The following is a 57,671-nucleotide window of genomic DNA, read 5'->3' as shown; positions in this document are numbered from 1 at the left end:
GATCATATCGGTAAAGTGGCCAAGTTTAATCGCATACAAACTGGAATCTTCGAGCATTGATGACGCCCTTAACGCGATATCACAGCGAGAGTCAATTAAGTTGGTATAACTGTCACTCTCAATGATATCCAGTTTGATTGCTGGGTATTGAGTTAAAAACTCACTGAGCAGATCAATCAGGGCCATACTTGGGGTCGAGATCCGGATCAGACCGCTTGGGTTGTTTTCATCCTCTTGGATCATGTCATTAGCTTGCTGGGCAATATCTCTAACGGCGCAGCACTTCTCAAAGTAATGAGCCCCGGCTTGAGTAAGAGAAAGGGATCGCGTGGTTCGGTGCAACAGGCGAGTATTGAGAGCATTTTCAAGCTTGGTCACGATCTGCGATACCCGCGCCTTGCCCAAGTTCAGCTCTTCCGCCGCTTTAGTAAAAGATTGCTTTTCCACAACTTTAACAAAAACCATCATGTCATCTAGCGATATCATTCTTACACTGTTTAATCTCAATTAACAATGAGTTTAATTATACGCTAATTATCTCTTTAATCATTGCTATTATAGTAACTCCATCAACAGCGCCGAGTGCCGACAGAAAACCAAAGTCGTATGCAAGGCCTGTAAACCCAGATGGAGAATCCAACATGTCACAGCAAAAAATTCTAGTCACAGGTGCAACCGGTAAATTAGGTCAACAGGTCGTGAGTTTTCTTCTTGAGGACTTTAAGCTTGCCCCAAGTCAACTGATTGTGACCAGTCGTCGAGCAGAGAGTCTGCAACATCTAGCAGCGAAAGGGGTCGAGGTGCGCGAGGCTGATTTCTCACAGCCTGATTCTTTGGCAGCAGCGTTTAAAGGTGCTGATAAGCTACTGTTAATCAGTATCGATGCGTCCGGACCTCGTACACAGGCACACCTTAATGCCGTTGAGGCTGCAAAGGTGGCAGGGGTTGAGTATATTAGCTACACCTCAATGCCACAAGCGCAACAATCGCCGGTGGTTTTTGCCCATGAACACCAAGCCACTGAAGAGGCGATCATGCAAAGTGGTATTGCTTCAGCAACGATTTTGCGTAACAACTGGTATTTTGAGAATCTGCCAGAATACTTTGCAAGTATCTTTCAAACAGGTTTTTGGCTCACCTCGTCAGGGCTTGGTCAGGTAGCCGAGCTGTCTCGTAAAGACCTTGCTTACGCGGCCGCGGCTTCACTGATAAATGAGAACCAGGGTAAACGCACTCTGTCTCTAAATGGCGTTGAGTCTCTGACTCATGAGCAGATGGCTAAGCAGATTAATGAGGTATTGGGTACCTCAATCCAGGTGGTACAGCTTAGTGATGAGAATTATCAGGCCAAACTAGAGAGCTTTGAGTTACCAAAGCCCATCGTTGATTTGTGTGTCACTATGGACAAGCACAATCGCGCTGGTTACTCAGATGGTAATAGCGTTGACTTTGAAGCATTGACTGGGAAAAAGCCAATGTCGTTTAAAGCGTGGCTTGAGGTAAACAAGACTCAGCTTTTGAACTTGGTGAAATGAGTTTAACGTTTATCAGAGGGGCGCTGGTTGATTAACCTTGCGTCGCTCTGAGGTTTTGTTTGGTTGCTAGGGTATTGCCTAGCAACCAACTATCGTTCAATCATGGGCTAATTGGCGGCAACAGAATCCTTGCTGTTGTCCGTTTTTTTACTAACCCAGTATCCAGCAAGCAGCGATCCTGAGATGTTGTGCCAAACAGAGAAAATGGTGCCAGCAATGGCCGATGCAGGCGAGAAGAATTTCATTGCCAGTGCGGTTGCCAGCCCAGAGTTTTGCAGTCCAACCTCAAAAGCGATAGTGCGGCAGGTTGATTCATTAAAGCCAAGCAGACGACAGCAGTAGTAGCCAGCCGAGAGACCGAATCCATTGTGAAGGATAACCGCGAGCGCCACCATTGACCCTACCTGACTGATATTTTCAGCATTGAGCGCCACGACGATAGCAATAATCAAGACAATCGCGACCATAGATATAAGTGGAAGCACTGGGCTGATTTTTTCCACGACCTTATGGGCTAAGGTGTTGATTAAAAGACCCAAGCCAACCGGAAGCAGGACGATTTTCACCAGACTCATTAGCATGGCTGAAGTCGGGACATCGACGGTTTCGCCAACCAGTAGTTGCACCAGAAATGGGGTCAAAACCACACCGAGCAGGGTTGAAATGGCGGTCATGGTTATCGACAGCGCCACATTGCCTTTTGCTAAAAATGACATCACGTTCGATGATGTTCCCCCAGCGACACTGCCAACCAACACCATACCCACGGTTAACTCAGTATCAAAACCCAACGCGATACTGATGGCTAAAGCGGAAAGCGGCATCAGCAAAAACTGTAACAGCACCCCAACACCCACGGCCTTTTTATATTGAGCGACGTTAACAAAATCCTTTGGTAACAAGCTAATGCCCATCGCCAGCATGATGATCGTCAGCAGTGGCACGATTTGATCCTTCAAACCGATAAACAGCTCAGGCGATAGGTAGGCTGCTGCTGCAAACACCACGGCCCAAGCAGGAAAAAGCTGGTTGATTTTGTTTATCATACGATGTCCTTATCCTTAATTGATTTACAAAAAACAAGTTGTTTACTGATATTAACTCATTGGTGCGCTCGGTAATGTCGTTAATACATAACATTGATCACAAACGGTTCACTTAAGGGTGATTAGTATTTAGAGATTACTTTAACCACCAGATGACTCCAATGCTCTCACTAACCAAATCATTTACTTTAGGGGCAGTATGTTTAAGTGCTTCTTTAGGCGTAATAGCGAATGACTACGGACAAACTATCCAGATACCGATGACAGACAAAGGTATACTATGGGATAGTGAGATCACATTAGAAGCAACCCTGTATAAGCCCGAGGGTGATGGGCCTTTTCCAACTGTTATTTTCAATCATGGCTCTACTGGCGGCAATAAAGAGTTTGCTAGCGAAACGGTTAACCCTTGGGGCTTAGGAAAAGTCCTGAACGAGAAGAACATCGCCCTTATTATTCCAATGAGGCGGGGCCGGGGACGCTCACAGGGACGCTATAAAGAGCAATATACATGTGACCCTAAGGGTATTGCTCAAGGGTTAGATTATGCAATGGCGTCTTTGGATGCATCCTATCAATTTCTGTTAAAACAACCTTGGGTCGACAAACGTAAGGTTATGCTCGCTGGAAACTCCAGAGGCGGAATTCTTTCATTAAAGTACGCGTCTGAGCACCCTAATTCCTTTACCGGTGTCATCAACTTTTCCGGTGGTTGGGTAGATGATGATTGTATTAGTGATGGCATTTCACCCAATGAATCCATTTTTGCAGCATCAGGCAGCACGCTCAGCATCCCAACTCTATTTATCTATGGCAGAAATGATTCGTTTTACGCTGACCAAACAATCGAAAAATTTGTCAGCTCTTATAAGAATGCTGGCGGCTCTCTCGATTTTAAATTCTACAAACTCGGTGAAGGGGTATCTGGGCATGACATTTTCTATAGGCATTATTATCTGTGGTCATATGTAGTTGATCAGTATTTGTTAGAAATACAAATGGATGTCAATTAAGCACTCTTTTTGCAGTGGCTTCATTAGATAAAGTACCTCCTGAGAACTCTTTCATTTAATCGATTCAAACCCAAATTGAGTCGAGGCACTGACCTATTTAACTGACATAGTTTTTTAGAAAAGGTGATTTATAAAGGTTTTTGCAGAAACATAGCCGATCACCATTGCCTTTGATAGGATGAAATTTATTCTAATCGATACTGAAAAAACTATGCATGTAAGAAAAGCAAATTTAGATGACTTGCCTTACCTAGTCGAGTTTACAGCGCAGGAAGCGAAAGAAGCTGAAGGCAGTGTCAAAGTACCCAAAACGTTAGAGAAAGGGATTTTGGCAGCACTTAACGATCCGACTATCGCGACCTATTGGGTGTTAGTTGATGACAGCAATACGCCAGTAGGGAGTGTTTCTGCGGTTCGCGAATGGAGTGACTGGAATGCGGGTTATTACTGGTGGATTCAAAGTATGTTTTTATCCAAGCCTCAAAGAGGCGCTGGACGGATGTCGCTGCTTATCGAGGCTGTAAAAAGTGAAATGATCAGTCAAAAGGGGCTGGAGTTACGTTTATATGTCCATAAAGATAACCATGCAGCCATCAAAGCATACCGCAAGGCCAATTTTTCAACGTCAGATTATGAAATCATGGTTTTAGGAAATTAATTCGCGAGCAAAGTAAGTCGCATTTCACGGTTTCGAGAATAGAGTAAAGCGTCAGTAGGCTGTCCTTACGAGTTGCGCTGTAGTCAGAGGGAGGAGAGATAACAAAAAGTTATCTCTCCTCTTGCTTTTTGTTATGGCTAACAATGTTCCGTTCAAACTTACAAGCAATGATTATTGTAGGAAATTGAAGATGTGAGTCAGGGCCATTTTTCGTCAGCGCTGGATAATAGTATTGGGGCAAGCGACTTGAGGAAAGAAGTATGAGTGAATTGCCTAATATTCTGATATTTATGACCGATCAACAGCGAGGGGATACGCTTAACGATCCAAGAATTCATTTACCCAATATTCGTAAACTCATGGACAACGGACTGGCTTTCACTAATACCCATTGCCCTTCACCGCACTGTTGTCCATCGCGCGCCTCATTTTTCACCGGCCAATATCCTAGTCAACACGGTGTTTGGAACAATGTCTGTGTTCAAAATACTTTATCGCGGCGCATGAATCCTAAAAGCCGCTGTTTTTCATCGGCATTAGTCAATATCGGATATAAGGCCTTCTATGCCGGTAAATGGCATGTCTGTTATGACACTGGACCCGAGGATCATGGCTTTGAAGAGCTCTATGTTACGTGTAATAAGGAGTCTAAACAGGATCCCTCAAGCCAAGCGATGTCACCTGGGTGGGAGATGTATGCCGGGATCCCGCTATACGAATCCACTGATAGCCGCCAGAGGGGGGAGATCATCAGACCTGGTTACCCTCAGTACCTGCATTATGGCGTTGATGAAAATCCATTTAATGATCAAGATGTGGTGTATTCATCGCTCAACAAGCTCAAGGAGTTAAGAGGCAGTGAATCAAAATGGTTAATGTACATCGGTACTTTAGGCCCGCACGACCCTTATTTCGTCCCCCAAGATTTTATTGAGATGTATAAAAGTGCTGACGTTGAACTATCTGATATTCACAACGACACTATGCTGGATAAACCGACCTACAACCGAAAAGTAAAAAGGCTTTTTGACCAGTTATCCATCGAAGAGCGCAAAGAGGCGATTCGTCACTACTGGGCCTTTTGCAGCTATGAGGACTATTTGTTTGGTCAAGTAATGGACGAGCTAGAACACCATGACCTTGACAATACGATCGTAGTCTTTACCTCAGATCACGGTGACTACAATGGTGAGCATGGCCTGTGGTGTAAAGGCTTAGCCAGTTTTCGCGGCGCGTACCATATACCTTTGGCAGTGCAGTGGCCAAAGGGCATCCATCAGCCAGGTCGGCAGATAAACGATCTTATCTCCCTTGCTGATATCGCTCCAACTATTACAGACATCACCGGAACTGAGCTTGAACAACCCATGGTTGGCAAGAGCTTAATTCACTATTTCAATCAACAACAGCAAGAACCTATTCACTCCTACCTCTACACACAGACGAATGGCAACGAAATATATGGAATTCAACGTGCGGTGTTCAATCAAGAATGGAAGCTAATCCATAATACCTATGACGTGGATGAACTCTACAATCTCGCTATAGACCCTGACGAGCTGAACACCCTAGCTCAAGATCCCACCTATGCAGAGACAATGAGATCGCTGTACCGAAACCTGTGGCGATTTGCTAAAGACACTAACGACCAGAGCTTGAATCCCTATATCCTTGTGGGCATGGCGCAATATGGGCCCGCAATAGCATTCGAAGACGAAATAAGGAAATAACGATGAATCTTTGGACACTGTTTAGCTTTGTGGGATTCACTGCTCTTGTCGCAGTCATCTCTTATTACGCCACCAAAAAAGAGGACCTTAAAACCAGCGATGGCTTCTTTCTTGGAGGGCGAAGCCTCACGGGGTTATCTATTGGTTTTTCAATCTTACTCACCAACTGGTCAGCGGAACAGTTGATCGGCTTAAACGGACAAGGCTTTTCGGTTGGCTTGTCAAATATGGGGTGGGCGGTGACCTCAGCAATCGCGTTTGTAATGATGGCGTGTATCTTTCTGCCATTCTTTATTAAAAAACGCATAACCACTATTCCTGATTACATTGAGAGTCGTTTTGGCCCGCTTGCCAGAAATGTGATCGCTTGGTGCATACTCATCAATATGGCCGCGATTGCTTTGCCAACGGTGGTTTACGCCGGTGCTTTGGGTATGAGTAAAATCTTTGACGTTTCCGCTCTATTCAATGTTTCAGAGTCTGCTGCGCTGACACTATCGATTGTTTTTATCACCGTGATTGGCGGTATATATGCAATATTTGGTGGACTCAAAGCGGTTGTCGTTTCTGACACGATTAATGGTATTGGGTTCTTTATCGGTAGTATTCTTGTCTTGGTTCTTGCTCTCAGTGCACTAGGCAACGGCAGTGCCTCACAAGGAATGGTCGAGTTGGTGACTCGTGAGCCACAAATGCTTAATGCCGTTAGCTCACCAAAGGTTAACGTACCATTTGGCGCGATATTCACTGGTATGCTCTTGGTAAACATATACTGGGCTTGTACCAACCAAGTCATTATACAGCGTGCATTAGGCGCCAAGTCGGTTGCTGAAGGTCAGAAAGGAGTGTTGTTGGCAGGTATTATCAAAATTGTCAGTATTGTTATTCTTATTGTGCCAGGGATTATCGCCTATCACTTGTATGGACATGAAGGCGTCCGCGGCGATGAAGCCTACCCGCTGTTAGTTAACCGGCTACTTCCTCAAGCCTTTGTGGGTTTCTTTGGTGCAGTATTATTTGGTGCGGTGATCTCCACTTTTAATTCCACCATTAACTCCTGCTCTACGATCTTTGCCGTCAATATCTACAAACCGATCAAAAAAGGCACCGCAGACAATGCAACCTGCATTCTCGCTGGCAAATACTTTGGCACAGGCTTAGCCATTTTCGCTGCCGTTTGTGCACCTTTCATCAAGCATGCTCCTCAGGGTTTATATATGTTTATGCAGGAGTTCAATGCCTTGTTTACCGTACCTATGTTGCTGATGATCCTTGTGGGGATGGTATCAAAACGTGCCACCGCAAAATCGACCATTCCAGGGCTTGTCACCTACATGCTTCTGTACCTGTTTTTCCGCTTTGGTTACACAGGTTGGGAGCTGCATTTCTTGCACAAAACCGCGATCTACTTCGCTTGTGGCTTAGCCGTTACTGCCTATCTTACTTACAAGTACCCAGGCGACAGCACAGTGAGTGAGAAAGATGAGGCACCAGTGAATATCGAACACTGGAAACACCTGCCTATCGCATCCATCACGACCATCGTTATTATGATCGCGACGTATGCCATAGCATCACCGATTGGGGTTGTGGCACCTTTAGAAGATATTCCTAGGAACTTAACGCTTATTGCGTTGGTGTCTGTCGTTAGTATATTTGCTTTGAATACTCTTTATAGACGCTGGAGTCTCTCGCGAACCAAACGAGACAGTAAAAAGCTGGCTGCAGATCACTAAATCAAACAGAGGGCGGTAACGCCCTCATCTTCTATGAACCAAGTCCATATCTGATTTTGACAGGACGTTAAACTATCTTTATTTGAGAAGAGTGAAGGTATTTTAAGTGGACAGGCAACTTATTCATTTTAGAGAAGCGGCACTGTTTGGGTGTATCACCGAGGCTTCACTTCGACTGGGTATCTCACAACCAGCAATCAGCAAAAGTATCAAAGCGCTAGAAACTAAGTATGAGACTCAGCTCATTGAAAGACAAGGGCGGGGCATCCAACTTACTCAAGCAGGTAAGCTTTTACTGGAGCGAGTTGAACGAATTGAGCGCGAGCTTAACTCGTATCAACAAGACCTTAAGATGCTTGACGATGAACCGACACTTCTTCGTTTCGGAGCCGGACCTGCTTGGGAACCCATTATCACCCATGTTTTACCCCGTTTTTGCCTTGAGAACCCAAGTGCTCAATTGGCGATTAAGTCTGGGCCGATCAGTGAGCTCATGACCCCTCTACTGCAGGGCGATCTCGATTTTGCGCTTGGAGGTGAAGACGGTGGCCTATTAGTCAGCAATAATGAGCTTTCTTTTTCGCCCTTTACCTCGTCACATCTTTGCTTATTGGTCAGACGAGACCACCCGTTGGCTGACCAAGCCATCAATGACTTGCAACCTTTAACTCACTTCCCCTGGATAGCATTCCAGCAATCTAAACAGATCCTCAACCACATCAACCAACTACTCGAGAGGCAGGGAGCTAGCATCGTTAACTATGCGATAGAAACGGAGTTCCTTAATATGGCGATTAAGTTAGTCACAGAATCAGACTATTTGCTGTGTATTTCTAGCCATCTTGCCCGTACCATTCGCAATGACGATCTATCGATACTCAACTTAAACTACTCGATTTGGCACTATCATCTGGGGGCGTGGCATCGAGATCTCAGCCAGACCAATCCCTTGGCGGCAGATTTCTTGAGAAGATTAAGAAAGCACGTGCATTTGATGAAGTAGTGAAGTGAGGCTAGTGAGCCTGAGACATGATGTGCATATTACAAGGCAGTATGGGGTAGCTGAGCATGACATTTGGTAGATTTAAACTGGCTGTAGTAGACCTGAGATGTAGCTATGTCTAACTATGGGTGACTAAGATTCTTTTGGGCTGGTACAAGAAATCGTCGACTCTCACCACCCCAATCACAGTATGTCTAAAAGGCGTTTATGCCCGAGTAACTGAAAAGCCAACCCTAGTGCTGGCTTGCATAAAATCAGAATAAAAAGTACACTTTTGAGTACTTAACTAAGTACAAGGTGTGGATAATGAAAATGAGTACGATCTATGCTGAAAAAGCAGTTTCATCCAGCGAGGCTAGAAAGCACTTCAAGGACTGCTTGTCTGGAGAGCCTGTCGTGGTGCTGTCGAACAATGAACCTGCAGGTTACATGATGAGCGCAGAATTTTTTGAAGGGCTAATGAAAGCCTTAGAAAACAGTTCTAGTGACTCAGTGTCATCTTTTCGTCCTTTGAGTGCGCGCCTCGAGGTGATTGCGCACCTCAACGCTCAAGCACTTGAGGATCTCAGTGAAGATGACTTGGGTGAGTTTAGAGAGTGAGTCATAAGCAACCGCAAATCAGAGTTTTTAAGCACAAGGTACTAATTGATTCTTTGACTCAGACGGAACTTGATTTGTTAACTGAAGACTTCAAAGTTTACAAACAGACGGGTAAGAAACCAGAGTTTTTTGGTCGAGATGAAGCTTATGACCATCCAAATACCCTGCCTATATTAAAAGCAGAAGAAGTAAAACATATTCACCTAGCGACGAGTGATGCTCCTTTCCTGCGAGCGGTCCAATTTTATCAAACCAGTGATAAACACTTGGTGTATTGCCAGGGTTGGGCTGACCCACGTTGTTACCTTTTGATTGCAATACTAGCTCCTGATGCCCATACGCAAGCTAGAAACACAACAATTATGAGAAAGCTTGGTTTAATCGCAGAAAAATTCAGGCAGCAGTTTTAAAAGTACGATTGATCCGAATGATCCCCAACTTTAGCTGGGGATACCGCTCGCTAGTTAACAAATTAACACAACACCCATGTTTGCCGCGGTCGAAGAGGGCTAACCAATGTTAATAGAGAACATAAAGTAAACTCTATCCCAAGATATCCAATGCGACTATTATCTAGAACTCATCACGCGCATAGAAAGTACGACTATCAGGAGTCCAATCGCATGCAAGGCTGTAAAGTCTTCACCTAACACATAGACAGCTGCACCTGCAGTAATGATCGGCCCTATATTTGCGCTCAAGCTTACTTCCGCTGGAGTGAGGATCTCCATCCCGGCAGCAATCAAATAGGCAGGTAACACGGTGCAGACCAAGCCCAGAATGATCCCCAATCCTATGAGCGTCGGGCTCCAACTTTCAAAACTGCCATCCAAAATGAAAAAGTGAAGCAATATAGCAGCACTAGCACTTGCCATCCCGACACTGGTAAAGAGTTGGCTTCCCATTCGGTTTATTAACGGCTTACTGAATAGTAGATAGCATGCAAAGACAAAAGCCGATGCAAAAGCCAGGCTTCCACCTAAAAAAATTTCTGAGTTAGCACCTGCAGGCTCACCGATGACAATGGCTGTAACCCCAAGGTAGCCTGTGATAACAGCAATAATGACACGCTTTGTGGGGCGTTGTTTATAGAGTATCCAAGAAAGCAATATAACGATGCTGGGATAGAGAAAAATAATTAATCGCTCCAGCTGAGCGGAAATATGATTCAAAGAGGCTAGGTCTAGGTAGACGGTGACGTAGTAGCCAAACGCACCCAAAAATCCGGCTTTCCATCCATCTTGCTTTAACAACTTACTCTTATCGTGTTTGGTGATAAGAGTAAACAAAACCAATAAATAGATGGGTAAAGCGCTGATCGCTCTGAGCAGCATAACAGACTGTACATTGCCACCGAATTGATAAGCGACTTTAACCAATATTGGTTTGAGTGACATCAGTGCCGTACCAGCAAGGGCAAGACTGAGGCCCTTGAAGTAACTGGTTTGAAAAAAACGTTTATTCGGTAGGTGTTCATTATTAGAAATCATTCTCTAATCCTTAAGAAAAAGGCTACGAGAATGCACTACCATGGCTACGATTCTCGCAGCCAGGCACAACTCATCCTACCTAGCTACAGGTAAAGATGATAGCCAACGGTTGAATTGGGAAGTGTTCATAAAATCTCCAAGTGAGACTTAACACTATCGCCATTAGCTTGATTGAGCAACTGAAATTTCGACTCGCTCCCTGTTCATCTGCGAAATATTTATTTGCGAACAGTTAGGGATATAGTATCTCCAATACAGGGTGATTCTCAGTCCATTCGAGTGATAAAGGTTTGCTCGTCATCCACAAAAGCCACAAAGCCGCCGTGATAGATAAACACTCGACCGCGCCCCTCGACTAGGCAGGCTAACTGTGGGTTCAAGTCTTCTTCGATATCTTGGCTTTGAAAGGTGCCGGTATCGGTAATTACACCGCTGAGTGTGGGCAAGTATCCGTAACTGCGCTTGGCTTGATCAATCAGGCTCAGTTCGCTGGTGGTGGAAAAGTAAGAGGGGATCACACCGGCTTCTTCAATAAATAGTGGTTTCAGCTCTTCAAAAGCAGTGATCACAAGCCAGTCGATGTCGTTAACTCGATGGATAAACATAAGGTATCTCGATAATTCTGATGCGCAGAGTTTATCACTAACAACTTACTCAGGGCTAAAAAATTGATAGATAATCTTGTGCTGATAAGGTTTATCAGGCGTTACCTCGGAGAGGGGGAAGTGGTCAATATTGACGGCATTAACGTAGCCTTTAGGCTCAAGACAGACACCGGCAAACTTGTGATAAGTTGCACCAAATTTGGCGTTCACAGTATCTAGGTTGTGTCCGTTATAAAAATGCAGCGTGCGTTCATTGGAATAGACGCGCAGACCAAGCTGGCTGGCGGTGAGCTCTGCGACTAGGTTTGTCTTGCCGTCATAGGCTAAGGTGTATGAGTCGTTGATATCTAAAGCTTGATCCACACACTCGGCTAGTGATTTAGGGTGTTGAAAATCAAATGGTGTGCCCTCTACATTGATGAGCTCGCCATTTGGCACGCGTTCTTGCTTTTGTTGTAGTCGCTGTTGAGATGGAATTGATAGCCGGTGATCGCCCACGTAGCCTGATGAGTGACCGTTGAGGTTAAAGTAGCTATGTGCCGTGGTACTAAATGGGGAAGGTGCGTTTGACTGAGCGGTAACCTCGAGGCTTAATTGATTGTCTGATGTCAGAGTGTAAGTCGCTAGCACATCGACTTTTGATGGAAATCCTTCCTCGCCGTCATTATCGACCAAGCCTAACGTCAACGAGACGCTGTGCTCGGTTTTACTGGTGCCGACGATTTTCCACACTCGGCGATGATAACCAAACCGCCCGCCATGAACGCAGTGTTTACCCTGATAGGCATTGGCGTTGACCTTAATGGTTCGACCTTGGTAGTCAAACTGGGCGTTCTCGATACGATTGGCCACTCGGCCAATGATCGCGCCCATATAGTGTGGGTCATTGGCATAGTCTGCAAGCGTATCATAGCCCAAAACGACATCGACCAACTCGCCGCTGCGATTAGGCACTAGCAAGGATTTGATGATCCCGCCCAGTGTCAAAATCGATACCGACATGCCGGTGCTTGAGGTCATGGTCACTTGGTGAACACTCTGGTTGTAGAAATAACCGACATGACGGGTATCGATAGGCATAACGCGCTCCTAAGAGTTGACGACATTGATGGGTTGGCCATCAATAAAGCTTTGGATGTTGCTAGCGACCATATTCATGATCCGTTCACGGGCATCGAGGGTGGCCCAAGCGATGTGCGGTGTAATGACGCAGTTTGGCGCGGTTAGCAGTGGGTTATCCGCAGCCGGTGGCTCTTGCCAAAGCGTATCGAGCGCAGCACCTGCGATCTCACCTTGTGTTAATGCTGCGGCCAGCTCTTGCTCTTGGACCAGTTGGCCACGTGAGGTATTGATCAGTAGGGCACTTGATTTCATTTTCTTGAGTGTCTGTTGGTTGATCATATTCTCGGTGGCAGGCAGCGCGGGGCAATGCAATGAAACGAAGTCCGATTCACATAACAAGCGTTCGAGTGAGACTTTCTCGTGCTGATACTCCGGGACTTTGGCGCTAAAGTCGTCGTGGGCTAAGACGTTCATACCAAACGCACTGGCAATCGCTCCCACTTGCTGACCGATATTGCCAAAGCCAACGATGCCCAAGGTTTTACCCGCTAACTCGACTTGTGGTGTCAGCCAATAGGTCCAATCTTGGTTATTACTCCAACCAAGATTGGTTTTGACGTCATCGCTGATGCTGCCGACGTTACGCGCGAACTGGAAGATATGCGCGAACACCATCTCAGCCACGGTTTGGGTGCCATACACCGGCACGTTCATTACCACGATGCCTTTTTGCTTGGCATAGTCGACATCCACCACGTTATAACCTGTAGCGAGTACCGCGATACATTCGAGCTCTGGGCAGGCATCGATCACTTGTTGGCTGATCGGGGTTTTGTTGGTCAGTAGGACGCTGGCATTTCGCGCGCGTTCGATTACCAGCTCAGGTCCGCCAGTGCTGCGGTCAAAGGACTGAAACTCGCCGAGTGAGGCAATCGGTGTCCATGGATTATCGCCTGGATTGAGGGTGTAACCATCCAAACAAACAATAGTTTTCATATCTTTTCCTTAAGATGACGTTGCTAGGCGATTTTTCACCGAGCTGAATAGGTTGCGAATGGCGCGGTTAACCGCCGGGATTTGGCTACAAATGATCATCACAATCACACATACCAAGATAAATGAGATTGGACGCTCAATCATCGGCATTAGACTGCCACCGGTGGTTTTTAGGCCCGTGCGCAAAGAAGTATCTGCCATTGGCCCTAAGATCACGCCAATAACCAGCGGTGCAATCGGCACTTTAAGCTTCATAAAGAAGTAGGAGATGATGCCGATGATGCCCATTAAGTACAGGTTGAATACCCGCATTCCTAGGGCAAATGAGCCAATCACACACAACACAGCGATCAAGGGCATAAATAGCGTTTGTGGGATACGTAGAATATGGATGACCTGCTTAGACAAGATCATGCCGCACACCCACATTGCAATCGCAGCAGCAAACAAGATCGCCGTGACTTCAGGGATAAACGATGGGTTAGTTTTCAGTAGCATAGGACCTGGCGCCACGTTATGCAGCATCAAGGCACCAAGCAGCATAACTGCCGGTGGCGAGCCTGGAATACCAAGGCTTAGCAATGGGATCATCGCACCGCCAACACACGCTTGGTTGGCTGTTGAGGTTGAAATAACTCCCTCAGGTGCGCCCTTACCGAAGGTTTCTGGCTTTTTACTGGTTTTGCGCGAGATGCCGTAGGCAACCCAAGCTGCGATGTCCTCACCAATGCCAGGAACCGCGCCGATGCCGACACCCGTTAATGCCGAAGCAATAATATTACGGGTATTTTGGAACATGGTTTTGAAGTCAGGCATCAAGCGGCCAATCGATTTGGCGTTCATCGACTTCATCTTCAGCTTCGACTCTAACACCGACATGATCTGCGGGATACCAAACGCACCAATCAAGACCGGCACCACATCGATACCGTTATCCAGCTCATGGATGCCCATGGTAAAGCGCGGGTACATCTGCATATGGTCTTGGCCTATGGTAGAGAGCCAAATACCAAATAGGCCCGCTATCCAGCCTTTGATGGCCAACTCTGGCGAGGTCAGGCTGCCCGAGATCAGAATGCCAAATAGGGCCAGTAAGAAGTACTCGTACGAGGTGAACTGCAATGCCGCCTTAGCGATAACCGGCGAGAGGAGCGCCACAAACACCATGCCGATCGCTGAGCCGATCAGTGATGAGGTTGTCGCGAGACCAAACGCGCGCCCCGCTTGCCCTTGCTGAGCCATTGGGTAGCCATCCATAGCCGTTGCCGCAGAGGCAGCAGTCCCAGGAATGTTCAGCAAAATGGAGGTGTACATACCGCCATACACACCGCCGACGTAAATAGACAAAAGGGCAAGCAGCGCGGTTTGATTATCGAGACCGTAGGTGAGGGTGGTGAGTAGTGCTACCCCCAAGGTTGCGGTCAATCCAGGCATCGCGCCAAAAATAATCCCCAAGAAAGTACTGCCGACCAGGATCAATATCAGCAGTGGTGAGGTGAAAATATGCCAGAACATACTTCCGAAAGTGGTTAAAATATCCATGTTTATCACCTGTTAGAATGCGTCTTCGAGCAGCTGAAGATCTTCATCTGAGAGCTGCATGGCTTCTGTTTGTTTGGTTGGTGCTAAATAGGTGTAGTAAGTCTGATTAAATACCTGCTCGACAATCAGCCCCTCGTTAGGTAGTGGCACCAACAGGAAGTATCTGAAGATAGGACACAGTACAGCCGGGAAGACCAGGCCGATGATCAGCAAGCGGCGAACCTTGGCGCTGACCTCTTTGCCCAGCGCTTTGCCTTGCAGGTAGAGATAGCTCGACATGACGAAACCGCTCACCACCAACACCAAGTCGCTGGTGTAGGGGTAGAGTGAGTTCATCGCATCGGCTATGCCCGTGGCAAATAACAGGATCGATAGCACAACGGTTGCCGAATAAATCTTAATTAATTGCTTGGTGACTTTTTCGATATCTAGGTAGTACAGGCCGATATAGAAGATTAGAAATATCGCCGAGGCGAGAAAGAAGTCGTACCAAGTGATAAGTACGTAGATGTAGGTAATAATACCGCCACCTGAAATAAGGAACCCAGTTGGGTTGATGTTCTTATAATGGTGCATCAGTAGCGCTTTGCCCTGCGCCGCTTTACTTTTCAAAAATACCGACAGACCCGCTGCAAACAGTGAGCAGCCAATAAATAGCGGTAGTAACCCGGGTGATTCGTACCACTCGGTGGTTACCCCGCCAACGGTGCCGGAAAATGGCATGGTTAATGAGTTTGCGATGACCATCAGTGAAAACACCATGACTACCAGGGAAAAAGCAAAATCCCAGCCATGCATCTGTTGTTCTTCAAGTGTTGGCTCTTGATGTTCTTGGTCTTGTGAAGCGTTTTTTTGCTCAGACATTTGGTTTTGCGTAGACATGTTTTGCGTAGACATAGGTGCCCCCAACAGCAAGTCAATCAATCAAAAGGGAAGACCAGCCTCCTAAAGAGACTGGTCTATAGGCATTACTCAGGTTTTGGAATGCCAAGTGACGCAGGGTCAATCTTCGCCGCTTCCAGATCCCACAGTGTCCAGCTAAACAGCGACTCTAGGCGCGCCATACGCTCGTTGGCTTTCTTACCGAACTCACCGACGATCTCATAGTGGTTTTCGCTCGCATAAGTCAGCACCTCTTCGCTTTGCATTGCACTCGCGAAGGCTTTAGCCACCGTACGCTTGATCTCAACCGGAGTCTCTTTCTTCATTGCAAAACCAATCGCTTGCGAAATAGGTAAGTGCTCTTGAAGCTGAGGGTAGGTCTGCAAGCCAGAAGGGATAGTGATATCACCGACGGTAAACGGATTCTCAGTCAGAGTTGCCAGCGCTTTAAAGTCACCCGATTGGATAAGCTGGTTTTGCTCCGCCACAGAGGTGATGACCACATCAACCTCGCCGCTTAACGCCGCGTTTTGGCTGCGAGAAGAGCCTGGGAACGGAATGAAGTTCATCTCACCACCGATGCCTTTTTCAAACGCAAGGTAGTTGATATGGTGCAGTGAGCCGGCTGAACCTGCGCCAACACGTACTTTACCTGGGTTGGCTTTAACATGGGCGACGAGCTCTTCAATCGTGTTAATTGGCGAGTTTTTCGATACCGAGATAACATCTGGTGAGCTTGCGACGATAAAGTAGTCAAACACGTCCATACGGTTGTCCCAGCCACCCATTACCGCTGCGGCGACGTTTGACTCAGAAAGTCCAACAAAGGTATAGCCATCGGGGGATGAGTTATAGCCTTCAAGCAGACCGACCGAACCAGAAACACCGCCAGGTTTGTTGATGACGTTGATATTGGTACCAAGGTATTTGGCCATCGACGCGGTCGCAACGCGGTTAATTACGTCAGTACCGCCTCCGGCAGACCAAGTAACCACGTCAGTGATGTTTCGCGTAGGGTAGCGATCCGTCGCCTGAGCAAATGAAGTTGTCGCAGCGATGGCTGCAACCAAAACCGTTTTCAGTAGAGTTCTCGTTTTCATTTTGTTTCACCTCTTGTGATGCGGCGTCAGATCTTAAGCCCAACTTGTGCCGCGGCTTGGTTGATATTCCGGTTTAGATCTTGATGAAATAGCTCTCAAGATCGGCCCAAATATCCATGTATTCTTGTTTTCTTAAACTCTCGCCAAAGCTATCCATGCCGATGGCATCAATTCGGTCAGAGATGCGATTGGTCATACGAATATTCGCCTCGAACATTTTTACAATATCCCATCGCGTTGGTGAGGTATCTGATGTAAGCCAACCTTGGTAGTTAAACTTCTTCAGATAATAAATAAATTCGATGTATTGCATTAGGCTGCGGCTGCCACAGAAAAAATCCCAGTCCCATTTGCCGTCGTTGTCATTGATATGGATGTAGTACTGCATATCAAGCGAGTTAAGCAAAGCGAGCTCTTCTGCTGGGTTATTATCGCCATATAGAGAGTGACCATAATCGAGCGTGACACCAATATTAGGATTGCCGATATCTTTGATCAGACAGATGGTTTTTGCTGCGTCGTCCAGATAGCAGCGGCCACGCACTTCGTTGGGTTTGTACTCGATAAACAGTGGGATATGTGGCTTATAGTCACCCGCCTCGCCAAACGTCTCACATAAGCGTTGCCAAGTCTCAACATAATCGGCTTGGAAAGAAAACTCGTAGCCATCACTGAGTGGACAACACTGCACCTTATCGGCACCCACTTCCTCAGCGTAGTCTTTGGCTTGCTTAATAAAGCTCACGGCGCGATCGCGTACGGCTTTATCTGGAGAGGTAAGCCCACCGGATAAAAACTCTTTTTCAACTTTCACATTGACGTTAATACACGCGACTTTAACGTCGTACTTGGCTAACAATATTTTTAGCTCGGCCAAATTGTCATAATTCACCTCGTAGGGGTAAACCAACTCGGCTCCTGTCATCCCGTCAATCGTGCGCAGCGTTTGCAGGCGCTGCTCTAGTGTTTTTGGTTCGTTATATTCAGAGAAGCGGTCACGCGTCTGGCTGAGAAATGGGGTAATCACTGCATGTTTAAACATAAGTCTCCCTAGGCAATTGCCTTGCCTCTAATTAGTAAGCTTCCGATTGATTGGATATCAGCATGGCGCTTGCGACGTCGATGATGTGTTTTGACGACAAGCCATATTTCTCCAGCAGTAGTGGGTAAGCACCGGATTCGGCGAAAGTATCATCCAAACCTAGGTGGTCAAATTGCGCCTGGATCTGCTCCTTGGCCATGCGCGTGGCAATGTCATAGGCCATGCCATTGCGTTTTTGATGGCCCTCGGCAATGATCACGCGGCCGGTTTTCTTAATTGAGCGGCTAATCGTTGCCCAATCAAGCGGTTTGACGCTGTAGGCATCAATCAGTTCAACACTGATCCCTGCCTCACGCAGCTCATTGGCCGCTTCGATAGCCTGGAAGAGGATATCGCCATAGGAGACTATGGTCAGGTCGTTGCCGATCATCAGAGTATGACTGCCGCCGCACTCAAACTGGGCGTTCTCGTCATACAGCTCATAGTAGGCATCGCGCATCAAGCGGCAATATACCGGTCCCGGCGTCTGCATGGTGACATCAAACAGAGCGCGGCTTGAAGCGCTATCGCAAGGCGCGAAAATGTGCATATTCGGCAGTGTGGACATCAGCGCCATATCTTCCGACGCTTGGTGGGTGACCCCATCGATCGCCGCGGTGGTACCACCATGTGAGGACATCAATTTGACGTTAAGGTTAGGGTAGCAAATAAAGCTGCGCACACTCTCTAGGGCGCGCATGGTTAAAAATACCCCATAACCCGCCACGACGACTGGACGGCCATTGGCGGCCATGCCCGCGGCAGATGCCATCATGCCAAACTCGGCAATACCCATCTGAAAGTAGCGCTCAGGGTACTGCTGGTTAAATAAATAGGAGTTGGTTGAATAGCCAATGTCGGCCTCAAAAACCGCAAACTCTGAGTTAATTTCACCATACTCAACCATGCGTTCGGCAAAGGCTAATCGAGTCGGTTTTTTGGATTTAGTAACTGTAATCATAGTGATAGCCCTTAGCTGTTAAACGACTAGCTCTGCACGTGCGTCGGTATACTCTTGCTCGCTCGGTGCCTTGCCATGCCAGTTGCGCACATCTTCCATAAAGCTCACGCCTTTGCCCTTGACCGTATTGGCCACAATGCAGGTTGGCTTACCTTTGGTCCCCCGAGCGGTATCGAGTGCCGTTAGAATTTGTTCGATATCGTGACCATCGATGGTCAGGACATGCCAGCCAAAAGAGCGGAACTTATCTTCGATGCTCAGTAGCGGCATGATCTGATCGCTGGTGCCATCCATTTGCAGGTTGTTTTTATCCACAAAGAACACCAAGTTATCTAACTGATATTTGGCCGCGGCCATCGCGGTTTCCCACACCACGCCTTCATTTAGCTCACCATCACCTAGTAGCGAATACACCCGGCGACCGTCTTGTGCAAGCTGGCCCTCGAGCGCCATCCCGGTGGCGGCGGCGCAGCCATGTCCAAGTGAGCCGGTGGTGATATCAATCCCTGGGGTGCTTTTCATATCTGGATGGCCTTGCAGAATACTGTTGATCTGTCTGAGCGTGGTGAGGTGCTCACGATCGAAATAACCAAGCCGTGATAGACAGGCGTACCAGACCGGACAGGCGTGCCCTTTAGACAGAACAAAGCGGTCGCGATGACTTTGCTTTGGCTTATTTGGGTCGAGATTCTGCATTTCTGAGAAGTACAGAGTGGTGACGATTTCGGCTGCAGAAAAAGAGCCGCCAATGTGTCCTGATTGCGCTTGATAAACCATATCGAGAATATCAATTCGAACATCATTGGCCAGCTGATAAAGCTCCTGAACACTTATATTAGGCATAAGTGATCCTCCTTGAATAGGATGCAAATTGAATGTGGATAATAACTAAACTGTTTATTTCTCTAGGAAGTGGTAATTCTCTAAGAATTCAATAAATTGCTTAGATACTTGCTCCCAGTGAGTTAAATGCATTTCCCTAGCTTCATTGATATTGCCAGTTTGCAAATTATCAATAAGCTTGTTGTGTTCTATAATCGAATCCCAGGGTAGGGGTCTTAGCTTAATGACAATATCTTTGCAGCGTTTGTTTTGCTCGTTGTATTTCCTAGCTGTCTCAATCAGTCGAGAGTTTTCGGTATATTGAAAAATCTGATCGTGGAAAGCAAAATCATGAATCGCCCACTGCTGAATATCATTATCATCAAGCGCTTGCTCCATCTTACTCGTATAATCACGCAGGACATTTATCTGACTCTCAGTCAGCCCTTTTGCAATGCAAATATCCAGCGCCATCACCTCTAAGTGGGCAATCAGCTCATAAAGCTCCTCGACATCACGTCTTGACAAGGCGCAAATTTTTAGTCCATGTCTCGGATGAAGTTTGATCAAACCATCTTGTTGTAGTCTTAGCAGAGCTTCTCTTACAGGAGTTCTGCTAAAGCCACATATCTCGACCGCTTCATCAACAAGTAGTTGCTGATTGATTCGAAATTTATTCTCTAAAATCATTCGTTTAAGCTTATTGTATGCTTGTTCTGATAGCTTCATAACGGCGTCTTCAACCTCTATACCAATCGCAAAGTGTGAGCGAAATCAATTTATTTTCTAATAGATTCCCTAAAAAATTTATTAAAACATTCATTAATTGCTGTTGAGTATAAAATAACCAGGTTGTTTCAAACGCGATCTTAGTCACGCAAAGAGACAAAAAATAATATATTTTGCTAGAGTGATAATGTACAAGAAAAAGATATTAATATGTGATGTGCGTAGCTGGTTTATTTATAGGTTAAGTATTACTGTATGCGGTAAAAATATTAATATGTATAATAAAATTATTAATAATCATATAAAATTAAAAATAAATTAATAAATTCTTTGTGACGAAATTCAAATATGCCTTAATGAAAATAGAGTAGCTTTATTTGTGTTGCCTGGTGGTTTATCTGACCCTTTAGGAGGATGTATGTCAATTGCAATTGGCTGTGATGATGCAGCGGTTAAATTAAAAGATGAACTTTGTAAACACTTAGATAAATTAGGATATCAATATATAGACTATAGCCAAGCACCAGCTGGTGGCTCTAATTTATATGCCGACGTTGCCGAAAGAGTAGCAAAAAAAGTCGCTGATAATACTCATCAGCGCGGCGTATTGGTGTGTGGGACAGGAATCGGTGTCTCGATTGTTGCTAATAAGGTGCCAGGGATCCGCGCTGCGCTTTGTCACGACGTGTTTTCTGCGGTGCGGGCAAGAAAAAGCAATGGCGCGCAAATCATTACCATGGGCGAGCGAGTGATCGGTGTGGAATTGGCAAAAACGATCCTGCAAGCCTGGCTCGAAGCAGAAGAGATTGACGAGGCGTCTAAGCCAAAAGTGCAACGGATCAGTGAGATAGAGGCCGAGATTCTGGCGCAATAAGCGGCAAGGAGAGCAAGATGAGAAAACCGAAAAAACTTATCAATGATAAAAATGCCGTAGCTCGCGAGCAGTTTGAGGGCTTTATCGCGGCCATGCAGCATGACTTAGAGCCGATAGGTGATTATACCTGTGCGATCCGTAAAGCCCCACTTGATGGCAAGGTGGCGATTTTTACCGGCGGCGGCGCTGGACATGAGCCGATGTATGGCGGCTATGTGGGCGAAGGACTGGCCGATGCGGTGGCGGTTGGTGATGTGTTTGCTGCTCCAACGCCGGATGCCATCTTTGCCACAGCGTTAGCGCTTAATCCAGAAAACGGCGTGGTGTTTATTTACGGTAACTATGCTGGCGATAACATGAACTTTGATATCGCCGCTGAGCTGCTCGAGGAAGAAGGGATCCAATCTCACACGGTTCGCGTCAACGATGATGTGATCTCAGCGCCGAAAGAGCTAGCGCAAGAGCGTCGTGGTATTGCCGGCGCACTGTTTGTGTTGAAGGTGGCTGGCGCGGCGGCCAAGCGGGGTGACAGCTTTGAGCAAGTAGTGGCAGCCAGTGAAATGGCGCTCGCTCATACCAGCTCGATTGGTGTGGCGCTTGGTCCGTGTGCGATCCCAAGAAATGATGATTTTAATTTTCATATCGCCGACGACCAAATTGAAGTCGGTATGGGACTTCACGGCGAGCCGGGAGTCGGCAAGTCGGCCTTAACCAGTGCCGATGAAGTAACCGAGCAGGTGATGGAAAAGTTAGTTGAAGAAGCGGGCCTCACTCAGGGCGACCATGTTGCTCTCTTGGTGAACAACCTAGGGGCTTCAACGCAAATGGAGCTGCTGATCACCAATCGGGCGGTACACCGTTATTTATCTGAGCGACAAATTTCCATCGTCGATAATCTTATTGGTGGCTATTGCACCTCACTTGAGATGTCGGGCTGGTCGATCTCATTGCTCAAACTCAATGATGAACTCCAAGCCCTGTACCAAGCCCCTTGCCAATCGTTTGCACTAAGGAAGTGATTATGAACAGCACACAAACCAAACAAATGTTGCAATATATGGCGCACAACATGGTGAAAAGTGAGCCTGAATTAACGCGTGTCGATCAGGCGATTGGCGATGGCGACCATGGGCTGGGGATTGAACGCGGCTTTAGCAATGTTGAACAATTGATTGAGCAGGGATTTGAGGCCAAAACGGTCGGTGACGTGTTAACTAAGGTGGGTACTAAGCTGCTTACTACTATGGGCGGCGCTTCAGGCGCGATCTTTGGCACCTTGTTTCGTAATGGCGGCAAAGCGGTCTCCAATGCGACTGAGTTGAACACAGCCGTAGTTGCTGATTTCTTAGCTGCGGGGCTGGAGGGAATACGTCAGCGCGGCGGCGCCGATGAGGGGGCGAAAACCATGATCGATGCCCTGGCGCCAGCCGCCAGAAAGGCACATGAGATCGCGCATTTGCCGCTAGAGCAGTCAATGCCTTTGATCACTGTAGCAGCCAAACAGGGTGTAGAGGCCACCAAGTCGATGATTGCCACTACGGGCAAGGCGAAAACCCTTGGCGAGCGGTCGCTGGGTTACCCTGATCCTGGCGCCATCTCTATGTCGTTGATCCTAGAATTCATGACGACTTATATCATTGAAGGAGTGCCAGCATGAAAAAGGTCTGGTTGGGCTCGAGTTGGAAGATGAATAAAACCGAAGCCGAGGTGGTTGAGTATTGCCGTTCTATCGCCCCTGTGCTTAACAATATCAGTCATGAGCTTCAGACCTTTCTAATCCCGCCTTTTCCTTACGTGAAACAAGCCGGGACACTACTGGCGCAGACGCCTTGCTTAACCGGCGTGCAGAATATTGGCTGGGCAGAGCAAGGGGCATTGACTGGCGAGGTGTCGGTCAGCATGGCCAAAGATATCGGTGCCACACTGGTTGAGATAGGTCACTCCGAGCGCAGGCAGTGGTTTGGTGAGTGCGATGAAACCGTCAATAAAAAAGTGATACTGTCACTTAAAGCTGGGCTCGTGCCCTTGATCTGTGTTGGTGATAGCGCTGAAGAGAAGCGCTGGGGCGTGTCTGCGGAGTCAATCGTGCGGCAGGTTAAGATTGCGCTGTATGGCGTTGAGCCAGCGGATTTAACCAAGGTGATGATTGCTTACGAGCCCGTTTGGGCGATTGGTGAGGGAGGCTCTCCGGCTAGCGCACAAGAAGCGGAGGCGGGGATGAGTGCTATTCGCTGTGCCTTAACGTCTTGTTACGGCGCCGAGATAGCTCATCTTATCCCGCTGCTCTATGGCGGGAGCGTCAACCTTGACAACGCGCAAACCCTAATCGCTCAGCCAAACATTGATGGCTTGTTTGTCGGCCGAACAGCATGGCAAGCTGATGGATTTGCTCGCTTAGTCGAGCTGGTTTCCGAGGTGATGATGTCGAAGGAGCGAGTGACTGGGAGAGGTGCCTATGCAACTTAACTTTTCCATCAGTACCGTGGCCTATTCGGGTTATCGAATGGAGCAGGCAATTGATTCCATTGCTAGCTTGGGAGTGCAAAACATCGAACTGGCCTTGATCCAAGGCGCGGTTTACGACCTGACCGAGTCCGATATTACGCCAGAGCTCGCCCGGTGGATAAAGTCGTACCTAGATGATAAGCAGATGCGCTGCAGCTCATTAGCAGCGCACTGTGATCTGACTCTGGAGAACTGCGAGCAAAGGCTGATCACGCGTCTTGAGATGTGCAAAATCTTAGCTTGTAAGCGCTTGGTGCTGTACGCACCAAGAGGTGCCGAGCTTGGTGAGTTTGTGATGGCAGCATCAAACGCGATTACCTTAGCTAAGCAACTTGGGATCAAGATTTTGATCGAGAACGTCGGTGATACTCAGGCTTACTTACTCAATCAAGCGGATGACTTTGAGCCATTTTGTCGGCAGGCGGACAGTACGGTGTTTGGCATCAACTTTGATCCTGGTAACTTTCTCTCACATCGCCCACACCTAGACGTATTGGAGCACAGCTTATCAAGCCTTGCATTTGCAGAGCACCTGCATCTAAAAGATCTCTATTTGGAGCAAGATGTTTGGCGCTGCTGCGAGTTAGGGGGAGGGGCAGGCAAATACCAAGCCTTACTTGAAAGTGCCGCAGCTAAAGAGCAAGTGCCGTTTTTTAGTATCGAGTCGCCTTATGCGCTTGAAAGGCTGGTTGATGGCTCGACACGGTTTAAGCCTAGAGAGCAGTTATTGCCCATCGCTGAAATAGAGCAGCGGCTGTCCAAATCGATTGAGTTTATTAATCAGTGTTTGGCTTGAGGCTGTGTGAGGGTAAATATAGATGGGTAAAAACAACAAGGGCGCTAATCAATAGCGCCCTTTTCGTTGATTGGATTTAAAGGGTTAAGCTTCTTGCGCTTGCTCAACCATCGCAATGGCCAGTGCTTCAGCGGCCTTGATGCCATCGATACCCGCAGAAAGGATACCGCCGGCGTAGCCCGCACCTTCGCCTGCTGGGTAGAAGCCCTTAAGGTTCACGCTCTGGAAATCTTTACCACGCTTGATAGACACAGGCGATGAGGTACGTGTTTCAACACCGGTCAACAAGCCATCATCGGAAGCAAAGCCTCTGATTTTCTTATCAAACGCTGGGATAGCCTCACGGATCGCCTCGATAGCAAAATCAGGCAGTGCTTTTGAAAGGTCAGTCAGCTTGATGCCAGGGGTAAATGACGGTTCAACCTCACCCAGCGCACTTGGATCGCGACCTTTAAGGAAGTCACCAATCTTCTGTGCTGGCGCATCGTAGTTTTCACCGCCAAGCACGTAAGCGCCTTTTTCCAGCTCGCGCTGCAAGCGAATACCGGCAAGCACGTCACCAGGATAGTCAGTCTCAGGCGAGATACCGACCACGATAGCGCTGTTGGCGTTACGCTCTGCGCGAGAGTATTGGCTCATGCCGTTGGTCACTACTTGACCTTCTTCAGAAGTCGCCGCGACCACAGTACCGCCTGGGCACATACAGAAGCTGTATACGGTGCGACCATTCTTACAGTGGTGAACAAGTTTGTAATCTGCTGCGCCAAGAATAGGGTTGCCGGCATTTTTACCGAAACGGGCTTCATCGATTACGGATTGTTTATGCTCAACACGGAAACCGACTGAGAATGGCTTAGCTTCCATGTAAACGCCGCGCTCGTGCAGCATCTCAAACGTATCACGCGCACTGTGGCCGACGGCTAGGATCACGTGACGTGATTTCAGTTCTTCACCGTTCGATAGGGTAAGACCTGTGATCTGACCATCTTGCATATGGATATCGTCCACGCGAGTACTGAAGCGGATCTCACCACCGAGCTCAATGATCTTGGCACGCATCTTTTCAATCATGGTCACCAGCTTAAAGGTGCCGATGTGCGGCTTACTCACGTAACGGATCTCTTCTGGTGCACCAGAGGCAACAAACTCTTCGATCACCTTACGGCCATAGTGTTTCGGGTCTTTAACCTGGCTATACAGTTTGCCGTCAGAGAACGTTCCCGCGCCGCCTTCACCAAACTGCACGTTCGATTCTGGGTTCAGCGTACGCTTGCGCCAGAAACCAAAGGTGTCTTTGGTGCGTTCACGAACTTCTTTACCGCGCTCGAGGACGATTGGCTTAAAGCCCATTTGCGCCAGGACAAGTGCTGAGAATAGGCCACAAGGACCAAAACCGATCACGACTGGGCGCTCAGTCAGGTTTTCTGGTGCCTTGGCAACGAACTTGTATTCCATGTCTGGCGTTTCACGCACGTGTGGATCGCTGGCAAACTGCGCGAGCATTTCTGCTTGGTTGGCGACCTCAACATCCAGGGTGTAAATCAGCAGGATTTTGTTTTTCTTACGAGCGTCATAGCCACGTTTAAACATATTAAAAGAGAGAACTTCCTGGGCTGTGATGCCAAGTTTTTTTGTAATGGCGTCCAGGATGGCGCCTTCCTTATGATCAAGAGGAAGCTTAATTTCGGTTAAACGTATCATGTCGATTTCTCGTATTTTCAAATGGTGTCTTAGCGTACTGCAGCCACAGGTCACGTTCGATAGGCTGCAATAGGCTCACAATGGCGCGCATTTTACGTCAACTTGATTTGTCTGTCATACTTAATTGGACCAAAGCCGGCGGTTCGAGGAGATTATCACCGCTATTGTATTGAATTTTGGTTTGGGATCAGTATTATCGCCCATCCACAAACCCTGCTAACCAAGAGTTGAACACCATGGCATTTGTTGTAACTGATAACTGTATCCAATGTAAATACACCGACTGTGTGGAAGTCTGCCCAGCCGATGCGTTTCATGAGGGTCCAAACTTTATGGTCATCAATCCCATCGAGTGTATCGACTGTGGTTTGTGTGTCCCTGAGTGTGATGCTCAGGCCATCTTCCAAGAAGAAGAGCTTGCTGAAGACCAGCAGGTGTTTATCGAGCTTAATGCCGAGCTTGCCGAGCAATGGCCGGTACTGACCGAGGCCAAACCCGCAATGGAAGAGGCTGAAAAGTGGAATGGGGTGCCAAATAAACTAGGTATGCTGGAAAAATAAGCCCATTACTCAATTTGCTAAAAAGCGCAGCTCGGTTCCCCAAGCTGCGCTTTTTTCATTCCGACCAGCACAAAGCCGGCCAAAACATGACTAATTGCCGTGCTGACGACGCAGGTTATCAAGAATGATCCCAGTTGCCATGGCGACATTGAGTGACTCGGCACCACCAAAGGCAGGAATGGTGATCTTGTCGGTGACAAATTGCTCAGCTTGTGGGCGCACACCATGAGATTCACTGCCCATTAATAGAATCCCCTCAACGGCAAACTCCGTGCTGTGCACGCTGTTACCTTCAAGGAACGCGCCATAAATCGGCAGGTTTGCCTGTGCGAGGTACTCGGGTAGGTCAAGTTGAGTCACTTGCACGCGGCCGAAGCTACCCATGGTGGCACGGATGGTTTTGGGGTTATAAGGGTCGGCGCAATCGCGGCTCGCGACGATATGTTTTATCCCATACCAATCCGCAACACGGATAATCGTGCCAAGATTACCTGGGTCTGAAACGCCATCTAGGGCAATCATTAACCCTTGTGCTTGTGGCGCTGTGTTCGCTGGTATCTCAGCGATGGCGACGGCGGCATTATTGCTGACCAAGCTACTGGCTTTGGTTAGGTCATCGAGTGAGCTTTCAATGCACTCATAGCCGCTCAGCTCGGCGCGGTATTGATCGAGAAACTCACCAGTAGCGAAAATCTGTTTAACAACCAACGACGAATCAAGTAATTCAAGAACGTTCTTCTCTCCCTCAACCAAGAAGAGGCCATGCGCCTTACGCTGTTTCTTTTGCCCAAGTGCGCGAAGAAGTTTTAGTTGGTTTTTTGAAATCATAAAAGGTTTGTCTGTCCAAGAAAAAGCTGGCGCATTATATACCCAATAGCGCCAGCGATGCGAGTTAAAGCAAAGGATAGATCAAAGGAGCGCATTAAGCGCTCCTTTTAGTGGTGTGTCGGTTAACTATCGAACAAGAATAGGTAGTTACCGTAGCCTTGTGCCTCCATATCCTCTTTGGCGACAAACTTCATCGCGGCCGAGTTCATGCAGTAGCGAAGGCCAGTAGGGGCAGGCCCATCTTTAAACACATGACCTAGATGCGAATCACCGTAGCGACTGCGCACCTCAGTGCGGGGATAGATGAGTTTAAAGTCAGTCTTAGTGGTGATGTAGTGCTCGTCAATCGGCTTAGTAAAGCTTGGCCATCCTGTACCTGACTTGTATTTGTCGGTTGAGGAGAACAGTGGCTCACCGGAGACGATATCGACATAGATACCTTCTTGCTTATTGTCCCAGTACTCATTATTAAACGGGCGCTCGGTGCCTTCTTCTTGAGTGACATAGTATTGCAGCTCAGTCAGTTGCTCCTTAATAATCGATTCGCTTGGGCGTGCGTAACGGATACGCTCAACGCCATTGCTCTTATCAATCATCTGACGCAGGGTTACTGGATTCTCTTTACGGTCTTTACCAAATACCTCGTCAAGATATTGGTCTCGGCCAGAGGCATTGCGGTAGTACTTGTAGCGCCACTTGTTCTCTTTGTAATAGTCTTGGTGATAATCCTCGGCCACATAAAAGGTCTCATAGGCAATCAGCTCAGTTTTGAGTGGTTTCGGAAACACGCCCAAGGCATCAATCTGCTGCATAAAACTCTGCGCAATCTGTTTTTGCTCATCGTCGTGATAGAAGACAGCAGGGCGATAGTGGCGACCGCGGTCAACGAACGATCCTTGGTCATCGGTTGGGTCAATATGACGGAAGAACTGATCCAACACTTGCTCATAAGTCACCTGCGCTGGGTCATACGTCACTTGAATCACCTCAATATGACCGGTTTTACCCGAGGAGACCTGTTTGTAGGTTGGATTTTCAAGTTCGCCACCGGCATAACCAGAGACTACATCTAGCACGCCAGGAAGTTGCTCCAGGTCCGATTCAGTGCACCAAAAGCAGCCTCCAGCCAATGTGGCAACCTCAGTGGCACCCGAGGAGGCTTTGTTCATTTTATTGTCGGCACTAGCAGGCATCAACAAGCTCGCCACCGCCGCAAGACATAAGGCAATTAACAGTACAATTCGCTTCATGGTGTCACTCCTTTACCCTGGCTTCACGTAATTTAAACATCTATACGCAATAAGAACGGGAGCAAAGCGATTAAATTTCAACTATCGAAAGAATCGAGAGGCGAGAGGCGAGAGGCGAGAGGCGAGAGGCGAGAGGCGAGAGGCGAGAGGCGAGAAAATTTTCCAACCCTCGTCACTGCTGTCAAGTGTTACACCACTTCGAGCGCAGCGTACTCGCAGGGCAAAGCCCGATCTCGATTCTCGCCTCTTCCGAAGGGATAAAAAAACTCGGAGACAAGCTCCGAGTTTTGGGGTAGTTGCTGTCAGTTCACGACTTTAGCTTAAACCAACAATGTTGCCATCTTCATCGATATCCAGGTTCATAAAGGCTGGCTTGTCTGGGAGGCCTGGCATGGTCATTACGTTGCCGCTTAGGGCGTAGATGAAGCCTGCGCCAGCACACAGCTTGAGCTCACGGATTGGCACGTCGAATCCTTTTGGTGCGCCCTTGATCGAGCCATCGGTGGTGATAGATAGCGGCGTTTTGGCGAAACACACGGCAAGCTTATCAAAGCCGTGCTTTTTGAGTGCAGTTAGCTGTTGCTGGGCCTTGTAGCTCATTACTACGCTGCCGCCGTAACCGACTTCTGCAATGGTAGAAAGCTTTGACTCTAGTGAGTCTTGTACTGAGTAGAGTGGCTTGAAGTTACTTGGCTTGTCACACTGAGCTACAACTTTGTTTGCAAGCTCAACGGCACCTTCACCACCTTTACCAAATGCTTCACTAATTGCTACCTCTACATCAAATGGCAGCGCTTCAATCATCGCTTTCAGTGTCGCAAGCTCTTGCTCAGAGTCTTGTGGGAAGCGGTTAATGGCCACCACCGCTGGCACGCCGTACTTATTGACGTTGTTGATGTGCCATTTCAGGTTCTCAAAGCCTGCTTCAAGCGCCTTTTGGTCAGCGTCGAAGATAGACTCAGGGATCGCTTGACCTGGCTTGAGATTGTAAAGACCTGAGTTGGCTTTCAGTCCACGTAGAGTCGCCACAATCACCGCACAGTCAGGGGCTTGCTGTGAGGCTTGCGCCTTAATGTTACACGCCTTTTCAAAGCCCATGTCTGAGCCAAAGCCGCCTTCAGTTACTGTGTAATCAGCAAGATGTGTTGCGACGCGGTCAGCAATAATTGACGAGTTACCGTGGGCAATGTTAGCAAAGGGACCAGCATGAATTAGGGTAGGCACGCCCTCAAGGGTCTGCATTAGCGTTGGCTCGATCGCGTCTTTCATGCTTACGGTCATCGCGCCAGCAACATCTAGGTCTTCAGCCGTTACCGGGTCACCGTCAACATTGTAAGCAACCACAACACGACCGATACGTTTACGCAGGTCTTGTAGGTCATCGGCCAGCGCAAGGATCGCCATCAGCTCAGAAGCTGCAGAAATATCGAACCCATCTTCACGCTCGAAACCGTTGATGGTTTTGTTGATTTCGTTCTTACCAACAGTGATCATGCGCAGGGCACGGTCATTGTGGTCAATCACACGCTTCCAAACGACATTTTTTGGATCGATTTTTAGCGCCTTAAGGCCAGTACGCTCTTCGAATGCTTCGTAGCCTTGACGCTGCTCGTGATAAATACGTGCATCGATGGCAGCGGACGCAAGGTTGTGCGCTGCCGTTACCGAGTGAATATCACCGGTTAGGTGCAGGTTAAGCTCTTCCATAGGAGCAACTTGTGAGAAACCGCCGCCCGCAGCGCCGCCTTTGACGCCAAATACTGGACCCATTGACGGCTGGCGAATACAGGCTGCTGCATTGTGGCCGATTTTCTTCAGGCCTTGAGAAAGACCAATGGTGGTCACGGTTTTACCTTCACCGAGTGGCGTTGGCGTAATGGCAGTGACAAAGATAAGTTTGCCTGACTTGTTGGCTTGTGTGCGTTTAAGGCTGGAAAGCGACACTTTCGCTTTGTGCTTACCCAAGGCTTGGAACTCATCCTCAAGTAGGCCAAATTGTTGGGCAACGTGATTAATTGACAACAGCTCTGTCTGACGACAAATCTCAATATCTGGCAGCATAATATCTCTTTAACTAGCGATTTTGACCAAGGAAAACGTTTGCGTGAGCATAATACGAGTATTTTTCGTGATGTAAAGCCAATTCGTGTTGGAGATTTGTAAACGAAAAAACGCACCCCGAGGGGTGCGTTGATGTTTTGTTGAGTATTTCATCGATTAGGCGATAGCTTGCTCAAGGATCTGGCGACTTTGTTCTAAAGTTATACTCTGATTCTCACCGAGTGTGTGCATGCCATGGGCATCCAATTGCTCGACGACTTTGTCGACTGCTGCCTGCTTTGAGCTACCGTGCTCGTCAAAAACAGTCGCGACATTAAGGTGATGGTAGAACAGCTCGATCGAATCAATGGTGCGCTCGGCTAGGTCATCGCCTGGCTCAAGACCAAACACATTTGCGCCCATCTGCTCTAATTTAGCGCGCTTAACATCGAGCTGGTTGCGCAGCAGCGAAGGCTGAACGATGGCCAGCGAGCGGGCATGATCGACGCCCCATAAAGCGGTAAACTCATGACCAATCATATGGGTTGCCCAGTCTTGAGGTACGCCACTGCCAATTAGGCCATTGAGTGCCTGGTTAGCTGTCCACATCAAGTTAGCGCGCCATTCGTCGCTATCACGCGCATCGTAGCTCTCGCCAAGGCGTTTTAGGTTACGCAGCAAGGTCTCGGCGTAGCCTTCTTGGACCCAAGCGTCAGTCGTGGTGGTCAGGTATTGCTCACACACGTGTACCCACGCATCAACCACGCCGTTGATCAGCTGTCTTTCTGGCAGCGTTTTCATCGTATCTGGGTCTAGCACGGCAAACTTAGGCTGTACAAATGGGCTGAGAAACGCCAGTTTATCTTGGGTTTCGGCCTTGGTGATCACCGCGCCCATGTTCGACTCCGAGCCGGTTGCTGGCAAGGTTAACACTGCGCCAAGTGGCAGCGCTTGGTCGACAACATGCTGACCGGTTAGGATATCCCAGCCATCACCGTCATAGAGAGACGCTGCAGCGACATACTTGGAGCCATCGATCACCGAGCCACCGCCAACCGCGAGGATAAAGTCGATCTGCTCAGCTTTGACCTGTGCCACCGCTTTGTCCATCGTCTCTTTGGTCGGATTAGGCTCAACGCCTGAAAACTCGCTCCACTGATGCTGGGCAAGCGCTTGAGTGAGTTGGTCGTAGACGCCATTGCGCTTGATTGAGCCGCCACCGTAGATCACAAGGACTTTGTTGTCTGCCGGAATCGCTTGCGCGATGGCCTCAATTTGGCCTTGTCCAAAGTGGATTTGGGTTGGGTTTGCATAACTGAATTTCATTGGTCGTTTCCCTTATCTGTCGGCGTGATATCAGTGCAGGAGAAGCACCAAACCCTGATTCGCCGTTTGCCAGTGACAAATTCAATATGTGAATGAAATCGGCAAAGATCAATCCCTAGCACAGACATTTTTACACCGAGCACAGCTTAATTGGAAAGGCTCTCTCAGAGCGATGGTCTGATAGCAGTGGTCCAACCATAAAATGCCGAAACTCAACTCCATCTATTTTTGCTTGGAAAATCTCGTCTGATAAGGATTCAATTCATTGACGTAACGGATCGCTAGAGGAATAGCAGGACCTCTCAATATGGGTTTTGGTATATCGTCTTACCATCTAGCGCCAGATTACATAGCTAAATTTAAAATAAGTACCCACAGATCCATATTACGCTCAACGGTTTACCATCTCGTAGACAGTAGGAAGCGTTGCTTTCGCGGGAGCTTCAGCTTAGTTTCTGTCGATTCCCTGCTAATAGTCCGTTGAGGGGGGAAAGCTCGAGACCGATCACTTAGTGTTAGCCGCGCGTCGAAGCCAAATCATAGACAAAACCCAATTGCCATATTCATTAGACTGCTTATGTTATTTTACAGCTAAACCCTGAATGAGGCATGGGTCTAAGCCAATAAATGAATATGCTATTGGAGGAGTTAGGGATAAAGCTGGCTGTTGCTCAAGTAGTTGGTGATATTCAAACACTGTAGGCACTGGTAACTGCAAACTTGGGGTTCACTGTTGTTCCGGGAAGTGTAAAGCATATCACTTTTTGGGAACTATCAGGGGAAAACAGCTCGTGAGATGTAGCTCTAATTTGGAATGAGAAGTTGGAGTGTATAGCAAAAGACAACTTTATCCAATTTGTTGAGCAGACTTTAAACCAATGCTATTGATTTTAAAGATATGCCGACACTACCTACAACAAGGGCATGCTGGCACTGTTCTTGGGAAACACGTCTTTGCCCTATTATTCTTTAGCTACAACAGTATGACCTTACATTACCTCATTCTAGAATGTCGACAATATTCATTACTGAATCTACTAGATGGATAATTATCTCAAGAAAGCTATCCTCCGACAAAATCAGTACGAATCACGATCTCAATATTAATAAGTTTTTATTTTGCTATTAATTACTATTTGTTTAGACAAGAAAGTAGTGCACTATATAAATTTAACACTGTTTGTGTATTTCACTTGAATGGAGTCTGATGATGAAATCGAAAATATTAGCATTGCTTTTCTCTTTGTCTGCACTGCAAGGATGTGGTAGTGGTGAAAGCGAAGGGAGCAGTCCTGATAAAGCATTGCCATTATATGAAGGGAAAGTTGAACCTGCTGAACGCATCAGTGAAAATGACATACGAAGGTTATTGCCTTATGTCATATTTACTGATTCGACCGATAATATGTTGCTTAGTCGACAAAATCGGATAATTTACTCACAGCGAAGTGTTGAGAAAAGTGAACTCCCTTGCATCTCTGGCTCTGGCTATGAAAAGCTTTATGTAAATAAATCTCAAAAATCAGGTTACTTGGTTACAGAGTTTAACCACTGCCAGATATCAATCGATGGAGATGTTCTGAATGGCTCTTTTCGAGTCGATATGACCGATTACGACGAACAAACGCTATCCTTCCTTGAGACTTTAGTTTCATTCTACAGCTTTAAAACAACTTATCCAGATGGGAGTTTTGTTCAGTTTGACGGTACAGAAAAGGAACGCCTTGGACTCACCACTACAAATATCAGTATTAATACCAATCATCCTGATGAAGCTGTTCTTATCGAGGGTATGCAGACTTATGGTGAAGTGGGGCAGTGGCCTGCTGTTTGGGGGCAACGTGGTCTGTAAGACAAACAGGCAAAGTGTATTTGGCCGATAAGGGAACAGTTGAGTTAGATACCGATGAGCTGGCTTTTTATTATCAGGATGTTAAACAGCTGAGAGAATATGATACTGCTCTGCTTGCTGATGGTGAACTAAGGTTTAGTGCTCTTGACAATACTCTATCTGTACGGGGCTTATCAAAACTCATTCGAGAGCCTCACGATATAGGCTTTGGCACTAATGCAAGAGACTTTGTACTCGCAACCGAAGTCACAATTAAAGAAAATAGTGATGACTCCATTTTATTTGAAGCTCTTTTTCCTTCATGGATGCTATTGAACGCAAATTTAACAGATATCGTAGACCGAAATGAGAATGGGATTTGGCAAGGTTTTGAGGACTTCTTTGCTATCGATTCGCCAGAATTTGATCAAGATGGCGACGGTTATTCTAACCTAGAGGAATCGCTAGCATTTACCAATCCAAACGATACTGATGATAGCCCGGTAGAATGGTTGGTGACTTCACGAGATTATCCTGATGATCGAATTATTAATGTTGATGGCACTATCTCGCCATACTATGCGTATGCTTTAGACGATCTTTCGCTTACCATTGACTTGAATAGCTCAATTGACGATTGGCAGTGGCAATCGGCTAACTCTGACTGGGGCTGTGAATTGGTGGAAAACAAGCAGCAGCTACACTGTGCCACCATTCCAGCGACAGAATTCTCACTGTTTGAAAATGAACCGAAAGCGCCTGGAAGTGTAGATCTTTCCTACAGAATTAACATTGGTATTTTGGAATGGGTTGGAGAATACAACACTGAAAAGCCTCGTCAATTCGAGGCCCATTGGACAAGTACCTCTGGCTTGAAAGTTGTCGATAGTACGACTTTTTAGATGAATAGTTGGTTTTGAGTCGGCTTTTCTCTTGAACCCTTATGATAGAAATAAAATACTCAGTCGCACTATCATCGATTGAGTATTTTATTTTTGTTGTCTTTCTCTTTCGCATGACTAAATAATAGGCGACTCAAAAATTACTTCCGCATGTCAGCAGAGCCCGGTTCTGGGAATAACTATTTGAAGAGAAAGTAGTAAAGATAAAGCTGCAGTAGCTAAAGAGGGTAATTCTGTACTATTTCCAAACATTCAGTGTTTTCAGTAGCCACTCCGTAACTCAGAAATGTCCAATTCTCAGTTTGCACAACAGAACGCTGGCTATATCACTAAAAGGGAAATCTGAGCGTCTCAGATTCCCCTAAACCACCAGCCTACCTCAGGGTGGATGCCTAGTTTTGATTATAGCAAGAACAACAACTAGAATTGATAGTCTTCTGGTACCACAACAATCCCGCGCTCTGAGACTTTGAAGCGTTTGCGATCTTCGGCTAGATCAAACCCAATCGTTGTATGAGGCGGAATTTTGACTCGCTTATCGATAATGCAGTTTTTTAGCTGACAGCCTTCACCAACTTCAACATGATCAAACAGTATACTGCCGGTGATGGTGGCGCCGTCTTCGATATAGACGCTCGAAGAGATAACCGAGTGATGCACTGAGCCACCAGAGTTAACCACGCCGGAAGCGATAATGGAGTTGATAAAAATCCCCTCATTACCGGTGGCTGACGATACAGTGCGAGCAGGAGGGAGCTGTCGCTCGTAGGTTCTTACCGCCCAGTCGGATTGATAGACATTCATCGGTGGTACTGGCTCAAGCAAATCCATGTTGGCTTGGTATAGGGAGTCAATGGTGCCCACATCGCGCCAATAGCAGTCTTTTGCCACGCGCCCCTTGTCGTTACAAAAGTTATAAGCATACACCGTATCATTGCCAATTAGTTTGGGAATAATATCGTTGCCAAAGTCATGACTAGACTGTTCGTTTGCCGCGTCTTCATTGAGCGTGTTAAGCAGGGTATCGATGCTAAAGATGTAGATCCCCATCGAGGCCAAACTCATCTCAGGATCGTCAGGCATACTCGCCGGGTTGGAGGGTTTCTCGTCAAATTGAGTGATTTTACCGGTATCATCGGTCGTCATGACGCCAAATGACTGCGCTTCTGTTTTGGGTACCGGAATACAGGCGATCGTCAGTTCGGCCTGGTTGGCGATGTGTTCTTCTAGCATCGCAGCGTAGTCCATGCGGTAGATGTGGTCACCAGAGAGTACCACGACATATTTTGACTCACTGCGCTCAAGTAGCCACAGGTTGTGATAGATCGCGTCCGCTGTTCCTTCATACCAGCGACCGCCTTTACGCATCTGTGGCGGAACCACAGTGATGAACTCGCCCAACTCTGGGTTGAAGATGGACCAACCATCGCGTAGGTGTTTGTGCAGAGAGTGCGATTTGTATTGGGTCAAGACTAAGATTTTTCTTACACCTGAATGCAAGCAGTTGGTGAGGGTAAAGTCGATAATCCGGTATTTACCACCGAAGGGCACCGCAGGTTTTGAGCGATCATCGGTCAAAGGGCTCAGGCGCGAGCCCATGCCTCCTGCGAGTACGATGGCTATCGTGTCTTCCATAGTTCAATCCTTTGTTACTAGGGGGAGCGTGGTTCGATTGCACACTAAAGGTGCAAACTTTGTGTCTCAACGCATAATTATTGGTTAATTGGTAGGGTTACAAGAATCAAGCCATAATGTTACGTTTAGTCACATTTTGGGTCACAAGCAAATTTTTGCCCCAAGTTTACGCATTTGGAGACTGATCCTGAGAAGCAGGGCATGAAAACCAGTAGCGAGGTAAGCAAAGATGGCATTATTTTGGTGCAACCACTATGCCGGCGTTCAGTTTGGTGCAAAATGGTGGCGTAGTGTTTGGCTTAGGTATTGTAAGGCTAAGAACTGAAGCCCAAAACACCGGATTAGTTAACCCTGCATGATGACCTGTTTTTTCAGGCCAATAACCTGGTTTATATCGCTCACTCCAACACCGATTTGATTGACCGCGAGTGCAGATATCGCTGTTGCAAAGCTTAATTGCTTGCCTGCCTCGAACGATTGCATGGCAGCCCAGCAAAATCCGGCCACAAAGCTATCGCCAGCACCAACCGTGCTGACTAGCTCCATACTTGGCGGGGTAGCAGTGCGCCATTGACCATGGGATAGCCACATGGCACCTGTCGCGCCCATAGAAACCACCACATGCTTGATACCTAAGTTGGCTAGCTGCTGCGCCGCGCTCTGCAGTTCATCGCGACTGGTTAATGGCCGCTGCACCAGCTCGGCGAGTTCATCTTGGTTGGGTTTGATCATCCATGGCTTGGCTTTGATCCCATGCTCAAGGGCTGCTTGACTCGAATCGAGCACCACTTTTTTGCCTTGACCGGTTAAATACGAGATCCAGTCCGCCAACTGCTCAGGAGCAACACCGGGAGGAAGGCTACCAGAGAAGACAAAATAGTCGTTATCGGGACACAGCGCAGTCAGTTTGTTGGTGAGGGCTTGAATCGCTGCGGAATCGATTTCTATTCCGGGAAAATTAATGTCACTGACCCGACCATGAGTTTCGACCAGTTTGACATTGATTCGAGTTGAGCCAGGGACGCGAACGAACTCATCGTGAGCGCGCATCGCTGCAAAGGTTTCGACAAAAGCGGCTTGGTTATCAGCCCCCAAAAATCCGGTCACGGTCACGTCAGCACCGAGGTCGCTCAGTACCTTGGCGACGTTAACCCCCTTGCCGGCAGCGTGGAGATGACCCCGGTCAACCAGACTCACCTTACCTAAGATAATGTTTTCCAGCGAGCCAGTTAGATCGAGTGCGGGGTTTAAAGTAACAGTGACGACTTTACGGGTCATAATAACTCTCCAAGCTTGATTGCAAGTTAGCCTCTATATCTATAGCCACAAACTGGCAGCTGAGCCAATTCTCTATGTTGCTACAAGAATAGATTCGGACAATGCGCATCGGTCCGAGAGCGAACCGATCGCAAGCAATGAGATGATGGGGTGGGTTTAGAAGTGAAAGCGAACCCCAAGTGTTGGTTGAACGCCGTAAGTGCCGTTACTGCGGATCTCTGCGGCTAAAACCAAAGTCTCCGTTGAGTGGAATTTAATGCCGCCGTTGAAAATCGCTTTGTCTTTTAAGACACCAATACGGCCCGTCGCTTCGAGCTGATTGCTCATCCAAACTCGAATCCCGACATTGAGCTCTGGCTTGAAATCTGTTGAGCTTCTGTCGACTTCACGAATGTTGTGGATCAACATTTGACCATATATATCAGCAAATTGATTTAGTGGGCCATTGAAGCCAAGACCTGCCGCAGCGTCCCAGTCGTTTTCTAGCCTAGAGTCGATGCGACCCACCATATGCAGATTCTCTATGATCTGTTTGCTACCCTCAACGCCCATAGTCAGCGGGCTTAAACCACTGCGCATCTCGATGTAATCATAACTAAAGTTATTGGCTGATGCGCTTGTGGCAACGGTAAGCAAACTGGCAGCCATCAATACGGCTTTTGGCTTAAAACGTAACATAGTGAGAAATCACTCCTTTAAACAATGTGTTGGCGAACTCTGGTCGATTTTCTGCTCGTTTAACTAGATGCAAATTATACGCCACTGCATAATAATAGAAACCCACCATGTGTTAGAAGTGGGTTATAATCTTCATAAAATCAGCGTGTTGATAACTATTTCACCACTTTTTACCGCCGTATGGGAAGCCTCGCAATGCCGACAAGTTCGTTAAATCACCAATTAGCCCCACTTATGATCCAGGGAACAACGTCAGATGCGGGAAAAAGTGTCCTCGTGGCAGGAATTTGCCGGGTGCTCCAGCGCCGTGGTGTCCATGTTGCCCCCTTTAAGCCACAAAATATGGCCCTCAACAGTGCCGTGACACCGGATGGAGGGGAGATTGGTCGTGCTCAAGCGGTTCAGGCTCGCGCCGCCAAAGTAGCGCCAAATGTGCATATGAACCCAATATTGCTTAAGCCATGCAGCGACACAGGCGCCCAAGTGATCGTGCAGGGCAAAGCGGTCGGAAACATGCAGGCCATTGGTTTTAGTGACTATAAATCGTTTGCTTTACCTAAGGTGCTGGAGTCTTTTCAGTACTTAACCGAGCATTATCAATGTGTGGTGATCGAGGGGGCGGGGAGTCCTGCTGAAATCAATCTGCGTGCCAATGATATCGCCAATATGGGCTTTGCTGAAGAGGCCGATGTACCGGTGATTATCGTTGCCGATATCGATCGCGGTGGCGTATTTGCTCATCTTTACGGCACATTAGCCTTACTATCACCCTCTGAGCAAGCCAGGGTAAAGGGGTTTGTCATCAATCGTTTTCGCGGCGACCTTGCGCTGTTGCAACCAGGATTAGATTGGCTCGAGCAAAAAACGGGCAAGCCTGTGCTTGGTGTGCTGCCGTACTTGCATGGATTCAATCTGGAAGCCGAGGATGCGCTGGTAGAGCAGCCGACTAGCGAGGTATCACGCCGAATTAAGGTTGTGGTGCCTGTTCTACCTAGGATCAGTAACCATACCGATTTTGATCCGCTGCGACTGCATCCAGAGATCGATTTTCACTATATTGCCAAAGGGGGCAGTCTTGAAGGCGCCGACCTAATCATCTTGCCGGGCAGTAAATCAGTGCGTTCTGACTTAGCCTTTTTGCAGCAGCAAGGCTGGGATGAGCAGATCCGCCGCCACCTGCGTTACGGTGGCAAAGTCATCGGTATCTGTGGTGGCTATCAAATGCTCGGTCAATCGATCTCTGACCGGTTGGGCATTGAGGGTGAGCCAGGAATTAGTCAAGCGTTAAACTTGCTTGATGTTCACACTGAACTGCAAGCTGAGAAGACTCTGACCAATGTCAGTGGACAAATGGTTGTTGATGGTCGAACGCTTGACGTGTCAGGCTATGAGATCCACGTTGGTATTACCACGGGTGGCGAGCATGCACCAATTCAACTCGCCGATGGTCGCCGAGACGGCGCATTGAGCGTCGATAATCAAGTTTTTGGTACTTACTTGCATGGTATCTTTGATCAACCGCAAATTGCCGAGGCTCTGATTGGTTGGGCTACAGGTATTCAATTAGCGCCACTAAACCATGAGCAAATCCAGGAAAACGCGATTAATCAGATTGCCGATGCTATTGAACAGCATATAGACTTATCCCCACTATGGACTGATTTCTAATCAACTGAAAAGGAAGCATGTTTGTTGAATGAGTATGAACAGCAAGCGTTAGTGTTGAGCATTAAAGTTGCCCTTTACGCCTTAGTCTGGTTGATCCCCCTCGGTATTGCTCTGGCGTGGTTACTTAGTCGCAAGCAGTTTTTCGCCAAGCCGCTGGTCGATAGTCTGGTCCATCTGCCGTTGGTGCTTCCTCCTGTTGTGGTTGGTTATCTGCTGTTGATCTCGATGGGTAGGCAAGGCTTTATCGGTCGCTGGCTTGATCAGCACTTTGGCCTAGTGTTCAGTTTTGATTGGAAAGGGGCGGTGCTTGCTTGTATCGTGGTTGCGCTCCCTTTGATGGTGCGCTCAATTCGACTGAGCCTTGATGCCATCGATACTAAGGTGGAAATGGCGGCAGCGACGCTTGGCGCATCGCCATTTAAGGTGTTTATAACCATCACACTGCCACTGATGCTGCCGGGTATCATTACCGGTTCAATGCTCGCGTTTGCGCGCAGTCTTGGTGAGTTTGGTGCGACGATCAGCTTTGTCTCGAATATTCCCGGTGAGACACAAACCCTCCCGCTCGCGATGTATAGCTTTATCGAAACACCAGGTGCTGAGCTTGAAGCAGCGCGCTTGTGCGCGATTTCGGTTGCATTAGCCTTGCTCTCTTTGCTTCTCTCTGAGTGGCTGCAACGCAGTGCGACCAAGCGACTTGGAGGTAAGTGATGAGCAGTTTTATCGTCAAGGCAAATAAGCGTCTTGGTCAACTAGAGTTGAAGGTTGACCTTGAGATAGCACCAAAAGGAATCACCGCCATCTTTGGTCGCTCCGGAGCGGGGAAAACCTCCCTGATCAATATGCTCGCGGGGGTATTAACCCCAGATAGTGGTTATATCGCCATCGATGGCCAGGTTCTATTTGACAGCCAAGCGCAGCACAATCTACCCACTTATCAACGCCAAGTCGGCTATGTATTTCAAGACTCACGCTTGTTCCCGCATTACACCGTTAAAGGCAATTTGTGTTATGGCATGAAATCGCGTTCGGCTGAGGCCCTTAGTGAGGTGTGTCAGTTGCTTGATATCGGGCATTTGCTTACTCGCTACCCCAGTCAACTCTCCGGTGGTGAACGGCAGCGTGTTGCTATCGGTCGTGCCTTACTGGCCAAGCCGCGCTTGCTGTTGATGGATGAGCCACTTGCCTCACTCGATTTGCCGCGCAAGCGTGAGGTTATGCCTTACCTCGAACAGCTGGCCGAGCAAATTAATATCCCTATTCTGTATGTCACCCATAGTCTTGCTGAGATAGCCCGTCTGGCGCAGAATATTATCATGCTTGACGAAGGCAAGGTCATAGAGTGTGGAGAGCTGACCCAAGTGTGGCAGTCTCACGCGATGAGGCCGTGGCAATCTTTTACTGAGCAAAGTTCGCTATTTGAAGCCAAGGTCGTCGAACACAGTCAGCAATACGGACTGAGTAAAGTGGCATTAGCCGATGGAGTTGAGCTGTGGACTCAATATTACGCAGCGGCGATTGGTTCGACTGTGCGTGTACAAATACGAGCTGGAGATGTGTCAATCATGCTGACAAGGCCGACTGGAACCTCAATTCGTAACGTCCTGCCCACCAAAATTGTGGCGATTGAGCAGCGTCAGCAGGCACCTGAAAGACAAAGTGTGGTTGTTGAGTTAGCCATTGGACCGAACCGAACCTTAAGTGCCAGTATTACTCAGTGGGCGCTCGATGAGCTTAAACTGGCGCCGGAGATGGTGGTGTTTGCACAAATAAAAGGGGTGAGTATCAGTCAAAGAGATATCTCTTTAACCTATTCACCCCATTGATCTAGGTGTTTACCCAGCACTTGCCGACAGAACGCTTGGTGCCAGTTCGTTGGCCGCCAGTTCGTTGGCCGCCATGATCGGCATTGTGTGTGATGGGATTAACGTGCAAAAACGTCTTTAAAGTCTTTTTTAAGCAGTGGATCGCGACGGGCTTTTTTCACTTGCTTACACATGTCTTTCACGCACTTAAATAGCACTTCATTCAATAGCTCAGCGCGGTAAGCCTCTTGCTGCTCTTCCGTCATGTCTTTTGGCAGGTTAAGCGTTGGGAACTCTTCCATTAGGTTGACACCGGCAAACGCTTGGCTCACTGAAACCAAAGCATGAAACTGCTCAAAGTTATCAACAATGTTTTGCGCACTGGCTGGTAGCTCATTCCATGACTCGCGCACGGCTTCTTCTGACACTTCGTGGATTGAAACCACCATATGGTGCATCGACTCAGGAACTTGATCAAATTCAATCACTTGACGAAGTTCCGCTGAAATCGTCGCTAGATCGACGGTTGGTGTTGCTTGTTCGTTTGCTTGAGTATCAGACATAGTCATATTTCTGTATCGGTTTAAATCAGCTGTGATCGTATGTGTTCATAGGCAAAAGTCAACAAATTGGCTGTGATTAAATTGGATATCGAATAATTGTTTCATATACTCCTGAAAAGAATCGGTTAAAAAATTGACAAACTACCCAATTTGTAACCAACCGATTGGTAACTAACCAACCACAACACCAAATAATGGCGAGTGATTTGTATGTTTGAAACCAGCGCTTCAATGCGAATACTGTTAGTCGATGATGTACAGCTCGATAGAATGCAACTGGCTATCCGCTTAAAGCAACAAGGGCATGTGGTTGAGGCAGTGGCAAGTGGGCGCGAAGCGTTGGAGGTGTTTAGCCACTTTGACCCAGAGTTGATTCTGCTGGATATCACCATGCCTGAAATGGATGGCTTTGAGGTCGCGCAAAGAATAAGGCAACAAGATCAAGACTGGCTGCCCATCATTTTCCTCAGCAGCCATGAGGAGCCACATTTTATTTCGAAGGCGATTCATGCCGGTGGGGACGACTATCTGATCAAGCCTGTCGACCGCGAGGTGTTGAGCGCTAAGCTTAAGGCAATGCAGCGAATTGCAAATATGCGTCGGGAGCTACAGGCTACATCGCTGGAATTAGAACGGGTTAACTATCGGTTGTTGAAACAAGTGAACGAAGATGGGTTAACCAAGCTATTCAATCGCCGCTTTATGGATGAGCAGCTGCAAAAAGTCATCTCTTTTCATGGCCGGCATAATATTCCCTTCTCTCTGATTCTGTTCGATGTCGATCATTTCAAGTTGTTTAATGATAACTACGGGCACATTGAAGGGGATAAATGTTTAATTAAGATCTCAGATACCATAAACGGCTTATTTACTCGAACCGAGGAGTATGTAGGACGTTATGGGGGAGAAGAATTTGTAGTCTTGCTAGCCAATACCGATGAAAGCAAGCTAGAGCAGGCCTGCCGACGTATTCACGAGGCCATTGTTGAACAATTTATTCCGAACCAGAACAGCTCAGTTGGTGATTATGTGACCGTGTCACAAGGTGGCGTGTCAATTGTGCCAAGTGGTGATGAGTCGATTGATACGCTTTATCGCTGCGCAGATAAGTTGCTCTATCAGGCCAAGAAACGCGGCCGTGCTCGTTATGTAATTGAATCACTTCGACAAATGCCAGTCGTTTAGCGCCGACTTACCACTTGATTAGTTAACAATTAGCTTGGTGTTGGCTATTAACTGCTAGCTAGCGTTGTGCTGATGCATTAATAATACGGTTTCTTCCTCCACGTTTTGCCGCATAAAGGGCACTATCAGCAGCTTTCAATACGTCAATAGGATCAAGGGACAAGGTCGAGTCAGCCACCCCAATGCTCACGGTGACATGCACAGTCTCGGCGTTAGATTCTTTCTGGCTGCGAAAGCGTGAGCCCTCCGTATCACTCTCTGGCCTGAGGCTGGTATCACGCAAAGACATTGGGTAGTTGGCAATATCCTGTCTGAGCTGTTCTAGGAAGTGTATGGCTTGGTTCGCCCGACGACGATGGTATAGAATCGTGAACTCCTCACCTCCGTATCGATAAAATCTAGGATTGCCTTTTGTCTTGGCGATTTGTTTGGCGACTAACTTAAGAACATCATCTCCAGTATCATGGCCATACTGATCGTTAAACATTTTGAAATGATCGATGTCTACCATAGCGATGGTGAAATGCGAGCCCAATTGAAGAATATCTAAGTCCAATGTATGACGCCCCGGGATCCCGGTCAAGCCATCATTGAAGGCAAGTTGATAGCTCGAACAGCCAATAAAGAACAGCAGTAAGATGCCTACCAGAGTGAATAGTGAACTTGAAATATAGGCAAGGTGGAAGAGCGCAAACGTCGCACAGCAGAGCAGCATGACGGTGTAGATCATCGCGTCGATGTTGCGGTTATGACGCACCAGCATGACCAATGCAAGCCCCGTCATACCCACCATATAGATGACCAACACAAACGGTAGGCGAGAAAAAGAGTCTAGGTTCATCAACCAGCTAAATTGCAGGTCTTGAGTGGCTTCCAAAGGCACTGAGGTGACCACCAGGTAGAAAAGTAACCCGCAGCTAATAAGAATCACCAAGTAGGTAAGAAATGACCTGACAAACCGCCCCGAGTCAGAGAACAATAGACACGCAAACAGGCACAGCGGAAGCAGTACGCACAAGAGGGATAATTCCAAGGTCGTGTTGCCGTAAGACAGGGGGACTTGCAGTCGCTGCTGTATGACCCAGTAGGTCATAAGCGCTGCAGCGCTCACCATGGCACTACGACTTTGCTTGAAGGCGTAACTGACTACCATGGCGATTGAGAGCAACACGTAAGGGAGGTTGGTCGTAACCGCCAGATTGGCTTCGATCAGTGGTAGCATTTGCGGGTAAAAACCAAACACCAACCCCAACAGAGCCATCGGAAACAGTACTCTGAACCAATTCGTGAACATGTTTTGCGCTATCTACCTGATTAGTTTTGTGGATAGAGTAACTTATAGCTTATTACAATTCTCACTGATGCCAAGTTTTTCACCAAATTTACCGTACAACCAGCAGTGACAGTGTCACGCTTGCTGGGTGAAAGAAGTGGAGCAAAAAATGCGCAACCAGTAGGTTTAACACCACAATCCCTAGTATCAAGGCTATTCGTTAATAGGGTTTCAAGCTATGCTGATTAGCATAATCGCTCGATGGGTTTGCCCCATCAAGCGAGCAACATAAGCAAATGAATTAGGAGCATTATTGTGGGATTCTTTTCTCGATTATTCGGTGGTAAATCCAAGGAAAAAACGTCTACACAAGAGGTGGAGCCAGTAGAGTATAAAGGCTACAACATTTATCAAGAGCCGATTGCTGAGGGTGGCCAGTTTCGTATCGCAGGGCGTATTACCAAAGAGATCGACGGCGAGCTGAAGCAGCACCGCTTTATTCGCTCAGACGTCGTGTCCAATAAAGATGATGCGAATGAGCTGATGCTTAACAAGGCGCAAATGTTTATCGACCAGATGGGCGATAATATGTTTGGCTAAACGCCAAACAGAGTCGAGAGGCGAGATCGCTTTGCTGCGAGAGGCGAGGCGATCGTGGTGTTTTCTCGACTCGATTCTACTCTTGTCTGTCCACGCCAGGTTGTGACTAACCCCATACAAGGGGCGGGGGCGAGTTACACTTCGTTCCGAGTAGCGAGTAATATATCACGCGCGTCAATCCCTCCTCGAATCTCGAATCTCGACTCTCGCTTCTGATTCCACAAGTTTGTTTTCAATTTGTTAACTCAACCACTCTCCTGTGCGAATTTTATGCGAGTAATGTGAGCCGACCTGTTAAAAAGTTTGTGGTGCTCTGTAAATAATCATGTAACATCGAATAGCTAAGTTAAGGATTTAGCTACACAAATAAATAAAAAGGATTATGTTACTCATGATGCAGATAGGTGTACCTAGAGAAGTACTCGCAGGGGAATCGCGAGTCGCTGCCTCACCGAAATCGGTGGAGCAGTTGATTAAACTGGGCTTTGAAGTAAAAGTAGAATCGCAAGCGGGTGCTTTGGCCAGTTTCGATGACTCTGCATTCGAAGCGTCTGGCGCAACGGTTGTCTCGACCAATGAGGTTTGGGACTCTGAAATCATTTTGAAAGTCAACGCCCCAATCGTTGATGACTCACGAAATATTGATGAGTTTGAGCTATTAAAAGATGGCGCAACATTAATTAGCTTTATTTGGCCAGCGCAAAACCCAGTGCTAATGGACAAGCTGTCAACCAAGAACATCAACGTAATGGCAATGGACTCTGTGCCGCGTATCTCGCGCGCTCAGGCTTTAGATGCACTCTCTTCAATGGCCAATATCGCTGGTTATCGTGCAGTCGTTGAGGCTGCTCATGAATTTGGACGCTTCTTTACTGGTCAAATTACGGCGGCTGGTAAAGTGCCACCGGCAAAAGTATTTGTCGCTGGTGCAGGTGTTGCCGGTCTTGCGGCCATCGGCGCAGCAGGCAGCCTCGGTGCGATTGTGCGTGCCTTTGACGTGCGCCCAGAAGTGGCCGAGCAAGTTGAATCGATGGGTGCTGAGTTCCTTCAATTAGATTTTGAGGAGAACTCGGGCTCAGGCGATGGCTACGCTAAAGAGATGTCTGATGACTTTAATCGCAAAGCCGCAGAGCTTTATGCAGAGCAAGCCAAAGATGTCGATATCATCATCACCACCGCGCTTATTCCAGGTCGCCCAGCGCCTAAGTTAGTGACCAAAGAGATGGTTGATAGCATGAAGGCGGGTAGCGTGATTGTTGATCTTGCTGCGGCTAACGGCGGTAACTGTGAATATACAGTTGCTGATCAAGTGATCACCACAGATAACGGTGTAAAAATCATCGGTTACACCGATATGGTGGGACGCCTGCCAACACAGTCTTCACAGCTTTATGCCACTAACTTGGTCAACCTTCTTAAGCTACTGTGCAAAGAGAAAGACGGCAACATCCATATCGACTTTGAGGATGTTGTTCAGCGCGGCGTGACCGTGATCAAAGAAGGTGAAGTCACTTGGCCTGCGCCTCCAATCCAAGTCTCCGCTCAGCCTGAAGTTAAAGCAGAGCCCGTAGCGCCAGTTGCGCAGAAGGAAGAGAAACCCGCCTCACCTCTGAAAAAGTTTGTCGCGCTGGGCGCCGGATTGGCGGCATTTGGTTGGATTGCTTCTGTTGCTCCTCCTGCCTTTCTTGCGCACTTTACGGTATTTGTCCTTGCCTGTGTGGTGGGTTATTACGTGGTATGGAACGTGACTCACGCCCTGCACACCCCACTGATGTCAGTGACCAATGCAATCTCCGGGATCATCATTGTCGGAGCGCTGCTTCAAGTCGGTCAAGGCAGTGGGGTTGTCACTGGCCTGGCCTTTGTCGCGGTACTGATAGCCAGTATCAACATATTTGGCGGATTCACCGTCACCAAGCGAATGCTTGAGATGTTCCGTAAAGATCAATAATAGGGGATAACCATGTCTGCAGGACTAGTACAAGCGGCATACATTGTTGCCGCACTATTTTTCATTCTGAGTCTAGCGGGATTGTCGAAGCAAGAATCGGCTCGCTCAGGTAACTACTACGGCATCGTCGGTATGGCGATCGCATTGATTGCCACCATCTTCGGCCCAGAAGCGCAAGGCTTTGGTTGGATCATCGTTGCGATGGTGATTGGTGCAAGCATTGGTATCTTCTATGCTCGCAAGGTCGAAATGACAGAAATGCCTGAGCTGGTTGCGATCCTTCACTCCTTTGTTGGTATGGCGGCAGTGCTGGTTGGTTTTAACAGCTTCTTAGAACCACCGGTTTATGAGCCAGGCCCATACGAGCATACTGAGCACGTGATCCACATGGTGGAAGTGTTCTTGGGTGTGTTCATTGGTGCGGTGACCTTTACCGGTTCAGTCGTTGCCTTTGGTAAGCTGCGTGGTGTAATTTCTTCCTCACCATTGAACCTACCTCACAAGCACAAGATGAACCTAGCAGCCGTTTTGGTCTCAACAGCACTGATGATTTACTTCGTTAATGTTGACGGCAGTATGTTGGCGTTGATTGTTATGACCCTAATCGCGTTCGCCTTTGGTTACCACTTGGTTGCCTCGATTGGTGGTGCGGATATGCCAGTAGTGGTCTCAATGCTGAACTCTTACTCAGGCTGGGCAGCGGCAGCGGCAGGCTTTATGCTATCGAACGATCTACTGATCGTTACCGGTGCACTGGTCGGCTCTTCAGGTGCCATCCTGTCTTACATCATGTGTAAGGCGATGAACCGCTCGTTTATCAGCGTTATCGCTGGCGGCTTTGGTCAAGAAGTGGCGGTATCAGGCGATGTCGAACAAGGTGAGCACACCGAAACTTCTGCCGAAGAAGTGGCTGAGATGCTGAAGAACTCGAAGTCTGTCATCATTACTCCTGGATACGGTATGGCCGTTGCTCAAGCCCAGTACCCAGTTCACGAGATCACCGAAAAACTGCGCGCGCAAGGCGTGAACGTTCGCTTTGGTATTCACCCTGTTGCTGGTCGTTTGCCTGGGCACATGAACGTACTGCTGGCTGAAGCCAAGGTGCCTTACGACATCGTGCTAGAGATGGACGAGATCAATGACGACTTGTCTGACACGGATACGGTTTTGGTTATCGGTGCCAACGATACGGTTAACCCGGCGGCACAAGAAGATCCAAACAGCCCGATTGCAGGTATGCCAGTACTTGAAGTGTGGAATGCGCAAAACGTGGTTGTATTCAAGCGCTCAATGAATACAGGCTATGCCGGTGTTCAGAACCCATTGTTCTTTAAAGAAAACACATCAATGCTGTTCGGTGATGCTAAGGAGTCTGTTGACTCTATCGCTAAAGCTCTAGCGTCATAACTTTCCTTTGCACTTATACATGATAAAGCCCACCAAACTTTGGTGGGCTTTCTTTTTAGGTGCGAGGCCTTTTTCAGGTTCGAGGCGCGGGTTTCACTTCGTTCCGAGGAGCGAGGGGAACAGTGCGCGATTTGGCCTAAAAGATACCTTTCTTTTTAACTTTTTGTACTTTATTTAGGCGGTCGCTGACGCCTTCGCCGATATCGACCACTTTACTTGTGTCTGCCGATGACTCTTGCGTATGCACATTGCGTTGGGCTTGTAGCAGTTGCTCGATCAGTTTTTGCTGTTTATCAACCAAACTTTCTAGCGTCGCCACTTGCGCGTTTAACTTCTCAACTGTTGGTTGTTGCTGCTTGGTGATTTGCTCAGCAAGTGTGTCGACATCGAGTGTTGTCGTTGCTTGAGGCTCAACAGAAGCAAGCTTCTCTGTCAGTTCAGTCAATTGTGCCAGCTGAGCAGAAGCATCAATAGATAGTTCAGTGACCGGTTGCTGCTCAGGCTTTGGTTGTGACAGCACATTGTGCGCACTAAGCATCGCCACCAAGGTTTGCTCGGTAATGGTCTCTTGGGTTAATGCCGACGCCATGGCTTTGGCTAACTCCGGCTTTAACTGATAGAGAAACAAACCACTGAGGTAGATGTCCTTGTGGACATGGATCTGATTGTGCAGCTGGACTGCGGCATTTGGGTCTTCAGCAAATTGCTTTTGCTGTTTTGACCATTGCTGCATCAATTTGTACGCATAAAAATCGGATTGATTTTGCGTCGGGTCAAGGTAGATCGAATAGCTGATCTTTTTAAAACGGTTATCCATTGACTACTTCCGCTGTCTCGGCTTCATCTGCGTGATAGAGACAAAGTTCCTCTGCCAAAGCGGCCTGAGCCTGTTCTACTAATACCACGCGCTCACCAAGGGTCTCGTATGCTGCCTTAATCGCCGGGTAAATCAATGGGGCACCGCCGCCAACGATGTAGACTCGATTTGGGTTTTTAGCGAACTTCTTCGCCTCATTGGCTACTTGAGCGCCGAGCTCCTCGATCTTGCTCTCGATCTTCTCTTTGATCGTTGCGATCTTAGTCTCATCATTGACCACGTCGCAGAAGAATTGATGATCGTTACGACGCTTGATCAATTCGTTAGCCACCAGATAGCTGGAATCACTGTCTGCAAATGCCAGTGCTTTACGCGTCACGTCAGTGACCATGGAAACACCGATCTCGTTGTTGCCATAAATCGCTGATACATCATCAAATTCACCGACAACCACACCCATATCAAGTGTTGTACCACCAATATCGATCACCAGTGAGCGGGTAAACTCATTACAGTTCGAATTAACCAGGGTTGATAGCACCGCAGGTAAACTCTCTGGCATGACTTCAACGTCGACAACCTTAAATGTCTCACCTTTATTGAGAGAAATCTCACGCATCAGGTGTTTACGCTTGCGCTCGATATTGAACTCATTTTTTTGACAATCTTCAGGATTGTAGTATTCCGTGATTGGTAGGGTAACGACAAGGGTTACTGGGCGAGGGGATAGACCAGTTTGTAGCAGCGCATGATGGACCGCTAGCAAATTTAAATCATCATATTGATAGTCGACATGGGTGGTTTCCAACGCCTTGTCTGAAGTCGCGTCATAAGTGTACTTGGTATCACCTATGCTGTAGTTGAAGATCTTCTTGTCTTTTCTCAGTGCCGCACTCTTCCAATTTTTACGAAATGAGTTTGGAGAAACAATGGTTTTGATTTCACCCTGTTCAAGCCAAGCAACTTTAACGTTGGTAGAGCCGTCATCGACAGCGATTTTAAAGGTAGACGTAGTCATGGAAAGCCTTAAAAAATATATTAAATAAACGGTTGATTTATCAGGATTCAAAACCAACTGACCAATAAAATCAAAGTCACCTTCAAAATTTGGGCACAAGTTTGAAATCTGAAAAAAAACACCAGGAACATTTAAGTAATTTTAATAATTACCTGTAAATGGTTGGTTAATTGAGTGTTGATGATGTTGAGGTGTGATTTGCTTGGAATGACCTTTAGTTGGAACGTTGTGTGCAGCTAAATTGACACACTCCTCACATCGGAGAGTGTATTAATAGGTTTAAAGACTATATAGTTAGGCCATCGTAACTGTTAATTTGTGCCCGTGCTTAGTCGAACTTTACTCATTATACTCGTCACCATTTGCTCTTTCGCCGCTCGCGCAAACACTTTGCCCGAGCGTCTGGATCAGTTCGGCACCATGTTCAATGTCGAGCAAGCATTAGCGAACTACGACATCCGCATCATTCAAAGCGAGTTTCCTAATCGCTTGATTGATCCAAGCTATATGCAGCCACAGACCTCTTCTTATCCACTAAAGGATATTCAAAAGCTCTACCAGCTTTCTGAGTCTTGTACTGGACAACTGCCCGTTAGCCCTTTGGTTACAGAGCCTTTGGTGTTTGTTCGTGCCCTGTGTAAAGGCAATCAATTGAGCGAACGCTGGTTCGCTCGCAGTAATATGATCCACCCAGGTGGTGGTAGTTATGCTTACCGATACACCCAAGTCTATCCAGAGCGATACTCTCAACTAGAACGCTTTATGCATATCAAAGAGCGTCCAATTGCTGACCCGAACACTTTGTTGGGCCGCATGCAAGAGATGACGCCGAACGTCGTCCAGGCCTTACTTCGCGGTGACTCTATGATGCTTGAAGAGGACGAGTTGTGGCTCAAAAAAGGCGATATCTATTACGTCTATGAGCCGAGTGTGTGGAAGGCCCATGCCGAGCAGGTGGGATTGATCTATTCCGTGACCAATAAGCGCGGCGAGTGCTTGGTGCAACGGGGGAATATTTGTTGGTCGGTGCAGGATCACAGCGAAATCTTGCAAGGGGTGATGATTGGCCTTGGGATCGCTAACATCATGTTGGTATGTGGTTGGCTCTATTACCGTTGGGATAGTAAGCGCAAAGAGCTTAAGAGTCGCATGCTAGTATTGCAAATCTTGACCCATGAGCTGCGCACGCCAATCGCGAGCCTTTCGCTCACGGTTGAGGGTTTTCGCCGCGAGTTTGAGAATCTACCAGAATCCGTTTATGACGAGTTTCGTCGACTGTGTGAGGACTCGCGACGACTGCGTCAGTTAGCTGAGGCGAGTAAAGATTATTTGCAATCGGACTACCAACCGCTTGCTACTGAGTGGGTGCCGTCAATCGAAGAGTGGCTGACCTATAAACTGGAAGAAGAGTTTAGCCAATCTATTGAGTTTAATCTTAACCGTGATGTCGCTGCTAAACTTAACGTATACTGGTTGGGCACCTGTATCGACAACTTGATACGTAACGCACTAAAGTATGGCGTCGCTCCTGTTACACTCAACATTGAAGTGACCGACTCTGGTTTGTTGATCAAAGTGATTGACCAAGGTCAGTTAGGTCAAAAAGATTGGAATAACCTGAGAAAACCCTTTGTTAGTCAAGCAGGTCTTGGCTTGGGGCTGACAATTGTCGAGTCGATGGTCGCTAAAATGGGCGGAAATATGAAACTCGTCGGTCCACCGACGACATTTATACTGGAGATACCTTGTGAAACAGACACTGCTTCTCGTTGAAGATGATAGAAACTTAGCTGACGGACTGCTAGTAAGTTTAGAGCAGGCGGGCTACAACTGCCTTCACTCGGAAACTATTGCGGATGTAGCGCCTTTATGGGAGCAGGCGGATCTGGTTATTTTAGACCGTCAACTGCCTGATGGTGACTCGATCTCAAAACTACCAGAATGGAAGCAAATCAAAAACGTCCCTGTGATTGCTTTGACTGCTCTGGTGACCGTAAAAGATAAGGTCACTGGCCTTGACGCCGGTGCCGATGATTACCTGACCAAACCCTTTGCAGAAGCTGAGTTGTTTGCTCGTATCCGAGCTCAATTGCGCAGCCCGGAAGCATCCGAGCAGGATGACAGTGTGGTTAGCACTGAGTTTTTAAACATCAATAAGAATACACGTGAAGTTATCTATAAAGACGAACAAATCACGCTAACCCGAACGGAGTTTGATTTGTTGTTGTTTTTGGCCAGCAATATCGGTCGCGTGTTCACTCGTGATGAGTTGCTTGACCATGTTTGGGGTTACAATCATTTCCCGACAACACGAACCGTAGATACACATGTTTTGCAGCTACGTCAAAAGTTGCCAGGCCTTGAAATTGAAACATTGCGTGGTGTGGGCTACAAACTAAAAGCATGATCCGACAGACACTTATGATAGGGGCTTGTCTCCTATCTTCTTCATCTTTGGCCTCAAATACTTGGTTTGACGATGTGACTCCGTTAACCCAGGCTCATCAGCACTTACTCAAGGGCTCGTTCTCTGAGATGTATTCGGTGATGGTCGAGGTGTTGCAGAGAGACCAATCGCCATCAATGCGCGAGCACATCAACGACTTACTTGTTCAGTCGTTCGATGCCGACTGCGGTAAAGCACTGCAAAATGACCCGTTACCCAACTGGTTACGCAACGTTTCCATCAAGCGTACCAGTATTCAAAGCCCGGGACAGGAGTCCTACCGTGTTTTCGTCGACGTAACGGCGACGCAAGAGTTAAGGGACGTTTCACTCGATCGTTGGATCAATACCAGCATCGCAACAGACAATGAGTTTGAGCCGATCAGCGAGCCGCAAGCGCAGTCACGTTCAACCAACATTGAGTACAGAAAAACCTATAACCTCAACAGTCGTTTGCCGATGGGCCTGTACCACCTCAATGTTGAAACGCGCGATAACCAAAGCTACTCAACTTGGGTGATCATTGAAGAGTACAAAGCCAAGCAGATCGTTCGTTGGTCAAATAATGACAGTTGGAGTATTGAAAAGAACGAGTTGCTGAATAAGTTCTGTCCGTTGCCTAAACTCTCGGTGCGAATCTACAACTATCAAGAGGATCAATATCAAGAGGTGTGGGGCCAGACCTATCAAGCCAATTACCCAACCCAGTTGGAGCAAATGGAAATACCGCCTGACCGCTACGTACTATCGATTGCCCTAGATAGCCAGCGCTGGCAGGGACCTATCATTATCGAGCAGTCGCAAATCATCACTAAGACCTATGATATCTCGATTGATGAAGAAGACCTCGAAGACGACGAGTGATTTTTCACTACCCAGGCTGCACTCGTAACTAATTCTAAAGTTTGCTGGTTTCCTGCCGATATTAGCGATAAAGCTAAATATTCAATGGAAATCAGCCGTTATGAAACCAGTCCGCAGACTGATCCCCCTTACACTCGTGCTTACCAACTTTGCTCATGCCGGCCATTTTGCGATTGATGCAAGGAGTGACGCCATGGGTGGAGTGGGGGTAGTGGCCGGTGACTTCCTCTCCGCTCCTTTCCATAACCCGGCGTTAACCGCAATTTATCGTCGTAATGATAATGTCGGTATGCTGTTGCCAAGTGTGGGTCTCGCATACAATGATCAGCATAACATGCTCGAAGATCTTGATAATGTCATGTCCGCAGTTGATGACAAGAATGATGACAAAATTGAAGATGCACTACGCGAGTTAGACGGCGATGTTATTAGCCTCACTCTTGGTCTATCTGCAGCCTTTGCCATTCCTAATCGTTATGTCTCAATGAATGCCTACGGAAAACTTTACAGCGAAAGCTTTGCCGAGGCGGTCGTGGGTGATTATGAAGCCGATTCCGATCAGGCATATAACGACTCGGAAATAAGAGGTGCCGCTATCGGTGTTTTAGAGGGCGGACTGTCGTTAGCTAAGTATATGACCATCCTCCACAATCATTGGTCTTTTGGCTTCACACCTAAAATCCAACGCGTGTATGCATACAGCCATATCAGTAAACTGGATGATTTCTCATTGGGTGATGTTAAACAAAACGGCAGCGCAGAGAATACCTTTAACTATGACATTGGCGCACTTTGGTTTCATGGTCCACTGCGGGTTGGTATGACAGGGCGAAATATGGTGTCACGTGACTTCGTTACCGAAGATGGTGCCTACACCTATAAAATGCGCCCCCAATACACACTCGGTGCTGGGCTGATTGCCGACTTTTGGCAGATAAGTGCCGACTATGATCTCAATGAAGCGAAAAAATTTACGGAGGTCAATGACAATACGCAAATGCTGCGTGTTGGTGCAGAGGCCGATCTAATGCGCCAATTTAAATTTAGAGCGGGCTATTACAAGAATCTTGCTAGGAAGGATGATCAGGGCACCTTGACTGCTGGCCTCGGTATCTCACCGCTGAACATTACTCAAATGGACTTAGGCTTTAGTTATACCAATGAGCGCGCGGTCGGTGTCTATATCAACTTCTTAAGCTCTTATTAATGAGTTACCGTGTCACTTTTGATGGGTGTTATTTTGCGGCTAAATCGTTATAATGCCCAGCAAATGATTTAACTTGTGAGTCACCTACCATGTTTGACCAGTTACCGCCGCTCAGTCACGAAGAGCAACAAAAGGCCGTCGAGAGAATCCAAAAATTGATGGAGCAGGGTATCAGTACTGCTCAAGCGATTAAGATAGTCGCAGATGAAATTCGACAAGAGTTTGAAGCTCAAAATCAATAGCGGCAATCGATAACTAGCTGTTGGAAAGAGGCCAGCTTTGCGCTGGTCTCTTTTTATTTGATAGAGTTAATTATCGCAATGAAATAACTTTAAAAGGACCATAATTAGACCATTTTTGTTAAATAGTGGATAAAAATCAGTTAGTTATATAAGAGTTATTCACTGGAGTATTTATCAGCTTTTTTAAAAAGTAGTTAATTTTCAAGGATGAAGTCACACAGTAACAGCGGGTAAGTGCACGCTGGTTGATTTCACTGATACGCAACAATGTCACCTTTGGCGAGTATCTAACTTAGCAAAATTTAGCCTGCGCATTGTGACGCCGTCACGTTTACACAGGCCATTACTCGGTGATCACATATCGCAGGTGATGGGCACTTAAAGCGAAAGCAGGGTTTATCGTTAGGTTACTAACTCTACATTGTGAGGTATTTTTGCTATCTGTGATTGATTGCTCAATGGTGATATTGTATGATTTAAAAAATTTTTAATTCTTCAAATTTGTTTAGGATCCTTAATGGAAAGCTCGTTTTCAATGCGTATCGGTCGCACTCTGTTTGCCATCAATGTCATCTTACTTGGCTCAGCGCTGGCGATAGCTTTTCAAAAGGACGAACAACAGCATATAGAGTTGCCGAACAGTGCTGATAGCTATTATGTTGTGCGTGACACTAATGGCTATGTCGTTGAGGCTAAGTAACCGAGACTCTATCTAACTCATTCCCCATATCATCTGTGAAGCCCATTTCCCAAATCATCTAGTCTGGTAGTGGAGTTAACCCTACTATCAATGGCGCGATACGTAGTCAGTAGGTTGGCTATCCATTCTAGCTCACGATTAGATGAGATTTGTCGACAAACAAGACTTAAATTTTTGGCTCAGTATCACACACGAAATTTGTTTTATCTTAATAACTTCCTATATTGCTTATGTTGCTAGGGCTTAGGGTTAACCGTTATAGGGAAATAACAAAAATGGTGGTATTCGAATACTTCTGTGACAAGTGTCAACGGGAAACGTTAGTGTACCGTAAAAAGAGAACGACACTCGAGCGTCACTTATTAAATCGAAAACAGACAAAGTGCCAGTGTGCAAACTGTCAGTCTGTGTTTTTTATTGATCCAGCCAAGGACTTAAAAGACGAACTCGACTAGAAGACAACAAATTCAATCAATTTTCTCTCTTTGACGAGAACTACGATTCAAAAAAGTTAGCGTTGCTAGCTGTCTAACGCAATCTTGCCAGAGGGTTCATTTGGCAGGGTTGCTTTTCAATCGGATAATGAACTCACTTATCTTGCTGCCAAACAAGACATTGACAGGTGCAAACACATTTGGCTCATAGACGTACAAGGTGGTATCAGCAGCTTTAATACAAACTTGGCTCGCTGGATATGACAGAGTTTTAAGACTTGATTAAGATAAACTACCGGGTGTAGTCATGCAGAGAAATGAGAGAAGAAAGTAAAAGAAAGCCAGTCACATACACGAGTGCCTGGCTTTTTTGAACAATCCTAGTTCAATAACAACGTCAGTTGGCTAGGTAACAGGTCTGAAACCGTTACAAGGCAGATGATACAAATGTAATGGATTACATTCAACTAAATTACTGATTAAATTGATTACTTGGACAAATATCCGGCACAGCTCACGCAATGTGGAATGACGTTGCAGACTTGGTTACATCTAATGATTACAATAACTTAAGTATTTTGTCAATCCCAGTTAAAAATGTCCTGTCTTCAGCAAAGTAGAAATGTCCCTTTGAGGGTGTCTTAACAGAGTAGGAGAGTTAGGTCTTCGAGTTGGATGACTGAAATGATTCTGGGTC

At 47.2% G+C, this 57,671-nt stretch carries 54 protein-coding genes (1 of these 54 running past the window's edge); 29 read left to right on the top strand and 25 right to left on the bottom strand.

The genetic code is table 11. The features are described from left to right. Nucleotides 1-486, bottom strand: partial view of a LysR family transcriptional regulator gene (locus tag ACSTTG_RS21795; protein WP_438457551.1) — the 5' portion only. The gene continues 411 nt to the left of window position 1, outside the view; the window shows 486 of its 897 coding nt (coding positions 1-486); its start codon is at nucleotides 484-486; its stop codon lies off the left edge, out of view. A 155-nt stretch (nucleotides 487-641) separates the two neighbouring features. Between ACSTTG_RS21795 and ACSTTG_RS21790 the strand changes: the two genes are divergently transcribed. Then, entirely contained in the window at nucleotides 642-1,535 is an 894-nt protein-coding gene (locus ACSTTG_RS21790; protein ID WP_438476300.1) for an SDR family oxidoreductase, read from the top strand. 107 nt (nucleotides 1,536-1,642) lie between these two features. Here ACSTTG_RS21790 and ACSTTG_RS21785 read toward each other — a convergent pair whose 3' ends face one another. After that, nucleotides 1,643-2,581: a bile acid:sodium symporter family protein gene (locus ACSTTG_RS21785; protein WP_438457549.1), complete on the bottom strand. Its 939-nt coding sequence runs from the start codon at nucleotides 2,579-2,581 to the stop codon at nucleotides 1,643-1,645. Between the two features lie 161 nt (nucleotides 2,582-2,742). Here ACSTTG_RS21785 and ACSTTG_RS21780 point away from each other — a divergent pair, with 161 nt between their 5' ends. From ACSTTG_RS21780 to ACSTTG_RS21750, 7 genes are all read left to right on the top strand, one after another. Next, nucleotides 2,743-3,594, top strand: a complete 852-nt coding sequence (locus ACSTTG_RS21780; protein WP_438476298.1) for a dienelactone hydrolase family protein — start codon at nucleotides 2,743-2,745, stop codon at nucleotides 3,592-3,594. A gap of 178 nt (nucleotides 3,595-3,772) precedes the next feature. Further along, complete coding sequence (locus ACSTTG_RS21775; protein WP_438476296.1) at nucleotides 3,773-4,252, top strand: GNAT family N-acetyltransferase; 480 nt, start codon at nucleotides 3,773-3,775, stop codon at nucleotides 4,250-4,252. Between the two features lie 260 nt (nucleotides 4,253-4,512). Beyond that, nucleotides 4,513-5,982 (top strand): sulfatase-like hydrolase/transferase, encoded by a 1,470-nt coding sequence (locus tag ACSTTG_RS21770; protein WP_438476294.1) that lies wholly within the window; start codon nucleotides 4,513-4,515, stop codon nucleotides 5,980-5,982. Between the two features lie 2 nt (nucleotides 5,983-5,984). Next, nucleotides 5,985-7,718 (top strand): solute:sodium symporter family transporter, encoded by a 1,734-nt coding sequence (locus ACSTTG_RS21765; RefSeq protein ID WP_438476293.1) that lies wholly within the window; start codon nucleotides 5,985-5,987, stop codon nucleotides 7,716-7,718. Nucleotides 7,719-7,824: 106 nt separating this feature from the next. Beyond that, a complete protein-coding gene (locus tag ACSTTG_RS21760; protein ID WP_438476291.1) occupies nucleotides 7,825-8,721 on the top strand; it encodes a LysR family transcriptional regulator in 897 nt (298 codons plus the stop codon). Nucleotides 8,722-9,027: 306 nt separating this feature from the next. Further along, nucleotides 9,028-9,321, top strand: a complete 294-nt coding sequence (locus tag ACSTTG_RS21755) for a type II toxin-antitoxin system Phd/YefM family antitoxin (RefSeq protein ID WP_438457541.1) — start codon at nucleotides 9,028-9,030, stop codon at nucleotides 9,319-9,321. Next, on the top strand, nucleotides 9,318-9,731 hold the full coding sequence (locus ACSTTG_RS21750; RefSeq protein WP_438457540.1) for a type II toxin-antitoxin system YafO family toxin: 414 nt from the start codon (nucleotides 9,318-9,320) through the stop codon (nucleotides 9,729-9,731). The genes ACSTTG_RS21755 and ACSTTG_RS21750 overlap by 4 nt, the downstream gene beginning before the upstream one ends. Nucleotides 9,732-9,890: 159 nt before the next feature. Here ACSTTG_RS21750 and ACSTTG_RS21745 read toward each other — a convergent pair whose 3' ends face one another. From ACSTTG_RS21745 to ACSTTG_RS21695, 11 genes are all read right to left on the bottom strand, one after another. Further along, nucleotides 9,891-10,811 (bottom strand): DMT family transporter, encoded by a 921-nt coding sequence (locus ACSTTG_RS21745; RefSeq protein WP_438476289.1) that lies wholly within the window; start codon nucleotides 10,809-10,811, stop codon nucleotides 9,891-9,893. A 266-nt stretch (nucleotides 10,812-11,077) separates the two neighbouring features. Then, nucleotides 11,078-11,416, bottom strand: a complete 339-nt coding sequence (locus ACSTTG_RS21740) for a cytosolic protein (protein ID WP_438476288.1) — start codon at nucleotides 11,414-11,416, stop codon at nucleotides 11,078-11,080. Between the two features lie 45 nt (nucleotides 11,417-11,461). Further along, nucleotides 11,462-12,496 carry an aldose epimerase family protein gene (locus tag ACSTTG_RS21735; RefSeq protein WP_438476286.1) on the bottom strand — a complete coding sequence of 345 codons (1,035 nt, stop codon included), beginning with the start codon at nucleotides 12,494-12,496 and terminating at the stop codon, nucleotides 11,462-11,464. 9 nt (nucleotides 12,497-12,505) lie between these two features. Continuing rightward, complete coding sequence (locus ACSTTG_RS21730; RefSeq protein ID WP_438476285.1) at nucleotides 12,506-13,474, bottom strand: D-2-hydroxyacid dehydrogenase; 969 nt, start codon at nucleotides 13,472-13,474, stop codon at nucleotides 12,506-12,508. Between the two features lie 9 nt (nucleotides 13,475-13,483). Continuing rightward, the gene (locus ACSTTG_RS21725; protein WP_438457535.1) at nucleotides 13,484-15,016 is read right to left on the bottom strand and encodes a tripartite tricarboxylate transporter permease; all 1,533 of its coding nucleotides are present in this window, start codon (nucleotides 15,014-15,016) and stop codon (nucleotides 13,484-13,486) included. A gap of 12 nt (nucleotides 15,017-15,028) precedes the next feature. Continuing rightward, nucleotides 15,029-15,913 (bottom strand): hypothetical protein, encoded by an 885-nt coding sequence (locus ACSTTG_RS21720; RefSeq protein WP_438457534.1) that lies wholly within the window; start codon nucleotides 15,911-15,913, stop codon nucleotides 15,029-15,031. Between the two features lie 71 nt (nucleotides 15,914-15,984). Next, nucleotides 15,985-16,998: a Bug family tripartite tricarboxylate transporter substrate binding protein gene (locus ACSTTG_RS21715; protein ID WP_438457533.1), complete on the bottom strand. Its 1,014-nt coding sequence runs from the start codon at nucleotides 16,996-16,998 to the stop codon at nucleotides 15,985-15,987. 73 nt (nucleotides 16,999-17,071) lie between these two features. Then, nucleotides 17,072-18,040: a sugar phosphate isomerase/epimerase family protein gene (locus ACSTTG_RS21710; RefSeq protein WP_438476283.1), complete on the bottom strand. Its 969-nt coding sequence runs from the start codon at nucleotides 18,038-18,040 to the stop codon at nucleotides 17,072-17,074. A 31-nt stretch (nucleotides 18,041-18,071) separates the two neighbouring features. Continuing rightward, nucleotides 18,072-19,040, bottom strand: coding sequence for a transketolase family protein (locus ACSTTG_RS21705; protein ID WP_438457531.1), 969 nt, complete (start codon nucleotides 19,038-19,040; stop codon nucleotides 18,072-18,074). An 18-nt stretch (nucleotides 19,041-19,058) separates the two neighbouring features. Further along, on the bottom strand, nucleotides 19,059-19,883 hold the full coding sequence (locus ACSTTG_RS21700) for a transketolase (RefSeq protein ID WP_438476281.1): 825 nt from the start codon (nucleotides 19,881-19,883) through the stop codon (nucleotides 19,059-19,061). A 54-nt stretch (nucleotides 19,884-19,937) separates the two neighbouring features. Continuing rightward, complete coding sequence (locus tag ACSTTG_RS21695) at nucleotides 19,938-20,591, bottom strand: GntR family transcriptional regulator (protein WP_438457528.1); 654 nt, start codon at nucleotides 20,589-20,591, stop codon at nucleotides 19,938-19,940. Between the two features lie 418 nt (nucleotides 20,592-21,009). Between ACSTTG_RS21695 and ACSTTG_RS21690 the strand changes: the two genes are divergently transcribed. The 5 genes from ACSTTG_RS21690 to ACSTTG_RS21670 are packed head-to-tail and all read left to right on the top strand — an operon-like array spanning nucleotide 21,010 to nucleotide 24,766. Beyond that, on the top strand, nucleotides 21,010-21,465 hold the full coding sequence (locus tag ACSTTG_RS21690) for an RpiB/LacA/LacB family sugar-phosphate isomerase (RefSeq protein ID WP_438457527.1): 456 nt from the start codon (nucleotides 21,010-21,012) through the stop codon (nucleotides 21,463-21,465). 17 nt (nucleotides 21,466-21,482) lie between these two features. After that, nucleotides 21,483-22,484, top strand: coding sequence for a dihydroxyacetone kinase subunit DhaK (locus ACSTTG_RS21685; protein WP_438457526.1), 1,002 nt, complete (start codon nucleotides 21,483-21,485; stop codon nucleotides 22,482-22,484). Between the two features lie 2 nt (nucleotides 22,485-22,486). After that, nucleotides 22,487-23,122, top strand: a complete 636-nt coding sequence (dhaL, locus tag ACSTTG_RS21680) for a dihydroxyacetone kinase subunit DhaL (protein WP_438476279.1) — start codon at nucleotides 22,487-22,489, stop codon at nucleotides 23,120-23,122. Further along, nucleotides 23,119-23,931, top strand: coding sequence for a triose-phosphate isomerase (locus ACSTTG_RS21675; RefSeq protein ID WP_438476277.1), 813 nt, complete (start codon nucleotides 23,119-23,121; stop codon nucleotides 23,929-23,931). The genes dhaL and ACSTTG_RS21675 overlap by 4 nt, the downstream gene beginning before the upstream one ends. Further along, nucleotides 23,921-24,766, top strand: a complete 846-nt coding sequence (locus ACSTTG_RS21670; protein ID WP_438476275.1) for a sugar phosphate isomerase/epimerase family protein — start codon at nucleotides 23,921-23,923, stop codon at nucleotides 24,764-24,766. The genes ACSTTG_RS21675 and ACSTTG_RS21670 overlap by 11 nt, the downstream gene beginning before the upstream one ends. An 84-nt stretch (nucleotides 24,767-24,850) precedes the next feature. On the opposite strand, the gene ACSTTG_RS21665 is transcribed toward ACSTTG_RS21670, so the two are convergent. Next, nucleotides 24,851-26,467, bottom strand: a complete 1,617-nt coding sequence (locus ACSTTG_RS21665) for an NAD(P)/FAD-dependent oxidoreductase (RefSeq protein WP_438476274.1) — start codon at nucleotides 26,465-26,467, stop codon at nucleotides 24,851-24,853. 236 nt (nucleotides 26,468-26,703) lie between these two features. Between ACSTTG_RS21665 and fdxA the strand changes: the two genes are divergently transcribed. Then, complete coding sequence (fdxA, locus tag ACSTTG_RS21660) at nucleotides 26,704-27,027, top strand: ferredoxin FdxA (RefSeq protein ID WP_438457521.1); 324 nt, start codon at nucleotides 26,704-26,706, stop codon at nucleotides 27,025-27,027. A gap of 90 nt (nucleotides 27,028-27,117) precedes the next feature. Here the strand turns inward: fdxA and ACSTTG_RS21655 are convergent, their stop codons facing one another. The 4 genes from ACSTTG_RS21655 to ACSTTG_RS21640 form a co-directional block, all read right to left on the bottom strand. Beyond that, nucleotides 27,118-27,855 (bottom strand): RNA methyltransferase, encoded by a 738-nt coding sequence (locus ACSTTG_RS21655; RefSeq protein WP_438476272.1) that lies wholly within the window; start codon nucleotides 27,853-27,855, stop codon nucleotides 27,118-27,120. Nucleotides 27,856-27,977: 122 nt separating this feature from the next. Next, a complete protein-coding gene (gene msrB, locus ACSTTG_RS21650) occupies nucleotides 27,978-29,105 on the bottom strand; it encodes a peptide-methionine (R)-S-oxide reductase MsrB (RefSeq protein WP_438476270.1) in 1,128 nt (375 codons plus the stop codon). A 315-nt stretch (nucleotides 29,106-29,420) separates the two neighbouring features. Continuing rightward, on the bottom strand, nucleotides 29,421-31,166 hold the full coding sequence (locus ACSTTG_RS21645) for a formate--tetrahydrofolate ligase (protein ID WP_438476269.1): 1,746 nt from the start codon (nucleotides 31,164-31,166) through the stop codon (nucleotides 29,421-29,423). Between the two features lie 156 nt (nucleotides 31,167-31,322). Further along, complete coding sequence (locus ACSTTG_RS21640) at nucleotides 31,323-32,471, bottom strand: iron-containing alcohol dehydrogenase (protein WP_438476268.1); 1,149 nt, start codon at nucleotides 32,469-32,471, stop codon at nucleotides 31,323-31,325. A 1,207-nt stretch (nucleotides 32,472-33,678) separates the two neighbouring features. Here ACSTTG_RS21640 and ACSTTG_RS21635 point away from each other — a divergent pair. Both ACSTTG_RS21635 and ACSTTG_RS21630 read left to right on the top strand, forming a co-directional pair. Further along, on the top strand, nucleotides 33,679-34,323 hold the full coding sequence (locus ACSTTG_RS21635; protein ID WP_438476266.1) for a hypothetical protein: 645 nt from the start codon (nucleotides 33,679-33,681) through the stop codon (nucleotides 34,321-34,323). A 14-nt stretch (nucleotides 34,324-34,337) separates the two neighbouring features. Further along, a complete protein-coding gene (locus ACSTTG_RS21630; RefSeq protein WP_438476265.1) occupies nucleotides 34,338-35,204 on the top strand; it encodes a hypothetical protein in 867 nt (288 codons plus the stop codon). A gap of 420 nt (nucleotides 35,205-35,624) precedes the next feature. Here the strand turns inward: ACSTTG_RS21630 and glgC are convergent, their stop codons facing one another. From glgC to ACSTTG_RS21615, 3 genes are all read right to left on the bottom strand, one after another. Then, a complete protein-coding gene (gene glgC / locus ACSTTG_RS21625) occupies nucleotides 35,625-36,839 on the bottom strand; it encodes a glucose-1-phosphate adenylyltransferase (protein WP_438476264.1) in 1,215 nt (404 codons plus the stop codon). A 345-nt stretch (nucleotides 36,840-37,184) separates the two neighbouring features. Then, on the bottom strand, nucleotides 37,185-38,117 hold the full coding sequence (gene pfkB / locus ACSTTG_RS21620; protein ID WP_438476263.1) for a 1-phosphofructokinase: 933 nt from the start codon (nucleotides 38,115-38,117) through the stop codon (nucleotides 37,185-37,187). Between the two features lie 156 nt (nucleotides 38,118-38,273). Then, on the bottom strand, nucleotides 38,274-38,795 hold the full coding sequence (locus ACSTTG_RS21615; RefSeq protein WP_438457513.1) for a hypothetical protein: 522 nt from the start codon (nucleotides 38,793-38,795) through the stop codon (nucleotides 38,274-38,276). A gap of 195 nt (nucleotides 38,796-38,990) precedes the next feature. Between ACSTTG_RS21615 and ACSTTG_RS21610 the strand changes: the two genes are divergently transcribed. The 3 genes from ACSTTG_RS21610 to modC are packed head-to-tail and all read left to right on the top strand — an operon-like array spanning nucleotide 38,991 to nucleotide 42,289. Further along, a complete protein-coding gene (locus ACSTTG_RS21610) occupies nucleotides 38,991-40,463 on the top strand; it encodes a cobyric acid synthase (RefSeq protein ID WP_438476262.1) in 1,473 nt (490 codons plus the stop codon). Between the two features lie 24 nt (nucleotides 40,464-40,487). Further along, on the top strand, nucleotides 40,488-41,174 hold the full coding sequence (gene modB / locus ACSTTG_RS21605) for a molybdate ABC transporter permease subunit (RefSeq protein WP_438457613.1): 687 nt from the start codon (nucleotides 40,488-40,490) through the stop codon (nucleotides 41,172-41,174). Beyond that, entirely contained in the window at nucleotides 41,174-42,289 is a 1,116-nt protein-coding gene (gene modC / locus ACSTTG_RS21600) for a molybdenum ABC transporter ATP-binding protein ModC (RefSeq protein ID WP_438476260.1), read from the top strand. The genes modB and modC overlap by 1 nt, the downstream gene beginning before the upstream one ends. Nucleotides 42,290-42,387: 98 nt before the next feature. Here modC and ACSTTG_RS21595 read toward each other — a convergent pair whose 3' ends face one another. Beyond that, on the bottom strand, nucleotides 42,388-42,831 hold the full coding sequence (locus tag ACSTTG_RS21595; protein WP_438476258.1) for a DUF3069 domain-containing protein: 444 nt from the start codon (nucleotides 42,829-42,831) through the stop codon (nucleotides 42,388-42,390). 210 nt (nucleotides 42,832-43,041) lie between these two features. Between ACSTTG_RS21595 and ACSTTG_RS21590 the strand changes: the two genes are divergently transcribed. Beyond that, complete coding sequence (locus tag ACSTTG_RS21590) at nucleotides 43,042-44,016, top strand: GGDEF domain-containing response regulator (RefSeq protein ID WP_438476256.1); 975 nt, start codon at nucleotides 43,042-43,044, stop codon at nucleotides 44,014-44,016. Nucleotides 44,017-44,074: 58 nt separating this feature from the next. Here ACSTTG_RS21590 and ACSTTG_RS21585 read toward each other — a convergent pair whose 3' ends face one another. After that, nucleotides 44,075-45,310 carry a GGDEF domain-containing protein gene (locus tag ACSTTG_RS21585; RefSeq protein ID WP_438476255.1) on the bottom strand — a complete coding sequence of 412 codons (1,236 nt, stop codon included), beginning with the start codon at nucleotides 45,308-45,310 and terminating at the stop codon, nucleotides 44,075-44,077. A gap of 294 nt (nucleotides 45,311-45,604) precedes the next feature. On the opposite strand from ACSTTG_RS21585, the gene ACSTTG_RS21580 reads away from it, so the two are divergent. The 3 genes from ACSTTG_RS21580 to pntB all read left to right on the top strand — a co-directional run bounded on the left by ACSTTG_RS21580 (nucleotide 45,605) and on the right by pntB (nucleotide 49,247). Beyond that, entirely contained in the window at nucleotides 45,605-45,889 is a 285-nt protein-coding gene (locus ACSTTG_RS21580; protein WP_438476253.1) for an HlyU family transcriptional regulator, read from the top strand. A 394-nt stretch (nucleotides 45,890-46,283) separates the two neighbouring features. Next, nucleotides 46,284-47,840 (top strand): Re/Si-specific NAD(P)(+) transhydrogenase subunit alpha, encoded by a 1,557-nt coding sequence (locus tag ACSTTG_RS21575; protein WP_438476322.1) that lies wholly within the window; start codon nucleotides 46,284-46,286, stop codon nucleotides 47,838-47,840. A 12-nt stretch (nucleotides 47,841-47,852) separates the two neighbouring features. Then, nucleotides 47,853-49,247 carry a Re/Si-specific NAD(P)(+) transhydrogenase subunit beta gene (gene pntB / locus ACSTTG_RS21570; protein ID WP_438476251.1) on the top strand — a complete coding sequence of 465 codons (1,395 nt, stop codon included), beginning with the start codon at nucleotides 47,853-47,855 and terminating at the stop codon, nucleotides 49,245-49,247. Between the two features lie 136 nt (nucleotides 49,248-49,383). Here pntB and ACSTTG_RS21565 read toward each other — a convergent pair whose 3' ends face one another. Both ACSTTG_RS21565 and parM read right to left on the bottom strand, forming a co-directional pair. Beyond that, nucleotides 49,384-50,064 (bottom strand): hypothetical protein, encoded by a 681-nt coding sequence (locus ACSTTG_RS21565; RefSeq protein WP_438457505.1) that lies wholly within the window; start codon nucleotides 50,062-50,064, stop codon nucleotides 49,384-49,386. Beyond that, on the bottom strand, nucleotides 50,057-51,082 hold the full coding sequence (parM, locus tag ACSTTG_RS21560; RefSeq protein ID WP_438457504.1) for a plasmid segregation protein ParM domain-containing protein: 1,026 nt from the start codon (nucleotides 51,080-51,082) through the stop codon (nucleotides 50,057-50,059). Before parM ends, ACSTTG_RS21565 begins: the two co-directional genes overlap by 8 nt. 324 nt (nucleotides 51,083-51,406) lie before the next feature. On the opposite strand from parM, the gene vxrA reads away from it, so the two are divergent. The 6 genes from vxrA (at nucleotide 51,407) to ACSTTG_RS21530 (ending at nucleotide 56,540) form a co-directional block, all read left to right on the top strand. Next, nucleotides 51,407-52,855: a sensor histidine kinase VxrA gene (vxrA, locus tag ACSTTG_RS21555; protein ID WP_438457503.1), complete on the top strand. Its 1,449-nt coding sequence runs from the start codon at nucleotides 51,407-51,409 to the stop codon at nucleotides 52,853-52,855. Further along, the gene (gene vxrB / locus ACSTTG_RS21550; protein WP_438457502.1) at nucleotides 52,830-53,489 is read left to right on the top strand and encodes a response regulator transcription factor VxrB; all 660 of its coding nucleotides are present in this window, start codon (nucleotides 52,830-52,832) and stop codon (nucleotides 53,487-53,489) included. Before vxrA ends, vxrB begins: the two co-directional genes overlap by 26 nt. A gap of 74 nt (nucleotides 53,490-53,563) precedes the next feature. Further along, a complete protein-coding gene (locus ACSTTG_RS21545) occupies nucleotides 53,564-54,391 on the top strand; it encodes a DUF2861 family protein (protein ID WP_438457501.1) in 828 nt (275 codons plus the stop codon). Nucleotides 54,392-54,491: 100 nt separating this feature from the next. After that, nucleotides 54,492-55,598 (top strand): conjugal transfer protein TraF, encoded by a 1,107-nt coding sequence (locus tag ACSTTG_RS21540; RefSeq protein ID WP_438476249.1) that lies wholly within the window; start codon nucleotides 54,492-54,494, stop codon nucleotides 55,596-55,598. An 89-nt stretch (nucleotides 55,599-55,687) separates the two neighbouring features. Next, nucleotides 55,688-55,840 carry a YoaH family protein gene (locus tag ACSTTG_RS21535; protein ID WP_438457499.1) on the top strand — a complete coding sequence of 51 codons (153 nt, stop codon included), beginning with the start codon at nucleotides 55,688-55,690 and terminating at the stop codon, nucleotides 55,838-55,840. Nucleotides 55,841-56,357: 517 nt separating this feature from the next. Then, nucleotides 56,358-56,540, top strand: a complete 183-nt coding sequence (locus ACSTTG_RS21530) for a hypothetical protein (protein ID WP_438457498.1) — start codon at nucleotides 56,358-56,360, stop codon at nucleotides 56,538-56,540. Nucleotides 56,541-57,671 lie beyond the last annotated feature (1,131 nt).

It is taken from the genome of Vibrio glycogenivorans (assembly GCF_051660965.1).
Taxonomy (GTDB): domain Bacteria; phylum Pseudomonadota; class Gammaproteobacteria; order Enterobacterales; family Vibrionaceae; genus Vibrio.
The sequence above is the reverse complement of the archived record's forward strand: the minus strand, read 5'-3'. Positions and strand labels throughout refer to the sequence as shown.

Bases quoted from the DNA above. Each gene is read 5' to 3' on its own strand.
- ACSTTG_RS21595 (WP_438476258.1), bottom strand. From the start codon at position 42,831: ATGTCTGATACTCAAGCAAACGAACAAGCAACACCAACCGTCGATCTA.
- ACSTTG_RS21730 (WP_438476285.1), bottom strand. From the start codon at position 13,474: ATGAAAACTATTGTTTGTTTGGATGGTTACACCCTCAATCCAGGCGAT.
- ACSTTG_RS21530 (WP_438457498.1), top strand. From the start codon at position 56,358: ATGGAAAGCTCGTTTTCAATGCGTATCGGTCGCACTCTGTTTGCCATC.
- ACSTTG_RS21535 (WP_438457499.1), top strand. From the start codon at position 55,688: ATGTTTGACCAGTTACCGCCGCTCAGTCACGAAGAGCAACAAAAGGCC.
- ACSTTG_RS21785 (WP_438457549.1), bottom strand. From the start codon at position 2,581: ATGATAAACAAAATCAACCAGCTTTTTCCTGCTTGGGCCGTGGTGTTT.
- ACSTTG_RS21670 (WP_438476275.1), top strand. From the start codon at position 23,921: ATGCAACTTAACTTTTCCATCAGTACCGTGGCCTATTCGGGTTATCGA.
- ACSTTG_RS21585 (WP_438476255.1), bottom strand. From the start codon at position 45,310: ATGTTCACGAATTGGTTCAGAGTACTGTTTCCGATGGCTCTGTTGGGG.
- msrB (WP_438476270.1), bottom strand. From the start codon at position 29,105: ATGAAGCGAATTGTACTGTTAATTGCCTTATGTCTTGCGGCGGTGGCG.
- ACSTTG_RS21700 (WP_438476281.1), bottom strand. From the start codon at position 19,883: ATGCCTAATATAAGTGTTCAGGAGCTTTATCAGCTGGCCAATGATGTT.
- ACSTTG_RS21615 (WP_438457513.1), bottom strand. From the start codon at position 38,795: ATGTTACGTTTTAAGCCAAAAGCCGTATTGATGGCTGCCAGTTTGCTT.
- ACSTTG_RS21780 (WP_438476298.1), top strand. From the start codon at position 2,743: ATGCTCTCACTAACCAAATCATTTACTTTAGGGGCAGTATGTTTAAGT.
- ACSTTG_RS21745 (WP_438476289.1), bottom strand. From the start codon at position 10,811: ATGATTTCTAATAATGAACACCTACCGAATAAACGTTTTTTTCAAACC.
- ACSTTG_RS21640 (WP_438476268.1), bottom strand. From the start codon at position 32,471: ATGAAATTCAGTTATGCAAACCCAACCCAAATCCACTTTGGACAAGGC.
- ACSTTG_RS21715 (WP_438457533.1), bottom strand. From the start codon at position 16,998: ATGAAAACGAGAACTCTACTGAAAACGGTTTTGGTTGCAGCCATCGCT.
- ACSTTG_RS21755 (WP_438457541.1), top strand. From the start codon at position 9,028: ATGAAAATGAGTACGATCTATGCTGAAAAAGCAGTTTCATCCAGCGAG.
- ACSTTG_RS21765 (WP_438476293.1), top strand. From the start codon at position 5,985: ATGAATCTTTGGACACTGTTTAGCTTTGTGGGATTCACTGCTCTTGTC.
- ACSTTG_RS21705 (WP_438457531.1), bottom strand. From the start codon at position 19,040: ATGATTACAGTTACTAAATCCAAAAAACCGACTCGATTAGCCTTTGCC.
- ACSTTG_RS21775 (WP_438476296.1), top strand. From the start codon at position 3,773: ATGAAATTTATTCTAATCGATACTGAAAAAACTATGCATGTAAGAAAA.
- ACSTTG_RS21635 (WP_438476266.1), top strand. From the start codon at position 33,679: ATGATGAAATCGAAAATATTAGCATTGCTTTTCTCTTTGTCTGCACTG.
- ACSTTG_RS21710 (WP_438476283.1), bottom strand. From the start codon at position 18,040: ATGTTTAAACATGCAGTGATTACCCCATTTCTCAGCCAGACGCGTGAC.
- ACSTTG_RS21610 (WP_438476262.1), top strand. From the start codon at position 38,991: ATGCCGACAAGTTCGTTAAATCACCAATTAGCCCCACTTATGATCCAG.
- modC (WP_438476260.1), top strand. From the start codon at position 41,174: ATGAGCAGTTTTATCGTCAAGGCAAATAAGCGTCTTGGTCAACTAGAG.
- fdxA (WP_438457521.1), top strand. From the start codon at position 26,704: ATGGCATTTGTTGTAACTGATAACTGTATCCAATGTAAATACACCGAC.
- glgC (WP_438476264.1), bottom strand. From the start codon at position 36,839: ATGGAAGACACGATAGCCATCGTACTCGCAGGAGGCATGGGCTCGCGC.
- ACSTTG_RS21790 (WP_438476300.1), top strand. From the start codon at position 642: ATGTCACAGCAAAAAATTCTAGTCACAGGTGCAACCGGTAAATTAGGT.
- ACSTTG_RS21770 (WP_438476294.1), top strand. From the start codon at position 4,513: ATGAGTGAATTGCCTAATATTCTGATATTTATGACCGATCAACAGCGA.
- ACSTTG_RS21645 (WP_438476269.1), bottom strand. From the start codon at position 31,166: ATGCTGCCAGATATTGAGATTTGTCGTCAGACAGAGCTGTTGTCAATT.
- dhaL (WP_438476279.1), top strand. From the start codon at position 22,487: ATGAACAGCACACAAACCAAACAAATGTTGCAATATATGGCGCACAAC.
- ACSTTG_RS21695 (WP_438457528.1), bottom strand. From the start codon at position 20,591: ATGAAGCTATCAGAACAAGCATACAATAAGCTTAAACGAATGATTTTA.
- pfkB (WP_438476263.1), bottom strand. From the start codon at position 38,117: ATGACCCGTAAAGTCGTCACTGTTACTTTAAACCCCGCACTCGATCTA.
- ACSTTG_RS21685 (WP_438457526.1), top strand. From the start codon at position 21,483: ATGAGAAAACCGAAAAAACTTATCAATGATAAAAATGCCGTAGCTCGC.
- pntB (WP_438476251.1), top strand. From the start codon at position 47,853: ATGTCTGCAGGACTAGTACAAGCGGCATACATTGTTGCCGCACTATTT.
- parM (WP_438457504.1), bottom strand. From the start codon at position 51,082: ATGACTACGTCTACCTTTAAAATCGCTGTCGATGACGGCTCTACCAAC.
- ACSTTG_RS21725 (WP_438457535.1), bottom strand. From the start codon at position 15,016: ATGGATATTTTAACCACTTTCGGAAGTATGTTCTGGCATATTTTCACC.
- ACSTTG_RS21735 (WP_438476286.1), bottom strand. From the start codon at position 12,496: ATGCCTATCGATACCCGTCATGTCGGTTATTTCTACAACCAGAGTGTT.
- ACSTTG_RS21675 (WP_438476277.1), top strand. From the start codon at position 23,119: ATGAAAAAGGTCTGGTTGGGCTCGAGTTGGAAGATGAATAAAACCGAA.
- ACSTTG_RS21665 (WP_438476274.1), bottom strand. From the start codon at position 26,467: ATGATACGTTTAACCGAAATTAAGCTTCCTCTTGATCATAAGGAAGGC.
- ACSTTG_RS21565 (WP_438457505.1), bottom strand. From the start codon at position 50,064: ATGGATAACCGTTTTAAAAAGATCAGCTATTCGATCTACCTTGACCCG.
- ACSTTG_RS21740 (WP_438476288.1), bottom strand. From the start codon at position 11,416: ATGTTTATCCATCGAGTTAACGACATCGACTGGCTTGTGATCACTGCT.
- ACSTTG_RS21720 (WP_438457534.1), bottom strand. From the start codon at position 15,913: ATGTCTACGCAAAACATGTCTACGCAAAACCAAATGTCTGAGCAAAAA.
- ACSTTG_RS21540 (WP_438476249.1), top strand. From the start codon at position 54,492: ATGAAACCAGTCCGCAGACTGATCCCCCTTACACTCGTGCTTACCAAC.
- ACSTTG_RS21575 (WP_438476322.1), top strand. From the start codon at position 46,284: ATGCAGATAGGTGTACCTAGAGAAGTACTCGCAGGGGAATCGCGAGTC.
- ACSTTG_RS21690 (WP_438457527.1), top strand. From the start codon at position 21,010: ATGTCAATTGCAATTGGCTGTGATGATGCAGCGGTTAAATTAAAAGAT.
- ACSTTG_RS21655 (WP_438476272.1), bottom strand. From the start codon at position 27,855: ATGATTTCAAAAAACCAACTAAAACTTCTTCGCGCACTTGGGCAAAAG.
- ACSTTG_RS21590 (WP_438476256.1), top strand. From the start codon at position 43,042: ATGTTTGAAACCAGCGCTTCAATGCGAATACTGTTAGTCGATGATGTA.